The organism is Heliobacterium mobile (assembly GCF_009720735.1).
GTDB lineage: Bacteria > Bacillota > Desulfitobacteriia > Heliobacteriales > Heliobacteriaceae > Heliobacterium > Heliobacterium mobile.
In genome coordinates this window covers 57,672-114,717 of record NZ_WNKU01000010.1, presented here as the reverse complement: position 1 = coordinate 114,717, position 57,046 = coordinate 57,672, and the positions used below count along the sequence as shown (strand labels likewise).

65 protein-coding genes and 1 pseudogene (2 of these 66 only partly in view) are annotated in these 57,046 nt (G+C 49.8%); 62 read left to right on the top strand and 4 right to left on the bottom strand.

What is annotated here, in order from left to right; translation table 11 throughout:
- The 14 genes from GJ688_RS10410 to GJ688_RS10345 all read left to right on the top strand — a co-directional run.
- Nucleotides 1-811, top strand: the 3' portion of a protein-coding gene (locus tag GJ688_RS10410; protein ID WP_155476488.1) for a hypothetical protein. It extends 425 nt beyond the left edge of the window; only the last 811 of its 1,236 coding nucleotides appear in the window; its start codon lies off the left edge, out of view; the stop codon is at nt 809-811.
- A gap of 14 nt (nt 812-825) precedes the next feature.
- Nucleotides 826-1,584: a prepilin peptidase gene (locus GJ688_RS10405; protein ID WP_155476487.1), complete on the top strand. Its 759-nt coding sequence runs from the start codon at nt 826-828 to the stop codon at nt 1,582-1,584.
- A gap of 63 nt (nt 1,585-1,647) precedes the next feature.
- Entirely contained in the window at nt 1,648-3,330 is a 1,683-nt protein-coding gene (locus GJ688_RS10400) for a GspE/PulE family protein (protein ID WP_155476486.1), read from the top strand.
- Complete coding sequence (locus GJ688_RS10395) at nt 3,327-4,412, top strand: type IV pilus twitching motility protein PilT (RefSeq protein ID WP_155476485.1); 1,086 nt, start codon at nt 3,327-3,329, stop codon at nt 4,410-4,412. Before GJ688_RS10400 ends, GJ688_RS10395 begins: the two co-directional genes overlap by 4 nt.
- A gap of 145 nt (nt 4,413-4,557) precedes the next feature.
- On the top strand, nt 4,558-5,652 hold the full coding sequence (locus GJ688_RS10390; RefSeq protein ID WP_328597352.1) for a type II secretion system F family protein: 1,095 nt from the start codon (nt 4,558-4,560) through the stop codon (nt 5,650-5,652).
- Nucleotides 5,653-5,668: 16 nt separating this feature from the next.
- A complete protein-coding gene (locus tag GJ688_RS10385; RefSeq protein ID WP_235910906.1) occupies nt 5,669-6,391 on the top strand; it encodes a sigma-70 family RNA polymerase sigma factor in 723 nt (240 codons plus the stop codon).
- An 11-nt stretch (nt 6,392-6,402) separates the two neighbouring features.
- Nucleotides 6,403-7,440, top strand: a complete 1,038-nt coding sequence (pilM, locus tag GJ688_RS10380; RefSeq protein WP_170291860.1) for a type IV pilus assembly protein PilM — start codon at nt 6,403-6,405, stop codon at nt 7,438-7,440.
- Nucleotides 7,441-7,446: 6 nt separating this feature from the next.
- Entirely contained in the window at nt 7,447-8,172 is a 726-nt protein-coding gene (locus GJ688_RS10375) for a PilN domain-containing protein (protein ID WP_155476482.1), read from the top strand.
- Nucleotides 8,165-8,704 carry a type 4a pilus biogenesis protein PilO gene (gene pilO / locus GJ688_RS10370; RefSeq protein ID WP_155476481.1) on the top strand — a complete coding sequence of 180 codons (540 nt, stop codon included), beginning with the start codon at nt 8,165-8,167 and terminating at the stop codon, nt 8,702-8,704. Before GJ688_RS10375 ends, pilO begins: the two co-directional genes overlap by 8 nt.
- Nucleotides 8,705-8,736: 32 nt before the next feature.
- Entirely contained in the window at nt 8,737-9,357 is a 621-nt protein-coding gene (locus tag GJ688_RS10365; protein WP_155476480.1) for a hypothetical protein, read from the top strand.
- The gene (locus GJ688_RS10360) at nt 9,357-10,655 is read left to right on the top strand and encodes an STN domain-containing protein (protein WP_155476479.1); all 1,299 of its coding nucleotides are present in this window, start codon (nt 9,357-9,359) and stop codon (nt 10,653-10,655) included. Before GJ688_RS10365 ends, GJ688_RS10360 begins: the two co-directional genes overlap by 1 nt.
- Before the next feature lie 94 nt (nt 10,656-10,749).
- A complete protein-coding gene (locus GJ688_RS21335) occupies nt 10,750-11,115 on the top strand; it encodes a type II secretion system protein (RefSeq protein ID WP_155476478.1) in 366 nt (121 codons plus the stop codon).
- Nucleotides 11,116-11,349: 234 nt separating this feature from the next.
- Nucleotides 11,350-11,454 carry a Mu transposase C-terminal domain-containing protein gene (locus GJ688_RS10350; protein ID WP_155476477.1) on the top strand — a complete coding sequence of 35 codons (105 nt, stop codon included), beginning with the start codon at nt 11,350-11,352 and terminating at the stop codon, nt 11,452-11,454.
- A gap of 87 nt (nt 11,455-11,541) precedes the next feature.
- Nucleotides 11,542-11,736: a hypothetical protein gene (locus tag GJ688_RS10345; RefSeq protein WP_155476476.1), complete on the top strand. Its 195-nt coding sequence runs from the start codon at nt 11,542-11,544 to the stop codon at nt 11,734-11,736.
- A 453-nt stretch (nt 11,737-12,189) separates the two neighbouring features.
- Here the strand turns inward: GJ688_RS10345 and GJ688_RS10340 are convergent, their stop codons facing one another.
- From GJ688_RS10340 to GJ688_RS10330, 3 genes are read right to left on the bottom strand one after another with little or no spacing between them, the layout of a single operon-like run.
- Nucleotides 12,190-12,714: a PilW family protein gene (locus GJ688_RS10340; RefSeq protein ID WP_155476475.1), complete on the bottom strand. Its 525-nt coding sequence runs from the start codon at nt 12,712-12,714 to the stop codon at nt 12,190-12,192.
- Nucleotides 12,715-12,730: 16 nt separating this feature from the next.
- A complete protein-coding gene (locus GJ688_RS10335) occupies nt 12,731-13,174 on the bottom strand; it encodes a type IV pilus modification PilV family protein (RefSeq protein ID WP_155476474.1) in 444 nt (147 codons plus the stop codon).
- Nucleotides 13,150-15,033, bottom strand: a complete 1,884-nt coding sequence (locus GJ688_RS10330; RefSeq protein WP_155476473.1) for a DUF7305 domain-containing protein — start codon at nt 15,031-15,033, stop codon at nt 13,150-13,152. Before GJ688_RS10330 ends, GJ688_RS10335 begins: the two co-directional genes overlap by 25 nt.
- Before the next feature lie 282 nt (nt 15,034-15,315).
- Between GJ688_RS10330 and GJ688_RS10325 the strand changes: the two genes are divergently transcribed.
- The 9 genes from GJ688_RS10325 (at nt 15,316) to GJ688_RS10285 (ending at nt 24,059) form a co-directional block, all read left to right on the top strand.
- Entirely contained in the window at nt 15,316-16,179 is an 864-nt protein-coding gene (locus tag GJ688_RS10325; RefSeq protein ID WP_155476472.1) for a stalk domain-containing protein, read from the top strand.
- An 83-nt stretch (nt 16,180-16,262) separates the two neighbouring features.
- Nucleotides 16,263-17,189, top strand: a complete 927-nt coding sequence (locus GJ688_RS10320) for an ABC transporter ATP-binding protein (RefSeq protein WP_155476471.1) — start codon at nt 16,263-16,265, stop codon at nt 17,187-17,189.
- On the top strand, nt 17,186-17,941 hold the full coding sequence (locus GJ688_RS10315; RefSeq protein ID WP_155476470.1) for an ABC transporter permease: 756 nt from the start codon (nt 17,186-17,188) through the stop codon (nt 17,939-17,941). Before GJ688_RS10320 ends, GJ688_RS10315 begins: the two co-directional genes overlap by 4 nt.
- A 273-nt stretch (nt 17,942-18,214) precedes the next feature.
- The gene (locus GJ688_RS10310; protein ID WP_155476469.1) at nt 18,215-20,320 is read left to right on the top strand and encodes a methyl-accepting chemotaxis protein; all 2,106 of its coding nucleotides are present in this window, start codon (nt 18,215-18,217) and stop codon (nt 20,318-20,320) included.
- A 262-nt stretch (nt 20,321-20,582) separates the two neighbouring features.
- Entirely contained in the window at nt 20,583-21,005 is a 423-nt protein-coding gene (locus GJ688_RS10305) for a cell wall hydrolase (protein WP_155476468.1), read from the top strand.
- A 24-nt stretch (nt 21,006-21,029) separates the two neighbouring features.
- Nucleotides 21,030-21,944 carry a spore coat protein GerQ gene (gerQ, locus tag GJ688_RS20665; protein ID WP_235910905.1) on the top strand — a complete coding sequence of 305 codons (915 nt, stop codon included), beginning with the start codon at nt 21,030-21,032 and terminating at the stop codon, nt 21,942-21,944.
- 157 nt (nt 21,945-22,101) lie between these two features.
- On the top strand, nt 22,102-22,833 hold the full coding sequence (pyrF, locus tag GJ688_RS10295; protein WP_155476467.1) for an orotidine-5'-phosphate decarboxylase: 732 nt from the start codon (nt 22,102-22,104) through the stop codon (nt 22,831-22,833).
- A 44-nt stretch (nt 22,834-22,877) separates the two neighbouring features.
- Entirely contained in the window at nt 22,878-23,453 is a 576-nt protein-coding gene (gene pyrE, locus GJ688_RS10290; RefSeq protein ID WP_155476503.1) for an orotate phosphoribosyltransferase, read from the top strand.
- A gap of 63 nt (nt 23,454-23,516) precedes the next feature.
- On the top strand, nt 23,517-24,059 hold the full coding sequence (locus tag GJ688_RS10285) for a YqeG family HAD IIIA-type phosphatase (RefSeq protein WP_170291859.1): 543 nt from the start codon (nt 23,517-23,519) through the stop codon (nt 24,057-24,059).
- Nucleotides 24,060-24,080: 21 nt separating this feature from the next.
- Here the strand turns inward: GJ688_RS10285 and GJ688_RS10280 are convergent, their stop codons facing one another.
- Nucleotides 24,081-24,221, bottom strand: a complete 141-nt coding sequence (locus GJ688_RS10280) for a hypothetical protein (protein WP_155476465.1) — start codon at nt 24,219-24,221, stop codon at nt 24,081-24,083.
- A gap of 99 nt (nt 24,222-24,320) precedes the next feature.
- Between GJ688_RS10280 and GJ688_RS10275 the strand changes: the two genes are divergently transcribed.
- From GJ688_RS10275 to gltA, 39 genes and pseudogenes are all read left to right on the top strand, one after another.
- Entirely contained in the window at nt 24,321-25,250 is a 930-nt protein-coding gene (locus GJ688_RS10275) for a shikimate dehydrogenase (RefSeq protein ID WP_155476464.1), read from the top strand.
- 151 nt (nt 25,251-25,401) lie between these two features.
- Nucleotides 25,402-26,589: a chorismate synthase gene (gene aroC / locus GJ688_RS10270; RefSeq protein ID WP_328597351.1), complete on the top strand. Its 1,188-nt coding sequence runs from the start codon at nt 25,402-25,404 to the stop codon at nt 26,587-26,589.
- Nucleotides 26,590-26,602: 13 nt separating this feature from the next.
- The gene (locus GJ688_RS10265) at nt 26,603-27,247 is read left to right on the top strand and encodes a shikimate kinase (protein WP_155476463.1); all 645 of its coding nucleotides are present in this window, start codon (nt 26,603-26,605) and stop codon (nt 27,245-27,247) included.
- The gene (gene aroB, locus GJ688_RS10260) at nt 27,180-28,304 is read left to right on the top strand and encodes a 3-dehydroquinate synthase (RefSeq protein ID WP_235910904.1); all 1,125 of its coding nucleotides are present in this window, start codon (nt 27,180-27,182) and stop codon (nt 28,302-28,304) included. Before GJ688_RS10265 ends, aroB begins: the two co-directional genes overlap by 68 nt.
- Nucleotides 28,305-28,517: 213 nt before the next feature.
- Complete coding sequence (locus tag GJ688_RS10255; protein ID WP_155476462.1) at nt 28,518-28,985, top strand: type II secretion system protein; 468 nt, start codon at nt 28,518-28,520, stop codon at nt 28,983-28,985.
- 17 nt (nt 28,986-29,002) lie between these two features.
- On the top strand, nt 29,003-29,941 hold the full coding sequence (gene pilM, locus GJ688_RS10250; RefSeq protein WP_155476461.1) for a type IV pilus biogenesis protein PilM: 939 nt from the start codon (nt 29,003-29,005) through the stop codon (nt 29,939-29,941).
- Between the two features lie 176 nt (nt 29,942-30,117).
- Nucleotides 30,118-31,224, top strand: a pseudogene (locus GJ688_RS10245) (GspE/PulE family protein); the annotation flags it as partial.
- A 34-nt stretch (nt 31,225-31,258) separates the two neighbouring features.
- Entirely contained in the window at nt 31,259-31,438 is a 180-nt protein-coding gene (locus GJ688_RS21650; protein WP_456237463.1) for a hypothetical protein, read from the top strand.
- A 20-nt stretch (nt 31,439-31,458) separates the two neighbouring features.
- On the top strand, nt 31,459-32,679 hold the full coding sequence (locus tag GJ688_RS10240) for a type II secretion system F family protein (RefSeq protein ID WP_155476459.1): 1,221 nt from the start codon (nt 31,459-31,461) through the stop codon (nt 32,677-32,679).
- 34 nt (nt 32,680-32,713) lie between these two features.
- Nucleotides 32,714-33,166, top strand: coding sequence for a prepilin-type N-terminal cleavage/methylation domain-containing protein (locus GJ688_RS10235; RefSeq protein ID WP_155476458.1), 453 nt, complete (start codon nt 32,714-32,716; stop codon nt 33,164-33,166).
- Nucleotides 33,167-33,195: 29 nt separating this feature from the next.
- Complete coding sequence (locus GJ688_RS10230; RefSeq protein ID WP_155476457.1) at nt 33,196-33,747, top strand: PilN domain-containing protein; 552 nt, start codon at nt 33,196-33,198, stop codon at nt 33,745-33,747.
- A gap of 37 nt (nt 33,748-33,784) precedes the next feature.
- On the top strand, nt 33,785-34,672 hold the full coding sequence (gene gspM / locus GJ688_RS10225) for a type II secretion system protein GspM (RefSeq protein ID WP_155476456.1): 888 nt from the start codon (nt 33,785-33,787) through the stop codon (nt 34,670-34,672).
- A 22-nt stretch (nt 34,673-34,694) separates the two neighbouring features.
- Complete coding sequence (locus GJ688_RS10220; RefSeq protein WP_170291858.1) at nt 34,695-35,093, top strand: type IV pilus modification PilV family protein; 399 nt, start codon at nt 34,695-34,697, stop codon at nt 35,091-35,093.
- The gene (locus tag GJ688_RS10215; RefSeq protein WP_170291857.1) at nt 35,027-35,575 is read left to right on the top strand and encodes a hypothetical protein; all 549 of its coding nucleotides are present in this window, start codon (nt 35,027-35,029) and stop codon (nt 35,573-35,575) included. Before GJ688_RS10220 ends, GJ688_RS10215 begins: the two co-directional genes overlap by 67 nt.
- A gap of 22 nt (nt 35,576-35,597) precedes the next feature.
- Nucleotides 35,598-36,110: a GspH/FimT family pseudopilin gene (locus tag GJ688_RS10210; RefSeq protein WP_170291856.1), complete on the top strand. Its 513-nt coding sequence runs from the start codon at nt 35,598-35,600 to the stop codon at nt 36,108-36,110.
- Nucleotides 36,107-36,628, top strand: coding sequence for a PulJ/GspJ family protein (locus GJ688_RS10205; RefSeq protein ID WP_155476452.1), 522 nt, complete (start codon nt 36,107-36,109; stop codon nt 36,626-36,628). The genes GJ688_RS10210 and GJ688_RS10205 overlap by 4 nt, the downstream gene beginning before the upstream one ends.
- Before the next feature lie 37 nt (nt 36,629-36,665).
- Nucleotides 36,666-36,968: a late competence development ComFB family protein gene (locus tag GJ688_RS10200; protein ID WP_155476451.1), complete on the top strand. Its 303-nt coding sequence runs from the start codon at nt 36,666-36,668 to the stop codon at nt 36,966-36,968.
- A 139-nt stretch (nt 36,969-37,107) separates the two neighbouring features.
- The gene (locus GJ688_RS10195) at nt 37,108-38,607 is read left to right on the top strand and encodes a TldD/PmbA family protein (protein WP_235910903.1); all 1,500 of its coding nucleotides are present in this window, start codon (nt 37,108-37,110) and stop codon (nt 38,605-38,607) included.
- Nucleotides 38,608-38,826: 219 nt separating this feature from the next.
- Entirely contained in the window at nt 38,827-40,158 is a 1,332-nt protein-coding gene (locus tag GJ688_RS10190) for a TldD/PmbA family protein (RefSeq protein ID WP_235910916.1), read from the top strand.
- Between the two features lie 57 nt (nt 40,159-40,215).
- Nucleotides 40,216-40,668 (top strand): type II 3-dehydroquinate dehydratase, encoded by a 453-nt coding sequence (gene aroQ / locus GJ688_RS10185; RefSeq protein ID WP_155476448.1) that lies wholly within the window; start codon nt 40,216-40,218, stop codon nt 40,666-40,668.
- The gene (locus GJ688_RS10180; RefSeq protein WP_155476447.1) at nt 40,665-41,726 is read left to right on the top strand and encodes a M24 family metallopeptidase; all 1,062 of its coding nucleotides are present in this window, start codon (nt 40,665-40,667) and stop codon (nt 41,724-41,726) included. The genes aroQ and GJ688_RS10180 overlap by 4 nt, the downstream gene beginning before the upstream one ends.
- 93 nt (nt 41,727-41,819) lie before the next feature.
- A complete protein-coding gene (gene efp, locus GJ688_RS10175; protein ID WP_155476446.1) occupies nt 41,820-42,377 on the top strand; it encodes an elongation factor P in 558 nt (185 codons plus the stop codon).
- 74 nt (nt 42,378-42,451) lie between these two features.
- Nucleotides 42,452-42,925: a CD1247 N-terminal domain-containing protein gene (locus GJ688_RS10170; protein WP_207708795.1), complete on the top strand. Its 474-nt coding sequence runs from the start codon at nt 42,452-42,454 to the stop codon at nt 42,923-42,925.
- Nucleotides 42,926-43,113: 188 nt separating this feature from the next.
- Complete coding sequence (spoIIIAA, locus tag GJ688_RS10165; protein ID WP_155476445.1) at nt 43,114-44,136, top strand: stage III sporulation protein AA; 1,023 nt, start codon at nt 43,114-43,116, stop codon at nt 44,134-44,136.
- Nucleotides 44,130-44,648, top strand: a complete 519-nt coding sequence (locus tag GJ688_RS10160) for a stage III sporulation protein AB (RefSeq protein ID WP_155476444.1) — start codon at nt 44,130-44,132, stop codon at nt 44,646-44,648. The genes spoIIIAA and GJ688_RS10160 overlap by 7 nt, the downstream gene beginning before the upstream one ends.
- An 18-nt stretch (nt 44,649-44,666) precedes the next feature.
- Nucleotides 44,667-44,864 carry a stage III sporulation protein AC gene (gene spoIIIAC, locus GJ688_RS10155; protein WP_155476443.1) on the top strand — a complete coding sequence of 66 codons (198 nt, stop codon included), beginning with the start codon at nt 44,667-44,669 and terminating at the stop codon, nt 44,862-44,864.
- A gap of 22 nt (nt 44,865-44,886) precedes the next feature.
- Nucleotides 44,887-45,288, top strand: coding sequence for a stage III sporulation protein AD (gene spoIIIAD / locus GJ688_RS10150; RefSeq protein ID WP_155476442.1), 402 nt, complete (start codon nt 44,887-44,889; stop codon nt 45,286-45,288).
- Nucleotides 45,285-46,547, top strand: coding sequence for a stage III sporulation protein AE (gene spoIIIAE / locus GJ688_RS10145; protein WP_235910901.1), 1,263 nt, complete (start codon nt 45,285-45,287; stop codon nt 46,545-46,547). The genes spoIIIAD and spoIIIAE overlap by 4 nt, the downstream gene beginning before the upstream one ends.
- A 13-nt stretch (nt 46,548-46,560) precedes the next feature.
- On the top strand, nt 46,561-47,208 hold the full coding sequence (locus GJ688_RS10140) for a stage III sporulation protein AF (protein ID WP_155476440.1): 648 nt from the start codon (nt 46,561-46,563) through the stop codon (nt 47,206-47,208).
- A gap of 30 nt (nt 47,209-47,238) precedes the next feature.
- Nucleotides 47,239-47,832 carry a hypothetical protein gene (locus GJ688_RS10135; protein ID WP_155476439.1) on the top strand — a complete coding sequence of 198 codons (594 nt, stop codon included), beginning with the start codon at nt 47,239-47,241 and terminating at the stop codon, nt 47,830-47,832.
- Nucleotides 47,829-48,500: a SpoIIIAH-like family protein gene (locus GJ688_RS10130; RefSeq protein ID WP_155476438.1), complete on the top strand. Its 672-nt coding sequence runs from the start codon at nt 47,829-47,831 to the stop codon at nt 48,498-48,500. The genes GJ688_RS10135 and GJ688_RS10130 overlap by 4 nt, the downstream gene beginning before the upstream one ends.
- Nucleotides 48,501-48,741: 241 nt before the next feature.
- Nucleotides 48,742-50,691: an acetyl-CoA carboxylase biotin carboxyl carrier protein gene (accB, locus tag GJ688_RS10125; RefSeq protein ID WP_155476437.1), complete on the top strand. Its 1,950-nt coding sequence runs from the start codon at nt 48,742-48,744 to the stop codon at nt 50,689-50,691.
- 10 nt (nt 50,692-50,701) lie between these two features.
- Nucleotides 50,702-52,063 carry an acetyl-CoA carboxylase biotin carboxylase subunit gene (gene accC, locus GJ688_RS10120; protein WP_155476436.1) on the top strand — a complete coding sequence of 454 codons (1,362 nt, stop codon included), beginning with the start codon at nt 50,702-50,704 and terminating at the stop codon, nt 52,061-52,063.
- 203 nt (nt 52,064-52,266) lie between these two features.
- Nucleotides 52,267-52,653 carry an Asp23/Gls24 family envelope stress response protein gene (locus GJ688_RS10115; RefSeq protein WP_155476435.1) on the top strand — a complete coding sequence of 129 codons (387 nt, stop codon included), beginning with the start codon at nt 52,267-52,269 and terminating at the stop codon, nt 52,651-52,653.
- 86 nt (nt 52,654-52,739) lie between these two features.
- On the top strand, nt 52,740-53,279 hold the full coding sequence (amaP, locus tag GJ688_RS10110) for an alkaline shock response membrane anchor protein AmaP (RefSeq protein WP_170291855.1): 540 nt from the start codon (nt 52,740-52,742) through the stop codon (nt 53,277-53,279).
- A 22-nt stretch (nt 53,280-53,301) separates the two neighbouring features.
- Nucleotides 53,302-53,727, top strand: a complete 426-nt coding sequence (gene nusB / locus GJ688_RS10105) for a transcription antitermination factor NusB (RefSeq protein WP_155476433.1) — start codon at nt 53,302-53,304, stop codon at nt 53,725-53,727.
- Between the two features lie 15 nt (nt 53,728-53,742).
- Complete coding sequence (locus tag GJ688_RS10100; RefSeq protein WP_155476432.1) at nt 53,743-54,855, top strand: tRNA (adenosine(37)-N6)-threonylcarbamoyltransferase complex transferase subunit TsaD; 1,113 nt, start codon at nt 53,743-53,745, stop codon at nt 54,853-54,855.
- 360 nt (nt 54,856-55,215) lie between these two features.
- Entirely contained in the window at nt 55,216-56,070 is an 855-nt protein-coding gene (locus tag GJ688_RS10095) for a sulfide/dihydroorotate dehydrogenase-like FAD/NAD-binding protein (RefSeq protein ID WP_155476431.1), read from the top strand.
- Nucleotides 56,061-57,046, top strand: partial view of an NADPH-dependent glutamate synthase gene (gene gltA, locus GJ688_RS10090; RefSeq protein ID WP_155476430.1) — the 5' portion only. Its footprint extends 424 nt past the window's final position; the window shows 986 of its 1,410 coding nt (coding positions 1-986); it begins with the start codon at nt 56,061-56,063; its stop codon lies beyond the right edge, outside the window. Before GJ688_RS10095 ends, gltA begins: the two co-directional genes overlap by 10 nt.

The window sequence follows — 57,046 nt, the reverse complement described above, 5'->3', positions numbered from 1 at the left end:
ATTGCAGTGGAAAAAAGAATACCCGGCCGAACCAAATCTAACATCAGAGGGATTGAACGATGATGAAATTATCTACATCCGTGAAGAGGCAGATGGATATACCATTTTGGGAAATAAAAAATCTACTGATACAATAGGTGGAGATATCTTTTTAATTAAAGTGAATGGACAGGGAGGCGTGGAATGGCGTAAGACCATAGGTGGTAGAGAGGATGAAAAAGCCGTTTCCCTTCAAGATACCCCGGATGGCGGTTATTTAATCGTCGGTTATGGAGCATTATCCAGTGAAACTGGATATGATATTTATCTTAGTAAAACCGATTCCCATGGCAAGGTAGAATGGTCGAAAAGCCTTGGCGGAAAAGGATGGGATATATCTACAGTAACCGCACCAACGAGTGATGGCGGTTATCTCATTGGAGGACAATCTTCATCCGGTAATGATGGACTCTTCAGTGGATATCTAGCAAAAGTGAATAGTGAAGGGAATTTATTGTGGCAACAAGTGATGCCGGCGTATGTGTGTACGTTGATCGAAACGATTGTTCCTACTGATAAAGGGATCGAATTGACTGGGTGGCTCGAATCAGGTACGGGTTATGATTTTGTCCGTATTCTTACCGATGAAACAGGTGTTATCTCATCCACAGATTTAATCAATAATGAACAATGGTCGAAACCGTTTGCGGTAACTGCTGTTGACAAGGGGGCCTACATCGTCACAGGGTATGTGGTGGATAAGCCAGGATATAGGTATTGGCTAAATAAACAAGAACAAGCTTATGTGGCAAAAATTAAGTTTGCTAAATAAAGCGAGGAAGTGCCATGGAAGATTGGTTTGTCCAGTTCATTTGCTTTAGTGTGGGAACGCTCATTGGAAGTTTTCTCAATGTGGTTATTAGACGGATGCCACGGGGTGAATCTATCGTCAGTCCCCCGTCACATTGTCCCTCTTGTGGATTCAGACTCCAGTGGCGTGACTTAATCCCTCTGTTTAGCTATCTTCTACTATTAGGAAGATGCCGGAATTGTGGCTCATCCATCGGGATTCGTTATCCACTTATAGAATTGGTTAATGGATTAGGGTATCTAGGTATTTTCTTACATAGGGGGTTTTCCCTATCTAGTCTTTCCCTAATGGTACTATTCTCCATCTTGCTAGCGGTTGTCTTTATAGACCTGGATAGTATGATCATCCCCGATAACCTTATGTTGTTCGGCCTTTTGACAGGGATATTGCTCACAGCTTCTCAGACTTGGTCTGTTTTTGTCGAAGGGATCATTGGGATGGTGATTGGAGGCGGAATTTTACTGACCATCGCCGTCTTGTCCAAGGGCGGTATGGGTGGTGGCGATATTAAACTAGCCGGTGTACTCGGACTTTTCCTTGGAAGTCATCAGATTCTTCTAATTCTCTTTCTTTCCTTTTTGATGGGTTCAGTTGTAGGAATCACCTTGATGATTATGAAAAGAAAAACCATGAAAGATATGATTCCTTTTGGCCCTTTTCTAGCGATGGCCGCCTATATTTCTATGTTTTGGGGAAACAGTATCCTATATTGGTACGGTCTGATGTATTACTAATTGTTGATGCTCTAATAGGTAAAAAAGAGATAGACGAGAATGGAATGAATGGTGGAAGGGAAAATGAAACCGGAACGGTCGAGAAACCTATTGGGCTACTGGTTGGTTAAAGAGGGGATCATCTCGCCGGAACAACTAGATGATGCTCTGAATAGCCAAACAATCTCAAAAGGAGAAAAGGAACCTCTAGGGAAGTCACTTGTATCACTGGGGTATTGCAAGGAAGAAGATATTGCCAAAGTGATCGCTCATCGGGCTGGAGTTTCCTATCTTTCTCTCGAAACGAACCCAGTCAATGTGGCTGCTTTGGCTACCATTCCACCAGATGTGATCAAAAGATATCGGGCTTTACCAGTTGATTTTAAAGACGAAAAACTAATTGTGGCCATGCAGCGACCTGGCGATATCATGGCTATCGATGACCTAAGGGCAATTTCCGGCTTCGATATCACGCCTGTGGTTATTCCTGATACGGAACTAGAGGTTGCACTTGAAAAATATGGACGCAATGATGAATTTCGCACGGTGGAGGAAGAAGAAGAGAATTCAACCGAAATCGACATGGGTGATGTTCAAGATGACGATCGACCGGCAGTACAATTAGCCAATGCCATCATCGCCCAAGGTATCAACGTCAGAGCTAGTGATATTCATATTGAACCCTATGAGAAACGATTACGAATCCGCTTTCGCATCGACGGGGTGTTGCATGAGATGATGCAACCACCCCTTCGCCTACATGGAGCACTCGTATCGCGTATAAAAGTCATGGCTAACATGAACATCGCCGATCGGCGATTGCCCCAAGATGGCCGCATGTCCCTAAAAATCAACGGCAAATCGATTGATATTCGCGTGGCCTCCCTTCCGGGGGCCTATGGAGAACGATTAACGCTCCGGATTCTTGATCGCTCCAGTAAGATGATCACCCTTGAGGATCTTGGCATTAAAGAAAACACCTTAGCTAAATTCAAAGAAATAATCAAGGCCCCCTATGGTTGTATACTGGTCACCGGACCGACAGGTAGTGGAAAAAGCACGACACTTTATGCAACATTAGCAGATGTTGACCGTCATGAGAAAAATGTGATTACAGTGGAAGACCCTGTCGAATATGTATTCGATGGGATCAATCAAATTCAGATCAATCCTAAAGCAGGGCTGACCTTTGCTTCCGGACTACGGTCGATCCTCCGAAGCGATCCTGACATCATTATGGTTGGGGAAGTTCGGGATAAAGAGACAGCCCAAATGGTTATTGAATCGGCCCTTACAGGTCATCTCGTCTTTTCCACACTACATACAAATGATGCTGCCGGAGCGATTAGTCGGCTCGCCGATATGGGAATAGAACCATTCTTAACGACATCTTCGCTCATCTGTGTTCTCGCTCAGCGGCTAGCCCGGGTTCTTTGCTCGCACTGTAAAGAACCGAACCAATTGAGCCGAATGGAACTTCAAAACCTACCCGATTTCCCTTGGGAACCGGGAGAAGTGTCGGTCACATTGTACAGGCCGAAAGGATGCATCCGCTGCAACAACACGGGATATCGCGGACGTACAGGGATTTATGAAATGCTCATTATGAGCGAGGAAATCCAGCATATGGTATTAACGCACTGTTCAACACAGGATATTCGTCTGAAGGCAATACAAGAGGGAATGCAATCCTTGAAGATTAATGGTATGTATAAAGTGAAAGCAGGTATCACATCGATCGAAGAAATAATGAGGGTGATAGGATGAACCCAGGATTAGATATTGATGAGATCTTACGAAGAACCGTAGAAATGAATGCCTCTGATCTACACTTGGCAGCTGGCTTAGTGCCTGTGGTTCGGGTTTTCGGCAACCTCATCGATATGGAGGGCATGCCTCGCCTTATGCCGCAAGATATTGAAGACTTGATCATTCCTATTCTTTCACCAAGCCAAAGGGAAAAACTAGAACATAACCTAGAATTGGATTTTTCCTACTCCTTGCCAAAGGTGAGCCGCTTCCGGGGCAATATCATGTGGCAGCGTAGTTCTATGGCCGTCAATTTCAGAACCGTGGCGATGAACATTCCGCGCCTCACTGATCTGAACCTACCGCCGGCGGTAGCAGAGTTGGGACGACTACCCCGCGGCTTAGTACTTGTCACTGGACCGACGGGAAGCGGAAAGTCAACAACATTGGCTGCTCTCATCTCTCAAATTAATGAAGAGAACCGCTTAAACATCATCACTATTGAAGACCCCATTGAATATCTGCATTCCCACAAAAAGTCGATGATCAAGCAGCGGGAAGTTGGCGGGGATACGCTCTCCTTCGCTAGTGCCCTTCGGCACGCCCTTCGTCATGATCCCGATGTGATTTTAGTCGGGGAGATGCGAGATTTAGAAAGCATTCAAATCGCCATCACCGCCGCCGAGACAGGCCACTTGGTCTTTTCAACGCTCCATACGCAGACCGCGGCCTTAGCCGTAAACCGCATTATCGATGTCTTTCCCAGTCATATGCGAAATCAGATTTGCCAGCAGTTAGCCGGCTCCTTGCAGGGGATTGTTGCGCAGCAACTGATTTCGCGTAAAGATGGGAAAGGGCGTGTAGCTGCGGTTGAGATCCTTCTTAGCACACCGGCTGTTCGCAACTTGATTCGGGAAGGAAAAGAGCACCAGCTTTACTCGGTGATGCAAACAGGCCGTGCTGCAGGAATGCAGACGATGGACCAGGCTTTGGCCGATCTGTTTGCCAAAGGACTCATATCCCGGGAGGCAGCTATGGAATATTGTGTCGATCAAGCCGAGCTAGAGCGTGCACTGCGTAAGTCTGCTTTCGACTTTTAGGCCCCCAAGGCGCTAAGGTGGAGGTGCTACTATGCCTTTATTTCAATATGAGGTACTTGACAAATCAGGTACGCTCTTAAGCGGGAAGATGGAAGCAGAAGACGAGCTGGCGGCCTTAGCACGGTTGCGAAAAATGGGTCACTCTGTGTTGGAAATCGAAGAAATTCAAAAATCATTATGGGAAGGAATATTTCAAAGCGGGAAAAAGATCAAAATCGGTGATTTACTCCTATTTAACCGGCAGTTAGGGGCTATGCTTGACGCTGGAATTCCTTTAACCCGCTCATTATACACATTAAGTGCTCAAGCGGAGAATCCACTACTATCCCAGGTACTTAACGAGGTGGCTCGAAATGTGGAAGGGGGGATGAGTTTTTCCGAATCTCTTCGCGCATATCCGGAAACGTTCTCGTCGATGTATGTCGATATGGTTCGGGCCGGCGAGATGGGTGGAGTGATTGAAGAAATGTTGAACCGGTTAGCGATTCAATTAGAGAAAGATAAGAGCTTGCGAGACAGTTTGAAGTCGGCCATGCTGTATCCGTCAGTCATATTGGTGTTTTCTTTTATCATCGTACTTGCATTATTGCTATTTGTTGTCCCTATTTTCCAAGGATTTCTCCCAAAAAATACCGATTTCCCCCTGCCTACACAAATCGTTTTCTCAGCTAGCCATTCTCTACGGAGCTTTTGGTATGTCTATATTGTGGTGTTAATCCTAATTCCTTTTGCGTTCCGAAGTTTTGCTTCCAGCGAAAGCGGTAAAAAAGTATGGGAACGGCTGAAATTTCGGCTTCCTGTTTTTGGGGGACTTTTATTAAAGGCGACAATCGCTCGTTTTGCTAGAACATTATCGACACTGCTCGCCGGGGGCATACCAGTATTGCAAGCGCTCGATGCTGCTGGACCAGCAACGGGCAGTATGCAGGTAGCTGCAGCAGTTAAAGAGGCGTCTGGAAGCATTCAAGAAGGAAAAAGCATCGCGAGGCCCCTGCGGGAGAGTGGATTTTTTCCACCCATGGTTATCGATATGATCGCCGTTGGAGAAGAGACGGGACAACTGTCGAGTCTATTGAACCGAGTAGCTGAGTTTTACGAAGATGAGGTGGCCATTCTTTCTAAAGGTTTAACGGCTATGTTAGAACCTATTTTGGTTATCTCCATCGGTTTGATTGTGGGTGCAATTATCCTCGCTGTTTACTTGCCGATTTTTACAAGTATTACACAAGGGGTGAAATAACAAGGAGGGGCTGTGTTTGGGAATCGAAAATAAACATAGCACTCAAACCAACATACTTGAGGAAGCGATGCTACAATATATACAACACCGAGACGAACAGCATTTACATCAAGTTATTGAGTCTGGGCAACGTTTGGTTCGTCATTTTGCTAAACTCTATGGACCGGGAGGAATAACAGAAGATCTGATCCAATGCGGTTTGGAAGGGCTTTTAAAGGCGGCATACCGCTACGATCCTCAACGAGGAACAGCCTTTTGTACCTATGCCAGCCATTGTATCATCGGAGAAATACGGCATTACCTCCGAAAAGAAGCAGCCTACTGCCGACCCATATGGGCTGTGAAGATGCAAGAAAAGATAAATGAGACCATTGAGAGGACAATTCGGGAAACAGGAGAAACCCTTTCCATCGAGCGGATTGCTGAAAAGCTAAACATTCAAGTGGAAGGGATTATGGAAGCCCAACGGGCAGGTTGGGTACCGCTCGACGAATTGGACATCCGGAAAGTCCGCCATAGGGAATATCGGAGTTTTGAATTGCCTATCGAGGACAAAATCGCTCTCCAACAGGTGTTAGCGACACTCAGCGACCTCCAGCGAAAGGTCATCGACATGCTTTTTTACCGAAGCTTGACCCAAACCGAGACAGCTGAGTTGTTGGGAATTAGTCAGAGAAAGGTCTCACGGATTTTGCAAAGAAGCCTAGACCTATTAGCCAAACGAATGACCAGTGAATAGGGATGAGTGGAATGCCGTTTTGGAAAAAAGCTGGTACAATCGGTTTAGATATTGATTCAAATCTTATTCGAGTGGTTGCCCTCCAAGGAAGTTCATCGAGCCCGGTTATATCTCATATTGGGCGCATCCCGCTACCGACCGACGCCGTTCGAGAAGGGGTCATCCATAATGTGCCTATGGTGGCAGAGGTGTTACACGATTACTGGGAAGATAAAAATTTGTCTACAGAGAACATCGTCATTGGCCTGGCCAATAACGGAGTACGAATCCGAACCGCTTCTTTTCCAAAGCTCCCCATGGATAAACTGGCGAAAGTGATACGCTATCAATCAGAAGACTTTTTTCCTATCCCACTGGCTCAATTAGTACTCGACTTTACTGTCATTGGCGAGACGACAGGAGAACGGGGAGCCATGCATCATGTTCTTCTGGTCGCAGCCCGCCGAGAGGAATTGAATAAATCGATTCAGGCTGTTACCGACGCGGGATTATACCCAGCTGTGGTTGATTTATCCGTATTGTCTCTGACGCGCCTAGTTCCTCAGGAGACAGCATCCTATATCGTGGTAGATATCGCTTACGGAGTGGCCTGTTTTTTGCTCGTCGATGGGGAAATCCCCAAGATATGCCGTGTAATTCCCCATGGTGTTTTAACCTATATCGGGGACTCTGGACAAACCCTGGACCGAGTTCTCTCGTCAAACTCTACGTTAGACACTTCTGATGCTCAAAGCATTTCACCGTCTACAGGCAATGAAACTGCTGTGGATGAATGGGCGCTGATTTTGGCCAATGAGTTGCGGACTACGCTAAGCTATTACTCTGTGCAACCTGGTGCAAGGGCAATTCAAAAAGTCTATCTCAGTGGCTTGGGCTCACGGATTCAAGGGATTCCGGAAATTATTTCAGAGGATTTGGAGCTTCCTGTAGAGATTTTGACACCATTTCGACGGCTGAAACTAGACTCTTCTATCGGTTCCATCAGCGTTCACGAAGAAAGTGAGTTCGCCGTTGCTGTCGGATTAGCTCTTCGGGGAATGGAGGGCTAAGGAAGAATGAATATACGAATTAATCTGTTGCCGCCGGAAATCGTGGCATTACAGAAGAATAAACAAGAAAAAAGAAAAATCCTAATGATCTTAGGGATTTTAGCAGTGATATTTATTTGTTCTTACGGTACATTATTCATTTTGACGCAACGCACCCAGACAGAATTAGAACAAATACACAATGAGCGTATCCAGTTAGACCAACGTGTTCAATTGTATGAACCATATACAAAAGCATTGCAAGAAATACAAGCGATTCAGGGGATAGCCGACAGAGCTTTGGGAACGCCCCCCAATTGGTCCAAGTTGCTCATAGATATTGGTATCAATATTCCTGATGACGTTTGGATTACAGACATGCATGCGATATACAATGGAAATTCCGGTCAACAAATAAAGGACAATATGAAAGCCGATGGAAATCAACAAGGAAACATGTTAGAGAAAGCGATCAATAACGTAACAAGTCAAGAGAATACCGGAAGAGGAAGCAATGTCTCTCAAGAGCATCAAATTTCCATTCAAGGTGTAGCTCTTAGCAATTACGCCGTAGCTGATTGGTTATCGGAAATACGGCAAGTGAGCAGTTTATCTGATGTTCGTTGTCAGTTCTCTACTGATGAGACCACAGAATCGCAACGGCAAGTTCGCTTTGAAATTCAAGGGAACATTCTCCCTGGACCGAAAGTGAGACCACCGGTACCGATGGCGGGGAGCGTGACTAATGGTTAAAATAGACCAAAAGATGAACCGAAGGTTGATAATTCTTCTAAGCTCCGTTGTGCTCATTGCGATGACCTTTATAATTTTCTACCAGTACGGTGAACTGCGGAAGGCGCGGGAAGATGTAACAAGAGAGAAGGAGGCCTTGACACAGGTAAAACAACAAATCACTGATTTAGTTCAAGTCAAAGAACAGACCGAACAAAAGCAAGCCGAAAAGCGTTGGTATGAACGATTAATACCCAATCTACCCAAGGAAGACCAATTAATCAGAGAAGTACAATTCAGAGTAGATACTTCGGGCTTAACATGTAAAGAGATCCGTTTCGGCAACCGCATCGATAAAGAGGGGTACATAGAGATGCCTATTTCGATCGTTTGCGAAGGAAGATACTCGGAACTCATTGCGTGTCTCAAAGGGATGACTCTGTTAGGTCGTGCCCTTCGGATCGATAGTTTGAAAGTTAGTAAATTGACTCCGGAATCGCCCGTACTTAGGGTGGAGATGATGGCGGCAGCCTTTTATGCCTCAAAAAAATAATATAGATGGAGATTTGAAAAGAGGGCAACAATATGGCGCTGAAAGATATGAATTGGAAGAAATACCTTCCGAAGAACATCCCAAAGAACCTAGCGGAATTGCGCCAGTATATTAACGATCCCAAGAATCGCCCGCTTGTCCTAAGTGTCTGCGGGCTTTCGATAGCGCTAATATTCGCTACCGTATACGGGACTGCTTACTTAAAAACGAAGTCGGCTCCGGCAGGTCTAAGCGAGCAAGAGCGTAACAATGCAAAAACGTTAGATTTTTTACCAAAGACGGAACGGTCTAGCAATGCGTCTTCGGAAGAGGATAATGACGAGCCAAATCCGCGTGATCCTTTTATCGGTTCGATGATCCTTAAAGGGGTTATCGTCGGCGGAGGCGGAAGCAACCAAGCGATCATTGAATTGAGTAAAACTATCTTTATTGTATCACCAGGAATGAAAATCGGTGATAGCTGGACCATAGAAGATATCTGGGCTGATGGAGTACGCTTGAAAAGTGTGAATAAAGAGCTAACATTAAACTTCAGCGGCCGCCAAGTGACCGAGAAGAAGGGCACAGACGAAACGAGTGACAGTAAGTCAAAAATCAGCGGTACTACAGGTGCTTCGGTAAATTCTACCCAGAAGGGAGTGGGTAGTCAGTAATGCAAATGAAACGGATTCTTTGTACTGCGTTGGTGTCAATGTGCTGCTTCATTACCACGGCGACTCCTCCTTTCGTATCTGGACATAATGAAATACCTTTCAGCGCCGTAAAAGCGAGTGCTTCCGATCTGGTTGTCGATGGTAATCAATCCGGTTCTGCCTCTTTAGATCAAATGGAACTAGGTGTACATAGCTCTACTCTTATTACTTTAGATATCCGCGGGGCTGATTTGCGAGATGTTCTCTCTGCCTTGGCACTAAAGATGGGAATGAACATGGTGCTCGTCGATACAGCACCGACCGAAGTGAATATCAATTTAAAAAATGTACCTGTCGTCAAGGCGTTAGAACAGATCATGCAAAGCTACGGTTTAAATTATGTTCAGTACGATGGAATGATCGTCATTGGAAAGCCGGAGACTCTCCAGAGCGGGTTTTATAATGAAATGATCCTTACACGCATTGACACCAATTATGTAACTAGCGACAAGCTGGTTGCTCTTATCGGTCAACTAGGTATCCCAGTCAAAGTCTTTTCAGTGGAAGGACAACCGAATAAGGTCTGGCTGCAAGGAACGGTTCAAGGACTGAAAAAGGCAAAAGAGCTGATTGAAAGTGTCGATGTTGAAGGGCGTACCTCCTTGGAACTTGACTATCGAACACTGGAAGTAGCTCAAATTCCCCCGCAACGGGCAGTGGAATTGTTGGACAAGATCGGTATTACACTCAAACACTATGTCATCTTGGATCGCCGCATCTTGGTGTTTGATAGCAATCTCTTTAGCCAATGGGAGCAAATCAGCACAGTTTTGCAACAGTTCGATAATCAAGATGGTAAAGAGCAAAAGACATTCGTATATCAGTTGCGAAATATCGTGGCCAAAGATGCAAAAGGTCGCCTGGATCAGGTTGGAATTAAAGATGTAAAAGTTGTTATTCCGAACAGTGAGCAATTTGCCCGTGACGTGATTATCGTCTGCCCACCCTATGCGGAAACACAAGTTCGAAATATCCTATCTGGGCTCGATGTTTCCCTAACTAAGGTGAAAGCACCAGTAGCTTATTCGAACTCTTCTCAGACGCTGAATGAAGCCCGTGATTTGGCCAGCGAGATGTCTGGAGTTTCCCTAGGTAGTTTTCACATTTCCAATAATCTTAAGCCACGATCAGATGAACAGAACAGTAAGTATATCTTGTGGGTAGAAGAGACTCCAGACCGGATTCAGTTGATTAAAGATTTGCTTAAAGATGTGGTTGATAAGGATTCTAGTCAAGATAGCAATAAAGAAAATAAATAATGGTTGGATTGTCTAACTTTATGGTTTGATGGTATAACTTTATTAAAGAGATATCTTAAAAGAAGGTCATTACTAACAGGGGGAGGTGGAATTAATGTTTAACGCAGTTAATAAAGCCTTAAAGAACAAAAAAGGCTTTACTTTGGTGGAATTAATGGTGGTTGTGGCTATAATCGGTATCCTGGCCGCTGTTGCTGTTCCGATGTTTGGGAATGTCACTGATGATGCAAGAGACAAAGCTGCACTTGCAGATCATAATGTAGTAGTCGGGGCTGTTCAAATGTATCAAGCCGGTCATTCCGGTGCCCTGCCTACAGACGCAGCCGATATAACTCCATTCATTAAAGGGAATGTTTTACCAACGACTACTACTTTTGCATATGCTTCGGCTTCAGGTGTAACGATAAAAACTACATCTACTTCAACAGCTGCAACTGTCACAACAAGTGTTATTAAATAACCGTAATAATTAAGTACGGATAGAGCAAATAAATAACCCCGTTGTTATTACCATCAAGGTAAGGCTACGGGGCTTTTTCTATTTATAAAAGGAGATAGCCATGAGAATGAATATTAGCGTTTAATCTTCCGGTCCATTGGCGAGTACGCCGAAAGCATGTGTGAATAACTCCATCATAAGAAGTGAATGGAGTTATGATCTTGATCCGGAAAGAACAACAGGAGATTTGTCTGAATGTTGGGAAATAAAGTAGAACTCCGCTACAATCCCTATGACTTACGCCGAATTCTCGTCTATGACAAGGCGCCTTTTGCGGTGAAGCGAAACCTTACCAAATGAAACGGTTTGCGGAAAAACGGGTGGAAAAGCGACAACATCGTGCCGCTGACTCTCTCGATGGAGCCATGAAGGCCATCGTTGAGGCCCATGGCTAATGCAATCCTTCACTTTACCCGCAAACCTTTTACTGCGAATCTGCCGCCGGACAAGCTCTTTGCGTCTCGGTACCGCTTTATTTACCTGGCTCATTCGGGATTAACCTCCAAAGAGTTTTACAAGCTCGTCTTGCAACTCGTCAATGTCGCCCCGAAGCGGGGGATGCCGAGAAGAAACGCCTCCTGACCCAAGCCCTGATGGAATGGGGCCAAAAAGGGGTCAAAACGGTGATTGTGATTCATGAAGCCATGAGTTAGATGTTTCCCATGATCTCCGAATTGCGCTTCGCCCTCAACTACCAGGTCGATTCTTACTCTCCGCTGGCCATTATCCTTCTTGATCAACCCAATTTTGGGAGACGCTTCAACCGCAGGTGCTCGAGTGCATTCGTCAGCGAATTTTCATATTTTACCAACTATCGACCTGGCCGAAGAGGAAGTGGGACCCTATGTGTTGCACCATCTCCAAATGGCTGGTCTAGACCGCCAGCCGATTTGATTCTCTCCTAAATGCCAACTGTCAGTGACGGAACCCCGACCTAACCGCTCTCCGTCACTGACAGTAAATTAAATATGAAAGCTCACCGTCAATCGCGGTAATTACATTACCGAAAATGAGAGTGAGCCGCTACAAAGGGTTTTAGGGTAAAAAATATAACATATCACCACTATTGTTCCCGGAGATAGCTCCTCCGTAAAGTAATACTTCGGAAGTAATAAAATATACATTGTTCCCGTCAATATCGCCGGTAACAGTGACTTTTATAAATGAATCTTTTGTACTTTTTTCGAATAACAGAGTCATATCTGTAGTACTAGAAGTCATCCCCAAAAGCTTTTTATCTCCATTTATGGCATCGTATTTCATAATTTCTCCGGCATTATTTACATATATCTTTGTGTAATTATTGGGCACAACTGATGTCGAATTGCCGATCGTTACATTACTTGCATATCTAATGTTACTCTCGATTATATCTTTAGTTAAACGAACATTTTGTTGGACAGTAGATTGCTTCAATGCTATATCATTAGAACGAATAAAATAAAAATAGAAATTATATGCCAATCCAATAACGATAGAAAGTAGACTGAGAGTAATCATTAATTCAATGAGCGTAAATCCACTTCTTCTAGAAAATAGTTTTATTAAGTCATATTTCATTAATCAAAACCCACATTCAGTTAACATCTTCAATAAATGATTTCAACTCTACGTGGTATTTTCCTTCCTCATAAGGAACGACAACAGAAACTTCATAACCCTGAATCGGTGTTCCATCTACTGTTTTTGTCTTTGTTTCAAAATAATAAGCAGTTGTAGGACTTTCAAATAGACTATCATAATCTCTTTTCCAACCAATGCTTGGATTTGTTAAAGCCGCACTTGCAGTAGCTGGATTGTTTGCACTCCATACGATGGAATATAACTCATCTGTTTTTTCTTTAGCTTTCGCAATTGCTTTACTTTGTTCACCGAAGATAAATATATTACTAAAGTTTATACTTAACATTGAGGAAAAGGATACTATTAAAATAGTTAGAATGGTTATGGCAACAAGAACTTCGATTAAAGTCATTCCCTTATTAGAGTGCTGAGTTATTGTGCGAGCTGATTTATCCATTTTCCTTTCACTCTCCAGTTCCGGTTAGAAGAATCGTCGCTAACGTCTCTTTTATAAGCAAGAAGGGAAGGAGGTCCACTTGAACCCCAATTCAATGAGTTAAATGTAGTGGTATCAAGGAGATTGTCACCAACAATTAAGTCGATGTTTCCGCCACTAAGACTGCAGATATTGGAAATAACAGAGCCAGTTACAACTGCACTCGCACTAATTTGAACGTATGCTTTAGGGGCATAAATCAATCCCTTAACCGCGTTGGCACTGCCACCTTCTACAATAATGTTGTTACCACTGGAGACTAGGGTTCCTTTAAAGGAACAACTTCCTCCAAGAGTAATATCAGAGGGAGTTTTTGTCGTATCATTATTACCAATGAAAATTGAACCTACAAATGCTTGACTTCCGCCAATGTTAATATTATTACTTCCTCTGTAGAACATAATCAACTTGTTAGGATCTCCACCAATGTTTACTTGACTACTTCCACCAAGAGTAAAAGAATTATCAATGTATAGGATTAAGCGTCCGTTTTGACCTGTATTTGTAAGAAAAATTTCTCCTTGGCTCACATTCAAATTTTTGATTCGAAGAATTCTATCACCACCGCCCAAGTCGATACAGAGCTTACGACCACTGGTTACAGAAATTGTGTCATAATAGCCATCTTGACCGATTTTCCAACTCCAGGTTTGGGAATTGTTTATTGGCATTGAAGTATTGACTGCAATAGTGGGAGTTCCTATGAAATTAATGTTTGTTGCTGGTCCAGTTACTTCAACAGATTGTGGAGTAAAAGTAAATCCGTCTTTTCTCGGTGTTACTATAACTGTTCCTTGTTGGAGTTCTTGAGAGCCTTGAGGAGTTCCAGTTGTATAGGCAGTCCAAGTTCCATGTCCTGAGGTCCATCCAGGGTTATTTACGGTAGTCACGCTTGTTTTAGCGGTGCTATTAGGTTTTGCGGGACTTAAATAGATAGTTACGTCACCGATTCCATTGTTATTACTATCCCGGACAGAACCAGAGATAACGCCAGGATCGGTGGTAATGTTTCCTTTAGAATCTAAATTGTTTGGGAAGTTTGGGAAAAGAGGTAGAGGATAGTCATAATAGGACGAGAGTTTTAGTACCGGCAATTGCATAATATGACTTGCAAGAGTTGTGTAGGATGGATGTGAAACGACCGATTCAGGATCAGTTGCATTATATCCTACATACAACTTGCCCTTAATTTGGGTTCCGTTAGGGTTAAAGTATACGCCGCCTTGTCTCGTTGAGTTTGTTCCTACATATCCAGAGATAGAGGGCGTTCTGGATAATGAAATATCATTTTGATTGGAAGCAGTACTAACTCCCATAGCAAATAGTGCCCATGGCGGGCCATCTCCGTTTCCAGGTCCTCCGGGTTGCATACTATTTCTAAGTTGTTCTAAACTGATAGTAAAACTCACGGCATCTGACGAAGCTTCAGCTCCCGATGAGTTTCCTTTCCGAACGATACCCTTCGAGTCAATGGTGAAATCATTTCCGCTTCTAGTAATCTTATACTCTATTGAATGAGTCGGAGGGTTTGTCGGAGCGGTTGTAAAGGATGTATTACCGAGGCTTCCGTAGTAAGTGTTGGGGCTAGGTTGGTAATCGGGATTAGAAATAATGTTCTTTTTAATTTGACCAATAGCTAATTCTACACCTGATTTCGCATAATAATAGGCCTGGGCATTATCGGCGCTACGTTCAACTTGAAGGGCGTCACTATTGCTCACATGCCAAAGTGTAAACCCGGCGGCGGTGATAATAAGCGTAATTAACAGAGCAAAAACCATGGCAATCCCATTCTCCGATTTTAGTAACTTTAGACACATGAAGAACCCTCCTTTTCACGAGACAGTAAAACTCTTTTCGAGTTTATTGGTTTTCTTGCTGAGTAAAGTGTCCCTATCACCATTTTACCAGTCTTAAACATGCTGGAGAAGGTATATTTATTTTTAAATCACTACATAGTGGAAGCGGTGCGTTCTTCGTTGGCATTGTTTCTACCCAATTTGTAGGAAGCCAAGTGGAGACTGAAAATCTTTTAGGTGAAAGATAAAGTTATTTTGCATGAATGATTGTATAAAGGCTTGTGGCGAAAGGGTTTTAAGAAAATGAATAAAACAAAGTTAGTGCTTACAGTATCTGTTTTTATTATGATCGTCACTCTTGTAAATATCCCTCCGGCACTTGCGTTATCAACCTCAGAAACGACGATATTAAAAATAGGTGTCGATAATCAACCTGTTCAAGACGTTGTTTTTTTTGAGGGAACTCCTGCTGCTTTTAGGGAAGGCCAAGAGTTGCGGATTTATCTTACTCCAGGCGTAGAGTATTCCTGTACTCCTAGCGTAACGGTCACTGAAGGAGACTTAGACATAGAAAAAGGTTCTGTTTCTGACCACGGCTCTTATATAAGCATTATTGTGAAATCAGAAAGTACGGAACCGTCTGCATTACGGATAAGTAACTTACGACTTAAGGTGAACCGTGCCGTGCCTGATGGGAACGTCGTGATGAGCTTCAATAATTCGAGAAATTTATCCGAAGTGGTTGGTAAAGTTGATTTGTATTCTATGCTTAACAGGAATGTATCGAAATTCCAAGTGGGAAAATATTATTACTCGTTAAACTCGAATGATCGGACGATGGATGTTGCTCCATATGTCAAGAATGGAAGGGTTTTTCTCCCTTTAGTTTATATCTGTGAAGCCATAGGTCTTGATAAATCTGACATACATTGGAACAGTATTGAACAAAGACTTACTTTATATAAGGGAAATAAATCCATTGAATTGAAAGTTGGCGAACCGATTTTACTTGTAAATGGTTCAGAAGTATTCATGGATACTTCCCCTGAAATTGTAGAACCAGGTAGAGTTATGTTACCGGCGCGATGGGTTGTTGAAAAATTCGGTGGAACCGTTGAATGGATGCAATCCACACAAACGGTAAATATCTATATGGAACCCAATTAGCCTAGTGGTTTCAATAGGTATATGTAGAACTTAGATTTAGAAGGAAAAACGGTTGTTAATGGGAAGATAAAGGGGTAGTTCTTATGCAGGCAATCATTGAAGCAAAGAATCTAATAAAACGGTACAACGACTTTACGGCCGTCAACGGTGTCGACTTTTGCATTGACGAAGGCGAATGCTTCGGCTTTCTCGGTCCTAACGGTGCAGGAAAGAGTACGACCATGCGCATGATCTACGGCCTATCCCGGGTCGACGCAGGAGAACTGACGATCTTAGGAGAAAAAATCAGCCTCACTCCCCCGGCGGTTAAGGCCCAACTCGGCATCGTCCCCCAAGAGGATAACCTAGACCCGGATCTGACCGTCATGGAAAATCTTTTGGCCCATGCTCGTTTCTACGGTATTCCCTCTGGCGAGGCTGAGGCGAGAGCCAAAGAACTACTTGAATTCATGGGTCTCGATGTCAAATCAGATGATGACGTAGAAAGTTTGTCGGGCGGTCTCAAACGACGCTTGGTGATCGCCCGGGCACTCATCAACGAGCCCAAAATCGTCATTCTCGACGAACCGACGACAGGCCTCGACCCGGCAGCCCGTCACCTGGTCTGGCAGAAGCTTCGTCAACTCAAAGAGCGGGGGATCAGCCTTCTTCTCACGACCCACTACATGGAGGAAGCCAGTCAACTCTGCGACCGCCTTGTCATCATCAGCCAGGGAAAGATCCTGGCCGAAGGCTCCCCAGCCTGGCTAGTCCAGACATTGATTCCGCCGGAAGTCATCCAGGTGAACCTGCCCTCAACGAGCCTGCCGACCGGATTGGCCGAGCAAGTGAAAAAATGGAAGGCTCACCCTGTCATCCTCCCGGAAATGACCTTTCTATTCACTCCTGCCGGAGATCGGCTGTGGGAACAACTTCCTTCGTTGGGACTTAACCCGCGTTCATGTATTCACCGGCCCAGCAATCTGGAAGATGTTTATCTCACGTTGACGGGAGGGAACCTGGGCCAATGACTGTAAACGCCTGGCGCGTCTTTCGGCGCCACCTGAACGTGCTCAAAAAAACCTGGTTGAACAACCTCATGTTTAATTTTATTGAACCTTTCCTGTACCTACTCGCCATGGGTTTTGGTCTCGGGAACTTGGTTCAGGAAGTGGACGGCGTCAGCTATCTTCAGTTCATCGGCCTCGGCATGATCGCTTCGTCTGCCATGTGGGCAGCCACCTTTGAAGCTACCTACGGCAGCTTTGTCCGACTTCACTATCAAAAGACCTATCATGCCATGCTGGCCACACCGGCCACTGTGGCAGACATCGTCTTGGGCGACTTGCTCTTTGCCGCTTTGAAAAGCTTGATTTTCGGGATGGTTATTCTTTTCGTCGTAACAGGCCTAGGGCTTGTTCACTCCTTCTGGGCGCTGCTTATCCTTCCCTTTATGCTGATCCACGGTTTCTTTTTTGCCACCGTGGCCCTCACCTTTACCAGTTGGTGCAAACACATCGACTATTTCAACTATTACATCACCCTTTTTTCCACGCCGATGTTTCTTTTCTCAGGGATCTTCTTTCCGCTGAATACCCTCCCGGCGTGGGCCCAATGGTTTGCTTGGCTCAATCCGCTCTTTCATAGCGTCGAAGTGGTCCGCAAGCTAGGCTTAGGGCGACTCGAGCCTGTCCTTTTGATTCATGTGATCATACTGATAGCATTGTCATCCCTCTTAGCGTGGTTACCGATCCGGATGATGGAAAAACGGCTTATTCAATAAACAATCTCAAATATGTTCTCTAAAGGTAAAACTTCCTAGTGCTCGTTGAATTACTGGATAACCAAAAAATTCATAGAGAATCTTGACCGGTAAGCGATCTTTCGGTATCATTTATTTTGACAAAGGTTTACAACACACCACAGGTAAAGAAATCTCAAGGGTGAGATCAAGGCAACCTTTTGGTTGGCCCCTCGCCTTTGAGATTTTTTGTTTTTGCCAATCCTTGTGTCGATAGTGTCAGTGTAACAGAGCTAGAGAGGGAGTGAGTCCGATATGAACATTCAAACCCGCATGCAACTATCGATCATGTTAGTGGTGTTGCTCGTTTTTACAACGGTCATCGGTCTTAGCGTGTTCAAAACGCGGGAGCTCGTCATGGCCGACGCCCAGGAAAATGCGGTTCTCCTAGCCAAAGAACAAGGAAGTATGGTTAAGGCCCAATTAGAGAGACCACTCGTGGTCACCCGCACATTGGCAGACTCGCTGGCAGGAATGAAAAAAACAGGTTTTACTGACCGGGAACGGGCGAACGCCATGCTTCGAGAGGTCCTCATAAACACCCCGGGAATCCTGGCTGTATGGACCTGTTGGGAACCGAACGCCTTTGATGGTCAGGACGCGAAGTTTATCAACCAAGCTGGTCATGACCCGTCGGGACGTTACGTACCCTATTTTTCTCGGCTTAATGGAAAGATTAACTTGGAGCCGCTGGTAGAATATGAAACCCCTGGGCCAGGCGATTACTATCTCTTGGCCAAAAAAAGCGGTAAAGAGCAAATTATTGAGCCTTACGACTATCCTGTCGATGGAAAGATAGTCCACATCACCTCTCTGGTCAGTCCCATCATCATCGACGGAAAATTTGTCGGCGTTACGGGAATTGACATGGCCTTAGGGAACATCCAGGAGGATATCTCTCAAGTCAAGCTCTATCAGTCTGGTGGACTACAACTCCTTTCCAACAGCGGAATTTTTGTCACCCATAAAGACCCCGCGAACATAGGAAAACGAATTCAAGAGAGCAGTGAAGCCGACGGAGCAGGCATCTACCAGTCCATCAAGAGTGGTCAAATATATTCAAAAAACGCCTTTTCGCCGCTTATGAACGAAGAGGTTTACCGGGTCAGCGTGCCCATTCGGGTAGGGAATACGGAAACACCCTGGTCGCTAAGCACCCTTGTTCCGGTCGATGAGATCTATGCCCAATCAAAACAGTTGATGATGTTGCAGGTCATGGCCGGTACTGGAGGCATGGTACTGCTGGCTGCCGTCATCTGGATCATCGCTCGGCAGATCAGTAAACCCATCAGAATCGCCGCAGCCCGCCTCGTTCGCGCCGCTGATAATGACTTTTCTACGGACGTACGGCCTGAATTCCTCAACCGCAAAGATGAAATTGGCCAGATGGCAAGGGCGATGGACCAGATGAACCAGAACATGCGCCAGACGATCGGGCAAATTACGGAAGAGGCCCATAGGATCCTCGCATCGGGGCACGAATTGTCAGGGGCTTCCCAGTCCGTTTCAGCGAACATGCAAGAAGTGACTGCTTCGACGGAGGAGATTACCGCCGGCATCGAAAACGTTTCGGCTACTTCGGAAGAGGTGACCGCAGCGGCCGAAGAGATGGCCAGTTCCCTGGCTCAATTAAACCGAGAAGCGGAAAAATCTTTTCGAAAGGCCAGGGAGGTTGGGGACAGAGCCCTTCATCTGCTCGAAAACGCCGACCGAGCCCAAAAATCGGCCCGGGAACTGTCCAGCAGCATCAACAGCCACATGAAAGAGGCGATCGCAGAAGCTAAAGTGGTAGAGAATATCGCTACACTAGCCGATTCCATTGCCGGAATCGCTTCCCAAACCAATCTGCTGGCCCTAAACGCTGCGATCGAAGCGGCACGCGCCGGCGAACAGGGAAGAGGCTTCGCTGTCGTCGCCGAAGAGGTGCGTAAGTTAGCTGCTGACTCAGCCGAGACGGTAGGCAATATTCAAGCGGTCATTGCTCAAGTGCGTCATGCCATTGATTCACTGGTCACTAACGCGAATGCGATGCTCCGGTTTATCAACGAAAAAGTCGGTCAAGACTATGACCTCTTCGCCCAAGTTGGTCATCACTATAAAGAAGATGCTGATCTGTTCCTGGCCGTCGCCCAGGAGACGGGTGAACTGAGCCAACACGTCCTCCAGATGGTTGATGAAGTCACCAAGGCTTTCGATACGGTCTCTACGATGGTCTCCCAATCGACCATCGGTGCCACCGGTATCGCCAAAGAGATCGACTTAGCTGGTCGATCCCTCAACGAGATTGCTGAATCGGCGTCTGCTCAGTTGGCTTTGGCTGAACGGATGAACAGTATGGTCAGTAAGTTTAAACTGGAGTAATTGTGAAAAAACCTGCAAAATAAACGGTAAACCAGATTCAACCAGATTTTATGATGCAGCTATTCAAGAAGTAGTTATTCAATTCGAAGAAAGAACTATGTCGATAGAGGAATAAAGAGAGTGGACATCCAATGCGAATTTGGGCGTCCACTCTCTTTCATTGTAAAAATTACTGCTCCCAGATAACAAACACAGTGACAAGCACACTTGAAATCAACGACGAATATAATGCAACGCATCCGGTGAGAAAAGGGGTGAGAAAATGGCCGTCATCAGAGCGCCGGAGAATGAGGTTCGATTATTGGCTCAACTGATGCGTGCCGAAGCTGAAGGCGAAGGTGACTTAGGCATGCTCATGGTCGGCAATGTGGGCGTAAACCGGGTATTGTCGAATTGCTTGGACTTTCGAGATATTCGGAACCTCACCCAGATGATATACCAGTCGCCGGGCGGCTTCGAAGCCGTAGAAAAGCCCTACTTCTACCAACGTGCCCGGGAACAGGACATACGCTTGGCCCGACGTGTGATCGGCGGAGAGAGGACATGGCCAGCCAGTAATGCTTTGTGGTTTTTTCGACCTGAAGGTGGTTGTCCTGGTGAGTGGTTTAACCAAAGAAATACGGGGCGCTATAAAGCCCATTGTTTCTTTGCACCGACGGGGGAAGATTGCCCCCGAGTCTTTTGAGTCGATGAGAAAGGGAGTGGCCTAATGGCAGATAAAGAACGCCTTAGCGAAGAACTCGTTCAAGAGGCAAGTGCAGCCTACGACACACAGGTGGTCGTCAGCAACGCCTCTTGCGGTTGTGAACCGGACCGCAGACAGCCGATGGAAGCTCACCGCCCCTATACACCACCGATGAGCTATGAATCGCCGGCCCAATACGAATCACCGACCGAGTGCAGTCCGCGAAGACCTTTCGTATCCCCCATAGCTCGTATGCCTGAGATGCCTTTTGAATGCCCCATGGCAGGTATGCCTCATATGCCTTATGAATCCCCCATGTCCTACGGTCCCTGCGGGCATCCGGAGAGCTATATGCCAGAAATGCATTCCTACGACCTCTCGTACCCTTACACAGCCCATCAAGTATGCCCACAGCAGCCAATGGAACAGGCGCCGATGATGCCTATGCCGTCGATTCCTGCGCCGATGCCATCGATGCCAGGACCGATGGATATGACGCCGATAGTCCCCGGTCAACCGATGACACCAGCACCTGCTCCTGTACCGTCCCCTGTTACAGGACCGGAAACACAAGTACCCACCGTCCCGGCCCCGCCCAGCGGTGGTAGAATTCCCGGTATGACCCAACCAGGGATGGGAGAAATGCCTGGTATGCTCCCTGTTGAACAATCCTATATCGAAAACATCCTGCGCTTGAACAGAGGTCGTGTGGCTACCGTCTATATGACCTTTGAGAATAACGAACAATGGAACGCAAAAATCTTCCGTGGAGTGATCGAAGCGGCCGGGCGGGATCACCTCATCCTCAGCGATCCCCGAACAGGCCGGCGGTACCTTCTAAAGATGATCAATGTCGATTATGTCACCTTTGACGAGCCTATCGCTTACTCTTACCCCTTTAACGGTCGTGTACCCTTGGACACGACGTCTCCTCGGTAGATCTGAAATAAAGTGAGTCTGCTGGACTGTGGAATCCGGTGGGCTCTTTTTCTTTTTCAAGGAAGAAAAAAGGAAAAAGGCTCGTCGAGGGCGAAGAAAAACGGGTAGAATATGACAGCACATATCATCCACAGATCACCCGGAAGGGGGTACAATCTTGCAAGCAAAAGACAGACTCATCGTTGCTTTGGACGTGGACACCCGGGAAGAAGCGATAGAAATCGTCCGGGCCGTAGGGGACTACTGCGGTCTGTTTAAAGTAGGGATGCAACTGCACAACAACGCCGGATTTTCCGTAACTGAGGAAATCATGGCGATGGGCTATCCGGTCTTTCTCGACCTAAAATTTCATGACATTCCCAATACCGTCGGTAAGGCGGCTTCTGTCGTCAGTCGCCGAGGTGTCAAAATGTTTACGGTTCACGCCTCCGGCGGGGCGGACATGCTGTGCAAAGCTGTTCAGGGGGCGAATAGTTCGGGGAATTCGCCCGTTGTCCTGGCTGTAACGGTACTCACTTCCGTCTCCCAACAAGTGCTCAACGATGAAATCGGACTCGCTGGTCCCGTAGAAGACCATGTAGTTCGATTTGCCCGGTTGGCTCAACAAGCCGGTGTCACCGGTGTCGTGGCCTCCCCTCGGGAGATCGAACCGATTCGGCAAGCCTGTGGGAACGACTTTGTCATCGTCACCCCAGGAGTTCGTCCCGTCTGGGCCGGTGGGGACGACCAAGCTCGTGTCATGACACCGGCAGAAGCGATAGCAGCCGGCGCCTCCTATTTGGTGGTAGGCAGGCCGATCACAGCCGCACCGGATCAGGCGGCGGCAGCGCAGCGGATCGTGGAAGAGATGGCCGAGGGCCTGGCACGTCGTTCTCATAATCGACGTTAGAACAGCAGCGATAAATAGAAAGGAAGTTTCTATCCATGGCATCGATGACGAAAGAACAAGTCTTGGACATATTTCTTAGAAGTGACGCGCTTTTAGAAGGGCATTTTCGTCTTACCTCAGGCCGGCACAGCAACCGCTATGTACAATGCGCTCAAGTTCTCCAATACCCTGCCTACACGGGACAACTGGCCGCGTTCCTGGCGGAACGAGTTCGTGAAGCCGTTGGCACACCTGATTTGGTCGTGGGACCGGCGATGGGCGGCATTCTTGTTGCCTACGAAGTGGGACGAGAGCTCGGCGTCCGCTCGATTTTCACGGAACGGGAGAACGGCGCCATGACCTTGCGGCGGAGCTTCGCCGTCAAGCCCGGTGAAAAAGTCGTCGTCTGTGAAGACGTCGTCACAACTGGCGGTTCTGTAAAAGAAGTGATGGAAGTGGTCCGCAAGGCCGGCGGTGAAGTTCTCGCTGTCGCTTCCCTCATCGACCGCTCCAATGGCGTAGTAGATTTTGGCGTCCCCTTCCAAAGTGCTCTGTCCATGGAGGTCATCTCCTGGGAGCCGGAAGAATGCCCCTTGTGCAAGGAAGGAATTCCTGCCATTAAACCGGGAAGCCGCACCTAGCTTTGCCTCTGAGGCAGTTCTAGCTTATAATACAAGTGTCGGTGATCCGGAAGGGGGATCATGGTGAGGTTATTAAAGCCGGCTCAGCGGGTGGAAGCCGTTCATGAACTGAACGTCAGCGAATTGACCGCTCGGGGCATCCAGGGGATCATCATCGACTTGGACAACACCTTGACCGAGTGGAATGAATATCACCTTTGTCCAAAAGTGCACCAGTGGCTTTCCGACTTGGAAGTTCAAGGCATAAAAGTTTGCATCCTGTCTAATAACAAGGAAAAACGTGTGCAACCCTTCGCCGCCGGATGCCGCATACCCTACTACATCTCCGGCGCTCGCAAGCCGCGGCGCAAAGGTTTTATTCGGGCTATGCAGATCATGGGGACAACACCGGAAAACACGATCGTGATCGGCGATCAAATCTTCACCGATGTCCTCGGCGGTAACCGTTCAGGCATCCATACGGTTCTCGTCAATCCGATCAGCCGACGGGAGTTTTTCGGTACCCGCATGGTCCGCCGTATTGAGCGGATAGTCTTGCGAGAAAAGAAACCTCGCTCAGAACGAAAAAAGTTTTTTGTGTTTAAAAGGAGGGAGGGTCAGCCATAACCGGTTGACCCTCTTTTCTTCCTATTTGTGCTCGTTTTTGTAAGCCAAAACGATGATCTCCCCGTTTCCGCCCAACTGGCCGTTGAGCTGCTTTTCCGCTTGGGAAAGAATATTCATCTGCTCGGAACTCAGATTGGCGAAAGGCAGTTTTTTATCTTCCATCGAAGAAAACCTCCTTTAGAGCTATTCTTACAGATAAAAGTAGTATACCCTGTTTAACTGCATACCAACCTTAGGGTAAGAAAAATTGAGGTGAATCGGATGAATGCCTTACCGACCGCGACAAATGTCTTTATCGATGGGGCCACACAATGGGTGGCCCTGCTTGGCCAACCTGTGAAACATTCCTTTTCCCCGGCCATGCACAATGCGGCCTTTTCCTACCTGGAAATGAACTGGCGTTACGGAGCTTTTGCCGTTGCCACAGAAAAACTGGGAGAAGCCATTCGAGGCTTGGCGGCTCTCGGCTTTCGCGGCGCCAACGTCACTGTTCCCCATAAAGAAGCTGTCATGGAACATCTTGACGCCGTTGATCCGGCGGCACTGCGCCTGGGCGCTGTCAATACGATTGTCTTTTCGGAGGGAAAAAGAACTGGTTACAACACGGACGGCAGCGGATTTATGCGGGGGCTTGCTGAAGAGGGCGTCACTGTCGCTGGTAAATCGGCCGTCATACTAGGTGCCGGCGGAGCGGCACGGGCCGTCATCTTTGCCCTAGCTGATGCGGGTGTTCGTCGTCTCACCGTTGTGAATCGCTCTGCCGACAAGGCGGAAGCGCTTCTAAAAGCAGTGGTCACTGCCACCGGGAGCGATTCCGATGGTGAATTCCCTTCGAAGAGGATAGAGTATGCTGTCTGTCCATGGGAAGTCGAAGAGCTTCGGCATCACCTTGAAGAAGCGGACCTGCTGATCAACGCCACCTCATTAGGGATGGTCAAGGGGGGCCGGATTGAACCTTATCCCATCGCGATAGAGAAGTGGCTGACGGGAAGGCCTTTTATCGCCGATCTTGTCTATAACCCTGTGGACACAATATTGCTCAAAACCGGTCGGGACCGAGGGATGCGGGGCCAAAACGGGTTACCGATGCTCCTGTATCAGGGGGTGCGAGCTTTCGAACTTTGGACGGGCCGTGAAGCGCCGGTGGAAGTAATGCAGCAGGTGCTAAAAGCGAAAATGGCTCAGCCGTAGGACTTCAAGGGTAGACAAAACAGCATGAACAGAGGAAAAGGTCATGGAGGCAGGAATTTTTCGTCTAGACGTGGAATTAGGCGAAGATTGACAGTTTATGCGTATCGATGCTGACCATAAATTTCCCCACCGGAGAAAGGATATAGAGAAGATGACAGTATTGCGGTACCTTACAGCCGGTGAATCACACGGCCCGGCCTTGACAGTGATCATGGAAGGCATGGTGGCCGGTCTTCCCATCGAGGCCGACGATATCGATAAAGAACTGGCCAGACGGCAAAAAGGGCACGGCCGGGGCGGTCGAATGACTATCGAGAAAGATCATGTGGCCATCCAGTCCGGCCTGCGCGGTGGCCTCACCTTGGGCAGCCCCATTTGCCTGCAGGTCGAAAACCGGGATTGGAAGAACTGGACAAAGATCATGGCCCCCCATATTCATGCCGCCCTGAACGAACGGCGCGTCAGCTACCCTCGTCCGGGCCACGCTGACCTACCTGGGGCCATCAAATACAACCACCGGGACATGCGAAATATCTTAGAGAGATCCAGCGCTCGTGAAACAGCGGCAAAAGTAGCTGCTGGGGCCGTGGCCCGCCGCTTTCTGGCTGAACTGGGTATTCAAGTTTGTTCCCACGTCTTATCCATCGGCGGCGTCTACAGCGCCGGGCTGAAGATGTGCAGTGAACGATCAGACAGCGAATGGTTACACATCGCTGAACGGGCCGAAAATTCGCCGGTCCGCTGCGCCGACAGCGAGGCTGAAGCGCTGATGATGGTGGCTATTGACCGGGCCAAGGAAAAAGGCGACAGCCTCGGCGGTGTTATCGAACTGGCCGTCACCGGGCTTCCCTATGGCATCGGCAGTCACGTTCACGGTGACCGGCGGCTCGACGGACGGATCGCTGGTGACATGATGTCCATTCAAGCCATCAAAGGCGTCGAAATCGGTATCGGTTTCCGGTCCGCCGATTTGCCCGGTTCGAAAGTTCACGACGAAATCGTCTACCGGGACGGTGAAGGATATCGGCATAGCACGAACCGGGCCGGCGGTATCGAAGGGGGCATCACCAACAGCGAACCCCTCGTCGTGCGCATTGCTATGAAGCCGATTCCGACGCTGTACAGCCCTTTAAAAACCGTCGATATCGACACCCATCAGGTTGTGGAAGCGACGGTGGAACGTTCCGACGTCTGTGCTGTACCGGCAGCGGCCGTCGTCGCTGAAGCGGTACTAGCCCTGACGATTGCCGACAGCCTACTAGAGACGACAGGCGGAGACACTCTCGAACAGGTCAAAATCCGTGTGGCCGCCATGCGAGAACAAGCCGAACGCTTTTAAGGCGGGGAAAGATATGAACGACAAAAGGGAAAATAAACATAATATCGTCCTCATCGGCTTCATGGGAACGGGCAAGTCCACCGTAGGCAAGAAACTGGCCGCTCGGCTCCGTTGCGCTTACTTGGATACGGACGCTGAGGTCGAACGGGTGACCGGGCTGACGATCCCCCAGATCTTCGATCGCTTTGGTGAGGTGCGCTTTCGTTCCGAAGAGTCCCTCGTAGCCCAGAAAGTGGCGGCCATGGAGCGAACTATCGTCTCCACCGGCGGCGGGATCGTCTTGAATCGGGCTAACTTGGAAGCCTTGGGGTCGACAGGGATCCTCATCCGGCTTAACGCCCGCCCGGAAGTGATCTGGTCCCGGGTAGCCCGGCGGACCCATCGGCCTTTGATTAAAAAGGACATCACCCCGGAAGATATCGAACACATGATGGCTGTCCGCGAGCCCTACTACGGCTGTGCCGATCTGGATGTGGACACATCGGAACGGACCGTGCCGGAGATCGTGGAATACATCCTGGACTTCCTGAACCGGCGGGAAGGCGAGGACTGGCGTCCCCTGCCGGAAGAGACCGAGGAGGGAAAGGTGAATGACGAAAACGCTGATGACAGAAAACCCGCCGATAGCACGGACGACAGTGATAGTCGAACTGGGTGACCGCACATACCCCATCGAAATCGGTCCCGCCATGATCGACCAGGCCGGCGAACTGCTGGCCGGGCGTCTTTCCGGGAAGAAGATATTGATCGTCACGAACAAAGAGGTCAATCGACTCTGGGGAGACAAACTGCGCCGCTCGTTGATCGCTGCCGGATATACGGTGGCGACGGCAGAAATGGCTGACGGCGAAGAATATAAGAACCTGGAAACCTTATCGAAACTGTATGATGCTTGTGTAGAGGCCAAACTGAACCGTTCCTCGGCCATCGTGGCCTTAGGCGGCGGTATCACGGGTGATGTGGCCGGCTATCTGGCTGCCACCTACATGCGCGGGATCGATTTTGTCCAGGTTCCGACGACGCTGCTTGCCCAAGTGGACTCCAGCGTCGGCGGAAAAGTGGCTGTAAACCACCGACACGGGAAAAACATGATCGGCGCCTTCTATCAACCGAAGATCGTCATCATCGACACGAACAGTTTGTCCACGCTCCCGAAACGAGAAGTGGCTGCCGGTTACGGCGAAGTGTTGAAGACGGCCATCCTGGGAGACAGGGACCTCTTTGCATACCTCGAAAAAAATGCCCAGGCCGTCGTCGAACAGGAAGCTGATGCACTACGCTACGTCATCGCTGCCTGTTGCTGGGTGAAAGCGAAAGTGGTGGCCGCTGACGAGCGGGAGTCAGGCCTTCGGGCGATCTTAAACCTGGGACATACTTTCGGTCATGCCATCGAAACGTTGACGGAGTATAAAGTCTACAAGCATGGTGAAGCTGTGGCCGTTGGACTTATCGCTGCCTGCAACCTGGCTGAGAAAGTCACCGGCCTTTCGCCCGATACTACGGAGAGAGTGAGAAAGCTCGTCGAGGCAGCAGGGCTGCCGACAAGGTTCCCTGATTTCCCGGTGGAAAAGTGGAAAGAAGCATTGATGATGGATAAGAAAAACACCGATTCCGGTGTGGTCTTTGTGGTACCCACTTCGATCGGAGAGTATTGCATCACCCCGGAAGTTTCGCTGTCAGTTGCTTTGGAGTCGATTGAGACGCTGACGATTTGACGATTTAAACATTGAATTGAAACAGCCTGCCAGATAGCAGGCTGTTTTTATTGTAAAACCCATTTCATGGTAGACGGTCCCAACGGATCATGCCCTTTTTATTTTCGGAAAAGTTATTGTTGAATATTTACAAATATATACTTTGAAGTTAATATTTGATCGAAGAATAAGATACTGGCTAATGTTATTTCGAAACGTTGGGAGGGAGTGTCGATGATTCGGTCTTTTGTTCGTAGAGATCCGCGAATCAACTCGAAGGGATTTACTCTCGTCGAACTGCTGCTGGTCTTAGCGATCATCAGTATTTTATTTGCTGTCATCGTCCCACGCCTAGGTCAAGCTACAGAAAAAGCAAAGCTATCGGGAGTCAAGAATGACTTTCGCGCCTTTGATACTGCCCTAAGGCAGTACTACATGGAAAAAAGTAAATTTCCCTCTACGGACGAAGAAAAAGATACATCTTCCCTTTTGGTTACGGGGAAGTACATCGATAAGTCTCCCGTCAGTACGATCGACCCTTGGGAACATAAATATACCTATGAAGGAGAGGCAGGCAAGGTGAAGATCACTTCCTACGGTCCGAATGGAACGACCAGTACTTCAGATACGGACGATATTGCGATGACGATTACAAAAAACGCAAACGGTTTGCTCGAAACAACCTATTCCAATTTGCCGTAACCGTGTTGTACAGAGTTATGAAACGTCAAAAGCAAATAGTTGGTCTAGACATGGGGCGAACAGGGATTCGACTTGTCGAGTTAACTCAGCGAGAGAATCACTACGAAATCACAGGAGTGATTCAAAAATCTCTTCCACCGGAGGTGCGAGGAGAGGAAAAGCGAAGGCTAGAGATGAATAGGGCACTCTTACAGGAGTGTGTTCTAGAGATTGAAGGCAAGGGTAAGCCCGTCGTCGTCAGCTTTCCCTCTGATCACCTTCTACTCCGTCACATACGTATGCCGAACATCGCTGAACAGGAGTTGCGTTCGGCCCTACAGTGGGAAGTCGAAAAGTACTTACCGCATCCAGTGACAGATTATGTCTATGATTATATGGTCGCAAGCAGCAGGAACCGATCGGAAAAAACGGTACCCCTATTGCTCATTGCTTTACCGAAAAAGGAAGTACTGACTGTTTATGATGCTCTCGTCGAGTTGGGATTTCAGGTGCAAGCCGTTGAAACATCTTGTACAGCATTAGGTAGACTTCTAAACCATCTGATAGAGATGGATGTACAGAGCTATGGTTTTTTAGACATCGGCTACAAAGGTACCTTGGTGGGAATCATCAAGGAATCTAAAATTCGGTTCCTCCGTTATTTGTCTATAGGGAGCACCAATTTGGCAGATAGCCCGGATCAGACCGTTGATGCCTTCTTACAAAGTGTAAACTCCATCATCCAATCGTACATAAGTCAATCCCAGGACTATTCTTTTAGCCGACTATATTTAAACGGGACGCCGGCAATCACCGAATACATCCAAAGCTGTTTATCGAGTGCTGTTCCGTTTCGCACCATCCCATTGAGATTATCCAAGCTGACTTTGCCAGTTCAAGTAAATGGGATAGACCGGTTAACTTCTGATATGTCGATCGCCCTAGGCTTAGCCATGCGTGAAATAAAACGTCCATGACCCGTTGGGTAAAAGAAATCAGAAGGATGAACGCTTCCTTTCGCAAAACATGCCGAAAGGAGGCGTATTTTTTTAGGAATTATAAAAAATTACCAGAAATTAGAGGAATCCCAGAAAACACGTAGAAGAAAGAAATGTAATAAAATTCCAGATATTATAGGAGAGGTGGGTGAATTATGTCGTTTGCCACTCCGATCACTCGCATGCGGACACCGATGGACATTATCAAGGGTGAGATAAAAGAGCCCCAATTCCCAACGGATAGCTTTTGGAATCGAACCACCAGGCAGCTTTCAGAGAGTACCGACGAAATCGTAGCTGAAACTGTAGAAGAACCTGTCGTACATACGGTAAATAGCATCTTCGATCAGGCGATGACGGAAGGAGCTACGGACATTCATATCGATGTGCAAGAAGAGATGATGCGGATTCGGTTCCGTACCGATGGACTTTTACGAGACGTTCTGGAACTCCCCGTTACGATGCATGCCTCCTTAATTTCCCGAATTAAAGTCATGGCAGGTTTGGATATCGCGAAGCGGAAGGTTCCCCAAGACGGGCGGATTCAATATGCCAGCAAAGACAAAACCGTCGATTTGCGTGTATCCACCATCCCTACCTTATACGGTGAGAAATGCACCATTCGTTTGTTAGATAAACATCAAATGCTGCTCGGTTTAGAAGATTTGGGCTTTTGCAGAGACGCTATGGCCCAATACCGTACCTTAACCCAAAACACAGGTGGCATGATCCTGTTAACCGGTCCTACCGGAGCAGGGAAGACAACAACCCTTTATGCGACGGTAAAATCTCTCAATCGGGGAGAAAGGAATATTGTCACCATCGAAGATCCGATAGAATACGTCCTCCCCGGGGTTAATCAGGTGCAGGTATGTCCTAAAGCAGGATTGGACTTTGCCAATGGATTGCGATCCATCTTACGTCAAGATCCCGACATCATCTTAATTGGCGAAATTCGCGATGGAGAGACTGCCCATATCGCTGTCCAGGCAGCCATAACAGGACATCTCGTCTTATCGACGTTGCATACAGGGGATGCTGCTGAGGCGATTGGCCGGTTGCTGGATATGGGGGTAGAGCCGTTTCAGGTGGCATCGGCCGTCAAGGGTGTCGTGGCCCAGCGTCTGGTAAGGAAAATATGTTCTCGCTGTAAGACCGAGTACATACCTGCAAAGGGTTCAGAGGAACAAGAGTTTCTCAGCAAGGAATTCGGCATCAAAGCGGCCCTTTCTAAGGGAAAAGGCTGTAAATACTGCAATTTTACAGGCTATAGGCCGCACAATTATTCAAGAGGTTATGCCTGTCAATTCCCGATTGCGAGAATTGATCATGGTGAAGGCAAATGCGGAAGAGATCCGCAAGACCGCCATCGACAACGGGATGGAAAACCTACAAATAGCCGCGATTCGTAAGATCCTCGCCGGGGAGACGACAATAGAGGAATACATGCGCGTAGCCTACATGTCAAATGGCTAGATGCCGCAGGGGGAGATGGCATGGCTGCATACGCTTATCGGGTTTGGGATGCGAAGGGTCTCTTTTTTGAGGGTCTCGTCGAAGCGGAGACTGCACGGGATGCCGCCATCATACTGCAGAAACAGGGCTTTTATATCGTCAAGATTAAAAAATCGCAAAGGATCGCCCAGCTTTGGCTGCGGATGTCTAAGAATTTTAGTGGAAAACAAAAAATCACTTCGAAACAGATGGCTTTCTTTTGTCGACAGTTATCTACACTCGTCGATGCGGGCGTCCCTCTTTATAGCGGTTTGATCCTGTTGGCAAACCAGGGTAACCATCCGCTGCTTCAACAGACATTGTTTCAAGTGGCCCAAAAAATACATGAGGGAATGAGTTTGTCGGCGGCGATGAAAGGCCATCCGAAGTTTTTTCCAAAGCTCTTTGTACATATGGTGGAAGCGGGAGAACTGGGAGGCGTACTGGACGACGTTCTATCGAGACTGGCGACCTATTACGACAAGGAATATGAGACACAACGGAAAGTCCGGATGGCTATGTTATACCCCTTGTTGGTTTTCGTGCTCGCCTTGGGTTCGATTCTTTTTTTCCTTTTCTTCGCACTCCCTTCCTTCGCGAAAGTCCTAACGAGTCTCGGGATCCCCTTGCCGGAAATGACCAGGTTGACATTAACCACTGTGGAGGTTGTAAAGAAATACGGCTTTCTATGGGTGATGCTCCCTGTGGCCGCTTTCATTGTCGTGAGAAAGGCCTCTAAAAATCCTCGATGGGAGATAGAGGCGGAAAAGTTTATCTTTGGTCTTCCCCTGATCGGTGAATTACGCCGGCAAGCGGTGGTGGCTCGTATGAGCAGGATGTTGAGCATGCTTTTATCAAATGGGATGCATCTCATGCAATCGCTGCACATCGTCCGGCAGGTTTCAGGAAATCCGGTGATGGCGCAAGCGGTGCAGTTCATCGAAGAAGGGGTACGAAAAGGACAGACATTGACCGAAATGATGCAGATTTCCGGATTATTTCCGCCTCTGTTGCTCCAGATGATCTTTGTGGGGGAAGAGAGCGGAAATATGGACGGATTGTTGGCGAAAGCGGCTGATTACTACGAGACGGAAGTCGATTACAATACTCGCCGAACGATGGCACTCTTAGAACCCTTGTTGTTAATTTTCCTGGCGATGGTCGTCGGTTTTTTGGCCGTCTCCATGTTATTGCCTATGTTCGAAGCCATTAGCAAGATCTGATGGGGGGACCTTTGATGGTCGCGTTGATCTTCCCATGAAAAGAAAATGGATGAATGAACAAGGATTCACCTTGCTGGAACTGCTTCTCGTTTTGACCATCCTATCTGTGCTCTTTCTCGTCCTTACGCCGAAGATCAGTGCAGCGCCAAACCGGGCCAAGATGGCTGCCGTTTTAAGTGATTTTCAGACGGTAGAGTTGGCGGTCCGCTCCTATTTTGTCGATAAAGGGGTCTTGCCTTCGGCGGCAGATTTGAAAAACAGCAAACTGCTGGACAAGGATTTGGAAGGCACCTATCCAGTTCCGACGACGCCCTGGATCGATCCCTGGGGGAAGCCTTACTCCTATGAACCTGCTTCCCCGAGATCTTCCATCACTACCGTGAAAATCACTTCTCAAGGCATGGACGGAAACATTGGTAAGGACGATCTTCAGTTGACGATCACGATTCTCGACGGAAGATTAGTAACTACGACTCAGGGTTTCTAACCGGATGAACCGAATCTGAGGTGGAATTGATGAGTGAAATCAACTTGTTGCCAGCGGAACTTCGCGTAGAACGCAAAGCTTTTTTACGACAGTTACTTCTAACAACCCTAGCGGCACTGTTGTTGCCCTGTTTGGTCTATGGTCTCTCTGAATATGGGTTATTCTTGTTGCAACGACAAGTGAGTGAGATGGAGCAAAAGGTAGCTGATTTACATGGACAGCTTAACAATGCACCGGTAGTGGACGAAGAGTCGCAGCGAGAAGCGGCAGCGTTGGCAACAGTACTGGGGAAGGAGAGGCGGGGGATCACCGATCTGCTTCAACGGATCGGGGCGATGACGCCAGAGAAAATCACCTTTAAAAACGTCGAAGCAAGCGACCTGGAAAAAAGCGGCTCTTTGTCCATTAGCGGGAAAAGCGAAGATATGAAGGCGGTAGGCGAATTTATGGACAGCCTCAACCAACTCGGACAGATCGCCGAAGTATCCCTAGAAGACAGTTATCTGGTGAAAGCTGATTCAGAGGTAGAAGAACCGCAGGGGGTACATTTCAAAATCAGTTGTCGGTTATCGGACAACTGAATGGAGAGACGAACGAAATACGAAGACGGTGGCCTACATGGTAGAAGTTATTTCTTGGTGGCAAAATCGTACAGCTAGGGAAAAGAGTCTTTGTAAGTGGACAATGACAGTCCTGCTCGGTGCTTTTCTCTATGTTCACCTTTTGGAACCTCGCTGGGAGCGGTACCAAAAGCTATCTCACCAATTGGAAGCGGCCCAAAGGCAGTTTCGAGAACTTCAGCAGCAAGAGGAGATTCTTGCGGAACAACGGCGCGATCAAGAAGAACAATCGATCGAGCGGAACAAACGGATCAGTCAGTTGCCTGTCGATAGTCGTCATGGAGGACTGATCAGCAAGCTTGGGGAAGCGGCGCAAAATAACGAAGTACTCATCTTTCGCATGCTCCCGGACAGGACAGATGAACCGGAAAAGGGACAACGAAAAAAGATGCAAAGTGAAGAGGTGCCGAGTAAAAACCTGTTACCTGTAAACGAAGAAAAGGCTGGCGAAACCAGAGAGAATGATGGAAGTATCAGAGAAAGGCACTATCTCATCGTCCTGGAAGGAAGCTATGACGGAATTATGGGCTTTTTGCAAGAGCTTGAACAAAAAAATAACAGCCTTTCTCTGCGTTCCTGCCTGATAAAAAGTGAAGAACGAGAACATAAGGCTGCTGAAGTCGGAAGCAAGAACGAAAGGGTTCAACGTGATGACAGACTGGAAAATATAATCCAAGGAGCCATTCCGAATAAAGAGGAAGAGGAACTAGAACCGGGGCAAGAACCGGAACATAAGAGGGAACAACAAAAAGGGAAACGACTGGTGGCAGCGATTGAAATATCCTATTACACTCACCGAAGCGTTGACGTCATTCCTATGGGTAAAGCTCCTTTAGCAGGAGAGGAACTTGAAAAAATCCGCAGAAACCCCTTTACCTCCTTCTAGAAATCGTAGCGAGGTACCTTTCGTGAAACGTAAGCTAAGGAATCAACAAAATGGATTCACCTTGATTGAAGTCCTGATTGCGGTAACTCTTCTCACGATCGTTCTCGTGCCCCTTTTCGGCACTGTCGTTGCTGCAGAACGGTTAGAACGGCGAAGTGAACGGGCGACGCAAGCGTTGCTGCTCGCCCAGGACATCTTAGAACGTAAAATCGCACAGCTAAAGGTAGACTGGACAAATACAGATAACGACGTTCCGGCCGGTGTTGGCCTGCCGACCGGGTTTAGTGCCCGAATCGCGATAGAAGAGGCTGTGCAGTTGGCGCCTTTGGATGTAAAGGAGGTGGCAGTACGAATATGGATCCCCGACGTACCGGATCCATGCGAACTGACCACGATGGTTGCCCGCAGAACAAGTCCTTGATCGCCCGTCCGCCGGCAACATTTTACCAACGAGGCGGAAGCCTTATGTATGTGATTTTTCTCATCACGGCTCTGGGACTGATAGCGGCGACGATGGCACAGATGACCATGCACGCTATGACAGCCACAGGGGATCAAATCAAGATGGAACAGACTGTTTATGGCGCTGAGGCCGGTGTCGAAGCATCGATCGCCGCTATTGAAGATTTTTTGCAAACATCAGAAGCGGTAGATAATCATGTCCTCGTTGCCTTTCTGCAAGAGAAAATACCGTCTTTAACAGTCGCAAAAATTCAGGTCGCCTTGACCTATGATACAAGTTCTCTGAAATCAAATCGTGTCTATATCCGTGCCAGGGCGCGGCAGGAGGAATGCGAGTACGTTCACTTCGCCATAGTCACTTGGGAACAAACCGGCGATGGAGCCTTTTACATAGCATCGATTGATCATGCCACAGTATTCGGCGACGATGAGGCTTCCTGAGGTGAAAAGGATGAATCCGAAGGTGAGTAACTCCCCTATGGTTCAAAACGTCCCCAACCAGCTTGGTTTTACATTAATTGAGATGACCACTGTCCTATGTATCTTAGGGATCGTGATGGCGATAAGTGGCCCCATCCTGTCCAAATGGTATAACCTTCTCTTGTTAAACTCTGCTGCCCGGCAAGTTCAGATGGATATCCTTGAGGCGCGGGACCAAACCGTGAAAGAGCGGCGTCATTACGGGTTAACCTTTTACAGCAACGATAGGTCTTACGAAATCTTTTCACTGGATGACGGCAAGAAACGGGCCAGGGTTCTTCCGGAGGGAATCCAAATCAAGTTGACCACACTCCCGATTTATTCGGAACGGCCGAATACACTGGTGTTTGCACTGGATGGAAGGTCCGGAAGACCGCCTATGGGTGGCACCGTCATGCTGACAAGCGATACGAATCAGCAGCGTTTCATCATCGTTTCCCGTAACGGTCGTGTCCGTATCGATACGGTGTTACCGTCAGGCGGTATTGACTCATGAGAAGAGAACTGAAGAGGGTTCAAAATTCCGCAGGTATGACGCTAGTGGAAGTGATGCTGGTGATGGCGATTTTCGGAATCGTGAGTACCATGGGAATCGGATTTTTAAACTCGGCCATGGTTCACTTGAACGAACAGACGCAAGGGATGGAAGGAAACAGCAGCATTCAGTGGGCCCTCCATTGGCTCAGTCGAGATTTGCGCTTCGGGAAAAATATACGCATCATCAATGAAAACCGAGTGGAATGTGAGATCATGGTTTGCGAGGAAGCTGGCATCAATAGCTGGAAAACCATTGCCTACTATCTTACCCCTGACGGAACGCTGCAAAGAAAAGAGAACCTCGATATAAAGCCTCTCGCTTCCGGTATCGAACAGTTTAAGATCACATTTGGCTCTAAAGCCGACTCTGCCGTCAAGCCGATTCAAATCCGGATAAAACAGGCAGGACACAGAAGGAACTCCCAGCCCTTCGTCGAATTTCAAACAGAAATAATTCCTCGTGGTAACATTCCCTGAGAAAAACTGCATGCTATAGGATGGGGGAGGGACACCTATGTTGCACAACTTGATGGAAGACGTAGTCCTAAGCGTACTGGATGAACTGCTGCCGCAACATCCCGAAGTCTGTTCCTGTGACCAATGCCGGATCGATATCATGGCGGCAGCGCTCAATCGCCTGCCTGCCCGTTATGTAGTGACCTCAAAAGGGGAAGTCTATTCTAAAGTCAATGTATTGCTCAGCCAGTTCCGCGTAGACGTGATCAGCGCGATTGCCAACGGGATGATGGTCGTCGCGAAGAATCCGCGCCATAGGAGTCCGAAGCCCCTTGTGGAGGAACCAGTTTACGTAGAATAGCTTTGGGAACCCCTCTAATCTGTCCTCATAGACCTGTTCTGAGAAAAAATTCCCCAGGCGCATATGTTCAGAGCACTTTATTTGGGGGATACCCCTTACCGGTCAAAAAGGAAAGAGTCAAATTAGGATGGTGGAAAGCTTGAATCTTCGGCCCTCAAAGGAGGACCTTCGCGATGTGCTGCAGGCGGCCTTGCAACAGGGCGGTGACTTTGCGGACATCTTTATCGAAAAGAAAATGATGAGCGGCATCGGCTGCGAAGACAACAAGATCGAACGGCTCACCACCGGCATTGATATCGGAGCGGGTATCCGCGTGATCGCCGGTGAGGCTACCGCCTATGCTTATACGAATGACGTAAGCAGAGAAGGACTGATGCATGCCGCAGAGGTGGCGAGCCATGCGGCCAAAGGCGGCGGGGCGGTGCAGTCCATTGACCTGCGGGAAGTCCTCTCGCCGGTGGAAATCAACGTGGAATTACGGCCTGATCAGGTATCTATCGAAGACAAGGTAGAAAAAGTACTCGCTGCCAATAAGCATGCGCGTTCCCTCGACGAACGCATCAAGCAGGTAACCGTCGGTTATGGCGACATCGTGCAGGAGGTTCAGATCGCCAACTCCGACGGCGACTATGTGGAAGACGAACGGATCCGTTCCCGCTTTGTCGTTCACGCCGTAGCTGCCGACGGTCCAGTCATCCAGACAGGATATGAGGCTTTAGGCGGTGTCCGGGGCTTCGAGATCTTCCGGGAGAAGACACCGGAGGAACTTGCCCAAAATGCTGTCGACCGGGCGCTCCTCATGTTGACGGCCAAACCGGCCCCGTTGGGGCGCATGGCCGTCGTCATGTCTGGGGAAGCCGGCGGTACCATGGTGCACGAAGCTTGCGGGCACGGCCTCGAGGCAGATCTGGTGCAAAAAGGCCTTTCCGTGTACGCCGGAAAGCTAGGCGAAGAGGTAGCCTCTCCTTTGGTGACGGTCATCGACGATGGGACGATCTCTGGAAAATACGGTACGATCCGCTTTGATGATGAAGGTGTTCCCGGCCAGCGGAATGTGCTCATCGACAAAGGCCGGTTGACTAGTTTCATGTATGATCGCTTCACCGCCCGCAAGGAAGGCCGCGCCTCTACCGGCAACGGCCGCCGCGAGTCTTACCAGCACAAGCCGGTTCCGCGCATGACAAATACCCTGATCGCTGCCGGAGATGAAGACCCTGAGAAGATCATCAAAGACACCCAGCAAGGCCTTTTCGTCAAGAAGATGGGCGGAGGACAAGTGAACACGACGAACGGCGATTTTGTCTTTGATGTGGCCGAAGGGTACATCATCGAAAATGGAGAGATCAAGCATGCTGTCCGGGGTGCCACGCTCACTGGAAACGGACCGGAAGTGCTCCAGCAGATCGACCGTGTCGGCAACGACTTAGGCTATGCGATCGGCACTTGCGGCAAAGAGGGGCAAGGTGTACCGGTCTCCGATGCACAGCCGACCTTGCGCATCGCCTCCCTCGTCGTTGGCGGCACTGCCGGTGGCAGCGGCACTGATGATGCGGAAGCGACCGGGCAGGCCGGCGAACTGCGTCGAATTTCGGTGCGGGAATTGCTGCAGAGCGGAGAAGGACGGATCCGCCGGTTATAAAAAAAATACGATGACTCGTTGAGGTTTGGCACACTCGCGGAGCAGACGGAAGAGCCGCCGGGGCTCTCGTTCGGAGTCATTACACCTTGGCTTATTAGGATTTACAGTTTTATAGTTATGTTGGGGAATTTCGTAGATCATAGGGCCATGCTCAAAAAGAGGGTATGGCCTTTTTCGGGAAACGGCCGATTGACGACAGGAGGTGTCGGGGTGTTCGCAATGGGTGAACTCGCCCGTCAAATGGTGGAACGGGCCCAGTCGAAAGGGGCTCAATTGTCTGAGGCTTATGGCCTTGATTCCAAAGATCTGACGATTGAAGTATCTAAAGGTGTTGTCGAAACGATGAAGCTGGCCGAAGACCGGGGCATCGGCATCCGCGTCTTCAAAGCCGGTAAGATGGGTTATGCCTATACATCGGATCTTTCCGAGGCGGCCGTCGAGTCCACCGTCGACCGGGCTCTAGCCAACGCCGCCTTTACCGGGGAAGATCCTTTCTGGCGCTTGCCGGACAAAGTGAACCAGTATCCCCAAGTGGATACCTATGATCCGGCTATCGCTCAAGTGAGTGTCGAGCGTAAGATCGAACTGGCCAAAGAGATCGAAGCGACGGCCCGGGCGACAGACCCTCGCGTCAAGATCACCGAGCGATCGTCCTACCAAGATGCCGAGTACAACGTCACCGTTGTAAACTCTCAAGGGATCGATGCGACTTACCGGGGGGCCTACTGCGGCGCCTATGCCTACCTGGTGGCTGAGGAAAAGGGCGATAATCAGACCGGCTTTTCTCTCTCCTACGGGCTCCATTTTGAGGATATTGACCCTAAGAAAATCGGACGCGAAGCCGCAGCTAAAGCGGTTCGCATGCTCGGAGCAAAATCAGTGCCTTCTCGCCGGGTGCCTGTCGTCTTCGATCCTTATGTGACGACACAGATCCTGGGTATTGTAGCGCCGGCCCTCACTGCGGAAGCTGTTCAGAAGGGCAAGTCACTCTTTGCCGGCAAAGTGGGCCAGAGTATCGCCTCAGGGAAAGTAAGCATTATTGATGACGGCCTTCTGCCTGGTCGGATTCAGTCGGCTCCCTTTGATGGTGAAGGGGTACCGACTTCCCGGACGATCCTCATCGAAGAGGGCCAACTCAAAGGATTTCTCTATAACACCTATACGGCTGCCAAAGATGGCGCAGCCTCCACCGGCAACGGAAGCCGCGGTTCCTTCCGGGGCACGCCCGATGTAGGTACGACTAATTTTTACCTGGAGGCAGGCGACGTAGCTCCCGATGATTTGATCGGCCAAATCTCCTCCGGGCTCTATGTGACAGAAGTGATGGGCATGCACACGGCCAACCCGATCTCAGGCGATTTTTCTGTCGGGGCGGCTGGAATACTCATCGAAAAAGGACGTCTCACGACGCCCGTTCGAGGTGTCGCCATCGCCGGCAACCTGCTAGAATGGCTCGACAGGATCGACGGTATCGGCAACGACCTGACATTCTTCATCGGCAAGGGGGCACCGACGGTTCGGATTAAAGAAATGGCTATCAGCGGGAATTAGAACCTGTTCCCATGGGGGCTTTTGTGGTAAAATGCTGAAGGAAATGGGGGATATCACCTGAACGCGCGTATTCTTCTGCTCAACGGGCCTAATTTGAATTTGCTCGGTCGCAGGGAACCCCATCTCTACGGCGCAACCACCTTAGTGCAAATTGAAGAGATGGTGCAAACTCTCGGCCAAGGTTGGGGTTGGGAAGTGGAATGCTTCCAATCGAATCATGAAGGGGCTCTCATCGACCGCATCCATGATGCTTTTGGGCAAGTGGACCTGATCGTTTTTAATCCCGGTGCCTATACCCATACCTCGATCGCCCTGAGGGATGCCTTGACAGGCGTGGCGATCCCGGTGATAGAAATACATCTCAGCAATATTCATGCACGGGAAGAGTTCCGGCATCGGTCCTTGATCGCGCCGATCGCTGTCGGGCAGATCTGCGGTTTTGGCGCCGACGGGTACCGTTTGGCTATGGAAGCTGCCCGCCATTATCTCCAGAGGAGGTCCGCTGTTTGAGTCGAGTCGACCGCCTGCGCGCCGCTTGGGATGACGGCGTTGACGTTTATCTGATCCAGCAGCCGGAAAACCGCCGCTACCTCTCTGGGTTTACCGGTTCCGCCGGATTTCTCATCGTTTCCCCGGAAAAAAAGTGGATCGTCACCGATTTCCGGTATTGGGAACAGGCACGACTGCAGAGTACCGATTGGACCCTCCATCAACAGCAGGGTGCCTGGACAGAGGCTCTGAAGGAATTGGCTGCGGAGCAACGGTGGAGAACTATCGCCATCGAAGCGGCCTATGTCACCGTCGAACAAAAAGAAAAGCTGGAGAAAGCCTTTCCTACTGTCGACTGGGTTTATCAATCAGGCAAGATCGATCAGCTGCGGGTCCGTAAAGACTCGGCAGAACAGGACGCGATCGCCCGATCGGCTTCGCTCGCTGATCGAGGATTTGAACACATTCTCGGGGTCATGCGTCCCGGCATGACCGAGCGGGACGTGGCCCTAGAGCTAGAATTTTTTCTGCGTCGCCAAGGTGCTCAAGGGACATCCTTTGAGTTTATTGTCGCCTCGGGGGAACGGTCGGCCTTACCGCATGGGGTGGCCTCGGAAAAGGTCATCGAAAAAGGTGAGTTGCTCACCCTCGATTTCGGGTGTATTCTGGACGGGTATTGTTCTGACATGACTCGCACGGTCCTTTTCGGTCAACCTACAACAGAACAGCGCCGAGTCTACGATATAGTGCTCGAAGCTCAGGAAAAAGCGCTGTCCGCCATTGCCGCCGGGAAAAACGGCCGCGATATCGACCGCCTGGCACGACAAGTGATCGAGCAGGCCGGCTACGGCGATCACTTCGGTCACGGCTTGGGTCATGGCGTTGGTCTCGTCGTCCATGAAAATCCTCGACTGTCACCTTCTTCCTCAGATATTTTAGAAACGGGACAGGCTGTGACTGTCGAGCCGGGCATCTATGTCCCCGGCTGGGGAGGCGTCCGCATTGAAGACTTGGTCATCGTGACGGACGGCGGTTGCCGGAATTTAACGTCGTCACCGAAGGAATTATGTGTCCTTTAGTCGTGAATGTCTGCTTCTCCAATGCGTCGCCGCGTTGAAAGCAGCTTTTCATATCAAAAAAGATTTCATTAACGGGAAGGGGTTCTTTCGTCCATGATTTCCTCCAACGATTTCCGGACCGGTACGACGATTGAACTGGACGGCGATGCATTTCAAGTCATCGAGTTCCAGCACGTCAAACCGGGCAAAGGCGCTGCCTTTGTGCGCACAAAACTGAAAAACATCAAAACCGGTGGAGTCGTCGAGCGCACCTTCCGTGCGGGCGAAAAAGTGCCCAAAGCCCGCTTGGAGCGCCGCCAAATGCAGTACCTCTACAATGACGGCGAAGCCTACACCTTCATGGATGTGGAGAACTTCGAACAGATCGCCTTGCAACAGGAACAGATCGAAGAACAACTCCGCTTCCTGAAAGAGAACATGAACGTTCATGTTCTCACCTGGAATGGTAACCTGATGGGTGTAGAGCTGCCCAATACGGTAGAACTGAAAGTGGCTGCTACCGAACCTGGTGTACGTGGCGACACCGCTACCGGCGGCAGCAAACCGGCTACCTTGGAAACGGGTGCCATCGTCCAGGTTCCCTTCTTCATCAACGAAGGTGAAACACTGATCATCGATACCCGCAACGGTGCATACGTATCTCGTGCCTAAATTAAATCCCTCCTGGGGATACTAAAGTAAGCCCTATGGGCATACCGAAAGATCCCAAAAGGAGGGATTTTGCTTTGCAAGAGCTCCGAGAACGCCTTTCGTACATTCAAGGATTGGCCGAAGGGTTAAATGTGGGAGCCAATTCCCGGGAAGGGCGGCTGCTGACGGAAATGCTCAGCCTGATGGGAGACATGACCGACAGCATCAGCCAACTGAAGGAAGACCAGGATCGACTCGAAGAGATCATCGACAGCATGGATGATGACCTGTTGCAACTGGAGCAGGATGTCTATGAGGACGACTGTGACTGCGACATCGATGAAGATGAGGATTTGGTCGAAATCGAGTGCCCCTCTTGTCAAGAGCGGGTCTACTTCGATGCGGACTTGCTTGACGATGAAGATTATCTGGAAGTCAGTTGTCCCAACTGTGATCAGGTGGTCTTTATCCAAGAAGGGGACGAAGCCGACTTCGAGCATGAGACTGCTGCTGGAGGCCGCTGTGAATGCGAGTCGCAGGGCGTGCAGTGGCAAGAGTCGCCCCATTAATCATCGCGAAGGGCAACATTGATCCCAATCATTGATGTAAGCGATAGTTGCTTCTGTATCAAAGGTTCAACGCATATACTCTCATATAACCACTGAGGGACGGTCCCGCTGGATAAGCAGGGGCCGTCCCTTTTTGCATAATCCTGGAACGAAGACATATGTTTGTTATAGATAGAGGGGGGACAAGGATGCGATGGGTTCAGGAAAAAGGGTTGCTGAGCGGCGATAGGGTACCCAAAAAAACTGACTCCAACCGGTCCGAACAAAAGTGGCTCGACCAGTTGCAGCCCTACTTTCCGCCGTCGCTCCGTCCTCTGTTCGATGAAACCTACAGCGATTTCCCTGACTTGCTCAGTGAAACGACGGAGATCCGCCTTCGTGCCGGCCGCCCGTTGGCACTCTGTGGTTATCGAGGAGACCGGCTCCTGCGGACTGTCACCGATGAAGAACTCCTGCAGACGATACACCTGATCGCCCAGTGCTCCCTATACGCTTTCGAGGAGGAATTCCGGCAGGGTTTTCTTACCCTCCCCGGGGGCCATCGAGTAGGCTTAGCCGGTCGTACCGTTCTAGACGGTGGGAAGGTGAAGACGATCCACCCTGTCTCTTCATTAAACATCCGTATCGCACGCCAATTTCCAGGAGCGGCTGATTGGCTTTTGCCCCAAATAGTGCCGATGGGAAGGGGAGTTTTTTTTTCCACATTGATCGTTTCGCCCCCAGGTGGAGGGAAGACAACGCTCCTGCGCGATCTCGTCCGCCAGATAAGCAGCGGCCGGCCTGATCTGGGACTGGCCGGTGTCACTGTGGGTCTCGTTGACGAGCGATCGGAAATCGCCGCTTGTTATCGGGGAAGCCCTCAAAACGACGTAGGTCCCCGGACAGATGTCCTCGACGGCTGTCCCAAGTCAGAGGGACTCCAGCGGATGCTCCGTTCCATGGGTCCCCAAGTGCTCGCCACCGATGAGATCGGGAGAATGGAAGATGTTCGTGCCGTCGATGAAGCGATCCACAGCGGAGTCGCCCTATTAGCTACCGCACACGGTCAAGACCTCGAAGACATCGCCCGGCGTCCAGGTTTAGCGGAAATGCTGCGGATGAATGCCTTTCAACGTTTCGTTGTTCTCAGCCGAAGGCGGGGACCGGGTACTGTGGAAGGCATATTTGATGAGAATAGAAATGCTGTTGAAGAAGGAGGTCGGCTATGTTAAAACTCCTCGGCTCCACCCTGATTCTCGGCGCTTGTGCCGGAACCGGGTGGATGCGATCCAGGGACTTGCGGAACCGGCCTCGCCTATTAGCCGGGCTCCAAGCATCGCTTGGCGTGCTAGCCACGGAGATCGCCTTTGGGGCTACTCCCTTGCCCGAAGCGATGATACAGGTCAGTCGTTGTTCTTCGGGACCGGCTAGCCGGCTTTTTACCGTCGCTGGACAACGTCTCCGGGAAGCCCAGGGCCGTTCGGCCGCCGAAGTCTGGAGAAGCTGTCTCGACGAGTGGTTGCCAGGCACCTCTTTGGAAAAGAGCGATGGGGAAGAGTTGGGAAGACTCGCCTTGGGATTGGGAACGGCACCGCGGGATGATCAACTGGCTCGCATCCATGAAGTAAAAAACCGGCTTGCCCTCCAGGAGAGAGATGCCCGAGAGCTGGTCGAGCGGATGGGTAAAGTCTGGTCTTACGGCGGGGCTCTCATCGGTTCGGTCATAGTATTGGTGATTTGGTGATATGGAGGACGATAACAGATGAATATGTTACAGATTTTTCAGATCGCCGGGATCGGTATCGTCGTGGCTATCTTTTATTCCATCCTGAAAGAAGCGAAACGGGAGGAATTGGCCCAACTCCTGGCTATCAGCGGTGTGGCTCTCGTCACGCTCATGGTCCTCCGGCTCATCGGTGATCTGTTCAATGAAGTTCGGTCAGTTTTTTCCTTGTACTGAGCGATGGTGAGGAGTTGAGTCCATGGAGATTCTCCAAGTCGTAGGCGTCGGCATCATCGCCACGGTTCTCCTGGTCATCGTACGTAAACAGAGGCCGGAGTTAGCTGTTCAACTGAGCATTGCCGCTGGTATCATCCTCTTTTTGTTCGTACTGACGAAGATCTCTGCCGTCATTCAGGTATTGGAAGACCTGGCCAACAAAGCCCAGATCAACCGTTACTATCTGACGACGCTGCTCAAGATCGTCGGTGTCGCCTATATCGCCGAATTTGGCGCGCAGATTTGCCGTGACGCTGGTGAATCAACCATCGCTACAAAAGTGGAATTGGCGGCCAAAATCCTCGTTATGGTGCTCGCCTTGCCCATCATCATGGCACTCATGGATTCGCTCTTGACCTTGTTGCCTGGTGGTGGACCTTCATGACGAAAAGAAAACAGCACTGCTCGAGGCTACTTCTGGTGTTCCTCTTCTCATTCATGCTTCTTTTTCCAATCGTCGATAGGGCCTGCGCAGAAGGGGAGCCAAGGAGGGCTGGTGAAAGCGCCCTGTCCCAAAGCCAGGTACAAGATACATCGACAACTGCTTCTCCAGCGGCTTCCCCACCGGCTATAGAACCTCCGACGGTCGATCTGTCGGAACTGCGCAGGGTTTTAGAGGAACTGGAAAGAGATAAGGGCCGATTTTTACCTTCTCTAAATCCAGAGACCCTCTTTGACGACATTCGCAGTGGAAAACTGAGCTTATCGGTTAGTGAAGTATTTCAAGGCCTGTTAGCGTACCTGTTTCAAGAAGTACTCGTCAATGGTGTGTTGCTCGGGGAACTGATCGTCTTGGCCGTCGTCGTCGCCATCTTGACCCACTTGCAAGCATCTTTTGAATCAGGTTCCGTATCCAAGGTCGCCTTTGCCGTCGGTTACATGGTCCTCATCACGATCGCTATCCACAGCTTCTACACAGCCGTACAGACAGGACGAGGCGCCATTGATGATATGGTGCGGTTTATGCAGGTGATCTTGCCGATCTTACTGACGCTGTTGACGGCAATGGGTGGACTCGCATCGGGGGCACTCTTTCATCCGGTCATCTTCGGTACCATCACCTTGATCAGCACCTTGATTAAAAACTGGATCTTTCCGCTCATTTTTTTTGCAGCTGCTTTAGGCATCCTCAACCATGTCTCCCCGCAGTTTAAGGTCAAAAATCTGCATGGGCTCGTCAAAGACGGCTATAAGCTGGTTATGGGGCTTTTTATCACGGTCTTCCTCGGTGTCATCAGTATCTATGGCGCCGTCGGCGCCGTCGCGGACGGACTGACCTTACGGACGGCCAAGTATGCCACCGATGCGCTGCTGCCGGTCGTGGGCGGTTTAGTTGCCGACAGCTTTGAAGTGGTGATCAGTTCATCCATGTTGTTGAAAAACGGTATCGGATTGATCGGTGTCGTCGTCATCGCCGTCTTGTGTGTCCTGCCCTCTCTAAAGATATTAGCCCTCGTGCTGATTTACCGGCTCGCAGGTGCCTTGCTCCAACCGGCTGGAAACAGCCCGGTTGCCGACAGCCTCGAGACGATCGGCAGCAGCTTGACCCTCGTCTTCGGCGCTGTCGCTTCCGTCGGATTGATGTTTTTTTTAGCGCTCACCATCGTCGTCGGTGCCGGCAACTTGACGGTCATGCTCAGGTAAGGGAGGAAAAAGGGTGGACATCCTCCGCGATATCATCCAACAGGTGATCCTCATCATCATCGTCGGTGTCATCTTGGACATGCTTCTGCCGAATGGACGGATGCAATCGCTCATCCGGCTAGTCGTCGGCATCTTTATCATGGTAGCCGTCCTCAATCCCGTCATGAGCTGGGTGACCCGGAGTGATTGGGCTCAGACTTTAGGTCGAGGGCTGCCCGAAGAGGAACTGGCTGTAAATGGAACTAGTTACGACGACATCCGCCGTCAAGGGGAACGACTGCGGGAACAGAGCATGTCTCAAGCGAAGGAAGAAGCTAAAGTCCGGCTCGAACGGCAGGTGGAAGCCCTGGCCGGACTCAAAGCAGGCGTACATAAGGCAACAGCGCAGGTGGAATGGGAGGCGAAAGCGGGTGAAAAGGCCGGCATTGGGCAGATCACGGTCACTCTGCAGACAGACGGCGGCGGGGGCAATGCTGACGAAGCAGTGGCGCCCGTCATGGTTGATCCCGTCAAGATTGACAAGGCGGAACAGAACGGAACGGCAACGGGTGAGCCAGTGTCCCATGACAGTAAGCGCCAGGAGACGGCTCAGGAAATCGCCCGTACCCTATCTGGACTATACGGAGTTCCCGCAGAACGGGTTCGAGTTCAGTGGGAGTAAAAACTTTTTGGCAGGAAAGGGGATGAATCGGTGATGGAATTGTTAAAACAACCGAAAGATAAAGTGATGGCCGCACTAGCGGTAGCATTGTTTTTTGGCATCGCATTGATGTCGATGGATGACGGGAAAAGCTTATGGTCCGATAAGAAAGCGGCGCCAACGACGGCGTCTACATCAACAGAGGGGCTGCAAGTTAACCGCGGCTCTGAATTGGCGGCCCAAGAAAAAATCCTCGGTGACCGGGTGGCATCAGCTCTTTCTAAAATCTCTGGAGTAGGCACGACCGAGGTGGTCGTCAGCTTATCTCAGGGGACGCAGTCTGAATACGCCATCAACACGAATGCCAATGACAAGAAGGTCGAAGAGAAAGACAAACAAGGGGGCACACGGGTAACGACGGATAAGACGGACACTCGTTCCGTCGTTGTGATGAAGGAGGGCGGTGCCGTCAAGGAGCTGCCTGTGGTGGTCCGGGAGATGCGCTATCAAGTGGCTGGCGTGTTGGTCGTAGCGGAAGGCGCGAAAGATCCGAACATCAAGCAGAATGTCGCCCGTGCTGTTTGCACCCTGCTCGATATTCCTCCCCATAAGGTGAGCGTCTTTCCCAAGGAGGATATCAAATGAAGATAAAGATCATTAAAAAACCCTCTTGGATGACAGGTGCCCCTCTGGAAAAAACGGGTACAAAGGTGGCCGTGATGACCGGTGTTTTCGCACTGGTTATCACCGCTTTCGCTTTCTATCGATTTGGCGATATGGTCTTCACCAAGGCTTTGGATCAGACCGAGCTTTCTGCTTTGCCCTTGAGCGGCCCAGAACTGCCGTCAGCCATCATCGAGAACACCACTGATAGCCAGTCAAAGAGCCTTGGAAACAATTCCAGTCCACCTACGTTCCCTCAAGGGGGGCTCATTCAAGGGGGAGGTGGACAAGCCAAGTGGGGGAACAATTTTTTTGCGGACTACCGAATGGAGCGGGAGCGTACCCGGGGACAGCAGATAGAGCTGTTGCGTGAGATCGTCAACAACGCACAGTCATCGGGTGAAACGAGAAAAGAAGCTCAAAAAAAGTTGATCGATATGACGACGCTCATGAACAAGGAGATGGAGGCCGAGAAGCTGATCGTTGCCAAGGGATATAAGGACGCCGTAGTCATCGTTCAACCGGATTCGGTCTCTGTCGTCGTGGCTGCGAAAGAGCTGACGACGGAAGATAGGACAGGCCTTACGGAAGCGGTTGCCAAAACGATCGGGATCAAGTCAAACAATATCGTCGTCATGACGAAAGAATAAGTCCTTCGAAAAATTGTCAGATATTCTGTATACAATGTATGGATGACTTGCGTCTTATTCTTGGGCACAATATAATGTAATCTAGGTGTCTAGCATACAGCTTGCTAGAACGAAAATAACTCAGGAGTTGTCGCTCCAACAACGGCCTGAGTTTATCTTTTGCCTATACGCGGCGAAACAGCGCGGTTGCTGGCTGTTCCCACAGAAATAAGCCGCTTGAGAGAGACGGAGGGATAGCGACATGCAGGAACCACGTAGGGTTAAGATTACGGAGACCACACTGCGGGACGGACATCAAAGTCTCTGGGCGACCCGTATGCGCTTAGAAGATATGCTACCTATCGTCGAAAAGATGGACAAAGTCGGATACCATTCTGTCGAAGTATGGGGTGGCGCTACTTTTGACGTGTGCATGCGCTACTTGAACGAAGACCCCTGGGAACGGCTGCGCATTTTAAAGCGCTATTTCCGGCGGACCCCCTTGCAGATGCTGCTGCGTGGGCAATCTCTCGTTGGCTACACCCATTACCCCGATGACGTAGTCGATGCTTTCGTCCATAAAGCTGTTGAAAACGGTATCGATATCATCCGCGTTTTCGATGCCTTAAATGATATACGTAACATGGAAGCACCGATGCGTAGCGCGAAACAAGCTGGTGCCCATGTACAGGCGGCGATCGTATACACCATCAGCCCTGTACATACCATGGAGCACTATGTAGAGACGGCACAGAAACTTGCCGAAATGGGCGCTGACTCCCTCTGTATTAAAGATATGGCCGGTTTGCTCCTTCCTTTTAAATCGCGGGAACTGGTCACCATGATCAAAGAGAAGGTCGACCTGCCTCTGCAATTGCATACCCACTACATCGGCGGTATGGCCGTCGGTGCCCTCTTAAAAGGTGTAGAGGCTGGAGCCGATGTGATCGACGCTGCCGCACTGCCACTGGCCTTCGGTGCATCGCAACCTCCGATTGAAACACTGGTACGAGCGTTCTCCGATACGCCTTACGACCCAGGTTTGGATATTCACAGAATATTTGAGATAACACAATATTTCGAGGACCTCCGCAAACGCCTCGGCTATTCCCGCGGGGTCACCGGTTTAAATGATATGCTGGTCTTTGATCATCAAGTGCCGGGCGGCATGATCAGCAACCTGATCTCCCAGTTGGAAGAGCAAAAAGCTCGCCACCGACTCGACGAAGTACTTAACGAAATGCCGAAAGTCCGGGCCGACTTGGGCTATCCTCCGCTTGTCACACCGACGAGCCAGATTGTGGGCACACAAGCCGTGTTGAACGTCCTCACCGGGGAACGCTATAAACTTGTGCCCGGTGAAGTTAAAGCATATGTAAAAGGCTTGTACGGTCAGCCGCCGGCTCCCATTCGGCAGGACGTGATGACCAAAATTCTCAAAGGCGACGAACCGATTCAAGGGCGTCCTGCTGACATTCTGCCGCCGAGCATGGATCGGTGCCGCCGGGAACTGGGGCCCCTAGCCCACAGCGAAGAAGATGTGCTGTCGTATGCGCTCTTCCCGCAAGTGGCCTTGAAGTTTTTCGATTACCGCAAAAATCCCCAGGCCCATGTGGTCGCACCTACGGTAAAAACCCAAGAAGAGAGAAGGGAAGCACCGTCGGAAGGGGTTCGTAAAACTATTGTCCCCAATGGGAATGCGAAGAAGGAGGAGCTAACGGTGAAAGTTCAAGAAGTAAAAGAACTGATTCAAGTCATGAATGGAACCGATATCTCGGAAGTGCAGTTGGAGACTGAAGGAGTCAAAGTATTGATCCGGAAAGGTTCCGCACAGAGCGTCGTCGTGGCTCCTGCCCCTGCACCAGCTGCAGCACCGGTTGTCGTATCTGCCCCTGCTGCTGCACCTACAGCGCCGGCTGCTGAACAGCCTGCCCCTAAAGCGGCTGCGAACGATCCGGCCAGCAACCCCAATCTGGTCGCCATCACCTCCCCCATGGTCGGTACCTTCTATCGTGCACCAGCTCCTGACGCTCGTCCCTATGCGGAAAAAGGCAGCAAAGTGGACACCGGTACCACTGTTTGCATCATCGAAGCGATGAAGCTGATGAATGAGATCGAAGCCGAAGTCAAAGGCACTATCGTCGAAATCTGTGTAGAAAATGCCCAACCCGTGGAATACGGTCAGACCCTGTTCCTCGTGGAAAAAGCCTAGGGGGGCGCTTATGGGACACCACACCCTATTTAAAAAGATTCTTATCGCCAACCGCGGCGAAATCGCCGTTCGGATTATCCGTGCCTGTAAAGAACTAGGCATCGGTACGGTTGCCGTATACTCGGAAGCGGACAAAGACGCCCTCCACGTCAAGCTGGCTGATGAAGCCTATTGTGTCGGACCGGCGCCGTCGAACCGCAGCTATTTGAACATCCCCAACATCATCAGCGCCGCTGCTGTATCCGGTGCCGATGCGATCCACCCTGGTTTTGGTTTCCTTTCGGAAAACGCCTATTTCGCGGAGATCTGCGAAACTTGCAAGATCAAATTCATCGGTCCCAACTCCAAGGCCATTGAATCGATGGGTGCTAAGGCTGTGGCTCGGGAGACCATGATCAAGGCCGGTGTTCGCGTCGTTCCCGGTTCCGACTCCATCGTCACTTCCGACGAAGAAGCGGAACAGATCGCTGAAGAGATCGGTTACCCTGTCATGATCAAGGCTTCTGCCGGCGGCGGCGGACGGGGCATGCGGATCGCCCATACGGAAAAAGATCTGCTCAATGCCCTGCATACCGCTCAAACGGAAGCGGAAGCGGCCTTTGCCAACAAAGCCGTCTACATTGAAAAATATGTGGAAGAGCCCCGCCACATCGAGTTTCAGATCTTGGCCGACCAATTCGGCAACACGGTCTATTTGGGAGAACGGGACTGCTCTGTGCAGCGCCGAAATCAAAAACTGCTTGAAGAAGCACCTTCTCCTGCCCTTTCACCGGAACTGCGCAAAGAAATGGGCGAACAAGCCGTCCTTGCGGCCAAGTCCGTCAACTATTGCAATGCCGGCACCGTCGAGTTCCTCCTCGACAAGCATGGTCAGTACTATTTCATTGAAATGAACACCCGTATCCAGGTCGAACACCCTGTCACAGAACTGATCACCGGTATCGACCTGATCAAAGAACAGATCCGCATCGCTGCCGGTGAACCTCTCGGTTATACCCAAGAGGACATCAAAATCGATGGACATGCTATCGAATGCCGCATCAACGCGGAAGATCCGAACAAAAACTTCATGCCCAGCCCCGGTTTGATCAAAACATATCGTCCTCCCGGTGGACTCGGCGTTCGTCTGGACAGCGCCGCTTATGCTGGTTATTCCATCCCGCCCTATTACGATTCCATGATCGGCAAGTTGATCGTTTGGGGACGGGATCGTCAAGAAGCGATCGCCCGGATGCAACGAGCCCTTGACGAGTTCGTCATCGAAGGTGTGAAGACGACGATTCCCTTCCAGCTGAAGGTTCTTGAAAACGCTTTCTTCCAGAAGGGTGAAGTCTATACCAACTTCATCCAACGCCGGATGACGGGAGAATAGGGAAGACCGTTCTGATTGTCCTCTTACGTACATCCCCCCGGCTCTCATTCGAAGAGTCGGGGGTTTATTCATCCTTGCCCCGTTTTATGTCAAGCTTTGAAGAAACAATATCCCCCATCTGGTATAGAATGGCGCACTTTGGTACAATAATACTGATGGACACTCTCCATCGGAAACCATATGCCTAGGGGGTGCCCGTGTACATGGATCATGTCCATACGAAACAAGAAATCGGTCACGTCCGTATCTCTAACGAAGTCGTGGCCACCATCGCCGGATTGGCCGCTACGGAAGTCGCAGGGGTCACCGCCATGAGCGGCGGCATTGGCGGCGGAATCGCTGAAATTTTAGGCCGCAAAAACTTGACGAAAGGCGTCAAAGTTGAAGTGGGCGAAAAAGAAGCCGCTGTAGATCTGAACATTGTCGTCGATTTCGGCAGCCGTATTCCCGAAGTGGCCAAACGGGTGCAGGAAAACGTAAAGCGCTCCATTGAGAGCATGACCGGGTTGGCTGTCGTGGAAGTCAACGTGCATATCCAAGGAGTACATTTCCCCACCCAGGAGCCGAAAGAGGACGATCGAGTAAAATAGTCCAGGCCCCCCTGAGAACAGATCTTAGGGGGGTTTTTGCCCGTTTTATCCCTTCACCGGGGCAACCTATGGGGGAGGTATGTGGCTTGGAGACATCTAACCGTCTGTTATTGCTCACTGTCCTTTTGCTGCCGCTTTTGGCTGCCTTCTATCTGATCTGGGCTGTCTTTCTCGGCGGTGCAGGCGTAGAACCATTGACACCGCTACTGGCCGCTTGGGAGCGAGGCTCTTTGCGTTGGACCTTGGGGTTCGGGGCAATCCTTTATCTCCTAGCCCTCGGAAAGTACCTTTATTCCTGGCCTCGCCGATACCAGAACCGGATGATTCTCCTTTCTTCTCCACTGGGGAAGGTCGAAATCACCCGTTCAGCTGTCGAATCGTTGATTCGTGGCGCTGCGAAAGGGATCGTTGGGATTCGAGGCTTGCGAGTCCAGCTTCAAACGGTCAAAGGAAGTCTCGCTGTAACCCTTTTGGTAGCCTCCGACCTGGATGTGGGCTTGGTCGGACTGGGTGACAAATTGCAACAAGCAGTACAAGATTCATTAAAACTGGCAGACATCGACTGTAATGATGTTCAAGTGACGATTGAACGAGTCGAAGCGGAAAAAAGGGCCAGAGTCCGTTGAATATATTCGAGGAGGCGAGAATTTGAGCAGGCGCCTGGGGCGGGAAACTGCCTTACAAACGTTGTTTCAAGTTGATGTAGGACGGGTGGAGTCCGATTTTGCCCTAAAATACACCTGCAAAGAGTTTGGCGTAGACGAACAAACGGCCGAATTTGCCCGGCGACTCGTCGAAGGTGCCATGGCAAACCGGGAAGCCATCGATGAGATTGTCCGTCGATTGGCAAAGGAATGGAACTTAGAACGTATGGCGAACGTAGACCGCAACCTACTGCGCATGGCCATCTTTGAGATGCTCTATCAAGAAGATGTTCCCTTAAACGTAGCCATCAACGAAGCGATTGAATTGGCCAAACACTTTTCCGGGGAAGAATCGGCGAAGTTTATCAACGGGATCTTAGGCCAGCTCGCCCGAGAACTCCGGGAGAGCGGTCATAAGAAAGAGGTGTAACCGCTGTCTAGTCTGTTGCGCGGTATCCTTGGGTTTGACACCAGCTGCTACACCACATCGTTAGCTTTTGTCGATGACACAGGGCAGCTTCGAGCCCAGCGTCGGCGGTTACTGCCGGTGAAACCGGGAGAAAGGGGTCTCCGACAGGGGGACGCCTTTTTTTTACATGGCCAGCAGCTTCCCGAACTGATGGAAGATCTTTTTGCCGAGTTGTATAGAGGTGGTCAAGAGGTTCGCACGGAAGCAGTCTCCGTGTCGACTCGGCCTCGCCCGGAAGAAGGCTCTTATCTGCCTGTATTCCGGGCTGGAGAGGCGGTAGGGCGTTCTCTAGCCGCTTCGATGAATATCCCCTTCTTTGCGACGTCCCATCAGGAAGGCCACCTAATGGCCGGTCTCTTTTCGTTGGAAAACAGAAACATAAAAACGGCTTTACTGGAGCGGGATTTCCTGGCGGTACACCTGTCCGGCGGCACGACAGAACTGCTTCAAGTGCGACCCTGTGCAGAGAAAACGGCCTTTGAAATTCACAAAATGGGAGGGACGATGGACCTTCATGCGGGCCAACTGGTAGACCGGGTCGGCGTCGCATTAGGACTCCCCTTCCCAGCAGGTCCCCATCTGGAGAGGCTGGCCGCTCAATGTGACGGTCCCGGAGAGACCTTTCCTGCTTCCGTCAAAAAGTACGCCGTCAGCTTTTCCGGTACTGAAGCGCAGGCGCTGCGCCTGATCGATAGATACACCTATCAGGCTGGCAACAATCGGAATGAAGAGAATCCAAGGCCCAATCAAAAAGGCGTTGAAGACAAGGTTGTTCTCGAAACGAATGGACAAGGTGAAAGGACAGTGCCGATAGGACCGGCGATCGCACGGGGGATTGAGCGGTGCCTGGCATCGACCTTAGAGAAGGTGCTTCGACAAGCTATCGAAGAAACAGGGATTCAGGACGTGCTCATCGTTGGTGGGGTGGCGGCAAACCAGTTTTTGCGCCAGCGATTAAAAGAACGGCTGGAACATCGTGCCGTCGGGGGCAAGTTGTACTTTGCCACACCGGAACTGTCTGGTGATAACGCCGTCGGTGTAGCCGCACTGGGGTACCATTTTCTGAAAAATCCCAACCGTTCCCGTTGACCATAGAAATAGCAAATGGTAGACTGAAAAATGCGTTGGTCAAGGCCTGTAAATTGTCACAGTGGTACCGCCGACGGGCGGTATTTTTCTTTCTGACGCGATTTTACTGTCTGCCAATATGTATACGGGATTCACGATGCGAATCGATTCGAGCCCTTAGAGCCATATAGGCTCTTTGATAAAAGGGAGCCGATTTTTCATTACACAGAAAAAATGTCCTGCCATAAGTACTTCGCAAAAAAAGGATCTTGTTTTCTAACCCCGAATTGGTTCATCTTGTATCTTTTTTGCAACATGAAACAAACCGCTCATGGGTATGTGGCAGCAGACAAAATAAAAACATAAGGGAGGCAGAGGCGAATGTACCCCATCGTGCGGAAAGAGATTTTTTCTCCGACAGTTAAGCTTTTTGATATAAAAGCACCCCTCGTCGCCGCAAAGGCCCAGGCTGGACAGTTTTTTATACTCCGAGCCGACGAAAAAGGGGAACGGATTCCCCTCACCATCGCCGATTTTGATCGGGAAGAGGGAACGATTACAGCCATATTTCAGGAGATGGGAGCCGGTACCAAGCGGCTCGGTCAACTGGAAGTGGGCGACAATATATTGGATGTAGTGGGACCGTTGGGCGTGCCCTCAGAAATCGAACGATTTGACGGACCGGTAGCGATTGTCGGCGGCGGTGTAGGCATTGCGCCTATCTATCCGATCGCCAGGGCTTTAAAAGCAGCCGGAAACGAAGTATTCGCTATCATCGGCGCTCGGAACAAGGAACTGCTTTTCTGGGAAGAGAAGATGGCCTCTGTCAGCAGTCAACTCATCGTCTGTACTGATGACGGATCGTATGGACGCAAAGGTTTTGTCACAGACGCACTGAAAGATGTCTATGAAGCGAATTCGAATTTGAATCATGTTTGGGCCATCGGACCGATGCCAATGATGCGAGCCATCACCAATGTGACCCGTCCATGGAGCGTAAAGACGATTGTCAGCATGAACCCGCTAATGATGGATGGCACGGGCATGTGCGGCGCCTGCCGGGTTCAAGTGGGCAATGAGACCAAGTTTGCCTGTGTCGACGGCCCTGAGTTCGACGGACACCTGGTTGACTTCGACTTAGCTATGAAACGCCTGTCTATCTATAAAGACGAGGAAAAACGCGCTTTAGCTGCGCTGGAACATCAACATCAAGGAGGTGGATGCGGATGTCATTAAAGCAACGTGCTGACCGTCAAGGGATGCCCTGCCAGGATCCGCGAGTCCGCCGCCATAATTTCCAAGAGGTGGCTCTGGGATATACTAAGGAACAGGCGATGGAGGAGGCGGGCCGCTGCCTTCAATGTAAAAAACCGAAATGCCGCGAAGGTTGCCCGGTAGAAGTTTTAATTCCTGATTTTATCCAGGCTGTTGCCGAAGGAGATCTTGCCAAAGCGGCAGTTCTATTGAAAGAGAAAAACGCTCTTCCGGCCATCTGCGGGCGCGTATGTCCTCAGGAGAGCCAGTGCGAAGCCAAGTGCATCGTCGGCATCAAGTCAGAACCGGTGGCCATCGGTCGCCTCGAACGTTTTGTGGCCGATTGGGAGATGCGTCAAGGCGCACCTTGCCCGGAACAGGCTCCGAGAAAAGGGAAAAAGGTGGCTGTTGTTGGCGCCGGACCGGCCGGATTGACTTGTGCCGCTGATTTGGCCAAGTTGGGCTATGAAGTGACTATTTTTGAAGCGCTGCACACCGCCGGCGGTGTGTTGATGTATGGCATTCCAGAATTTCGGCTGCCCAAGGACATTGTGGAGCAGGAGATTGATAACCTGCGTAAGCTCGGTGTGGAGATGCAGTTTAACTCTGTCGTAGGAAAAGCGACTAATGTCCATGAACTGTTAGCGAACGGCTATGAAGCTGTTTTCCTGGGCACCGGCGCCGGTCTGCCTAACTTCATGGGGATCCCAGGGGAAAATTTGTGCGGTGTCTTTTCGGCCAATGAATTTTTGACCCGGACGAACCTGATGAAGGGCTACTGTTTCCCTGAATTCCAAACTCCCGTCAAGGTGGGCCGTAAGGTCGCCGTACTCGGTGCCGGCAACGTCGCCATGGATGCCGCGAGGACAGCCTTGCGGCTTGGTGCTGAGGAAGTTCACATCATCTATCGTCGCTCGGAGAAAGAGATGCCCGCCCGGGCCGAAGAGATTGAACATGC

Bases quoted from the DNA above. Each gene is read 5' to 3' on its own strand.
- GJ688_RS10335 (WP_155476474.1), bottom strand. From the start codon at position 13,174: ATGGATAAATCAGCTCGCACAATAACTCAGCACTCTAATAAGGGAATG.
- spoIIIAC (WP_155476443.1), top strand. From the start codon at position 44,667: ATGAATATGTTACAGATTTTTCAGATCGCCGGGATCGGTATCGTCGTG.
- gerQ (WP_235910905.1), top strand. From the start codon at position 21,030: ATGGCAGATAAAGAACGCCTTAGCGAAGAACTCGTTCAAGAGGCAAGT.
- pilO (WP_155476481.1), top strand. From the start codon at position 8,165: ATGGTTAAAATAGACCAAAAGATGAACCGAAGGTTGATAATTCTTCTA.
- GJ688_RS10320 (WP_155476471.1), top strand. From the start codon at position 16,263: ATGCAGGCAATCATTGAAGCAAAGAATCTAATAAAACGGTACAACGAC.
- GJ688_RS21650 (WP_456237463.1), top strand. From the start codon at position 31,259: ATGCCTGTCAATTCCCGATTGCGAGAATTGATCATGGTGAAGGCAAAT.
- GJ688_RS10405 (WP_155476487.1), top strand. From the start codon at position 826: ATGGAAGATTGGTTTGTCCAGTTCATTTGCTTTAGTGTGGGAACGCTC.
- spoIIIAA (WP_155476445.1), top strand. From the start codon at position 43,114: ATGCGATGGGTTCAGGAAAAAGGGTTGCTGAGCGGCGATAGGGTACCC.
- GJ688_RS10235 (WP_155476458.1), top strand. From the start codon at position 32,714: ATGAAAAGAAAATGGATGAATGAACAAGGATTCACCTTGCTGGAACTG.
- GJ688_RS10095 (WP_155476431.1), top strand. From the start codon at position 55,216: ATGTACCCCATCGTGCGGAAAGAGATTTTTTCTCCGACAGTTAAGCTT.
- GJ688_RS10215 (WP_170291857.1), top strand. From the start codon at position 35,027: ATGGATCCCCGACGTACCGGATCCATGCGAACTGACCACGATGGTTGC.
- spoIIIAD (WP_155476442.1), top strand. From the start codon at position 44,887: ATGGAGATTCTCCAAGTCGTAGGCGTCGGCATCATCGCCACGGTTCTC.
- GJ688_RS10400 (WP_155476486.1), top strand. From the start codon at position 1,648: ATGAAACCGGAACGGTCGAGAAACCTATTGGGCTACTGGTTGGTTAAA.
- GJ688_RS10115 (WP_155476435.1), top strand. From the start codon at position 52,267: ATGGATCATGTCCATACGAAACAAGAAATCGGTCACGTCCGTATCTCT.
- GJ688_RS10130 (WP_155476438.1), top strand. From the start codon at position 47,829: ATGAAGATAAAGATCATTAAAAAACCCTCTTGGATGACAGGTGCCCCT.
- GJ688_RS10280 (WP_155476465.1), bottom strand. From the start codon at position 24,221: ATGGAAGATAAAAAACTGCCTTTCGCCAATCTGAGTTCCGAGCAGATG.
- GJ688_RS10365 (WP_155476480.1), top strand. From the start codon at position 8,737: ATGGCGCTGAAAGATATGAATTGGAAGAAATACCTTCCGAAGAACATC.
- GJ688_RS10255 (WP_155476462.1), top strand. From the start codon at position 28,518: ATGATTCGGTCTTTTGTTCGTAGAGATCCGCGAATCAACTCGAAGGGA.
- GJ688_RS10360 (WP_155476479.1), top strand. From the start codon at position 9,357: ATGCAAATGAAACGGATTCTTTGTACTGCGTTGGTGTCAATGTGCTGC.
- GJ688_RS10375 (WP_155476482.1), top strand. From the start codon at position 7,447: ATGAATATACGAATTAATCTGTTGCCGCCGGAAATCGTGGCATTACAG.
- GJ688_RS10205 (WP_155476452.1), top strand. From the start codon at position 36,107: ATGAGAAGAGAACTGAAGAGGGTTCAAAATTCCGCAGGTATGACGCTA.
- GJ688_RS10200 (WP_155476451.1), top strand. From the start codon at position 36,666: ATGTTGCACAACTTGATGGAAGACGTAGTCCTAAGCGTACTGGATGAA.
- GJ688_RS10395 (WP_155476485.1), top strand. From the start codon at position 3,327: ATGAACCCAGGATTAGATATTGATGAGATCTTACGAAGAACCGTAGAA.
- GJ688_RS10240 (WP_155476459.1), top strand. From the start codon at position 31,459: ATGGCTGCATACGCTTATCGGGTTTGGGATGCGAAGGGTCTCTTTTTT.
- GJ688_RS10265 (WP_155476463.1), top strand. From the start codon at position 26,603: ATGAACGACAAAAGGGAAAATAAACATAATATCGTCCTCATCGGCTTC.
- pilM (WP_155476461.1), top strand. From the start codon at position 29,003: ATGAAACGTCAAAAGCAAATAGTTGGTCTAGACATGGGGCGAACAGGG.
- GJ688_RS21335 (WP_155476478.1), top strand. From the start codon at position 10,750: ATGTTTAACGCAGTTAATAAAGCCTTAAAGAACAAAAAAGGCTTTACT.
- GJ688_RS10315 (WP_155476470.1), top strand. From the start codon at position 17,186: ATGACTGTAAACGCCTGGCGCGTCTTTCGGCGCCACCTGAACGTGCTC.
- spoIIIAE (WP_235910901.1), top strand. From the start codon at position 45,285: ATGACGAAAAGAAAACAGCACTGCTCGAGGCTACTTCTGGTGTTCCTC.
- GJ688_RS10275 (WP_155476464.1), top strand. From the start codon at position 24,321: ATGAATGCCTTACCGACCGCGACAAATGTCTTTATCGATGGGGCCACA.
- GJ688_RS10340 (WP_155476475.1), bottom strand. From the start codon at position 12,714: ATGAAATATGACTTAATAAAACTATTTTCTAGAAGAAGTGGATTTACG.
- accB (WP_155476437.1), top strand. From the start codon at position 48,742: ATGCAGGAACCACGTAGGGTTAAGATTACGGAGACCACACTGCGGGAC.
- GJ688_RS10350 (WP_155476477.1), top strand. From the start codon at position 11,350: ATGTTGGGAAATAAAGTAGAACTCCGCTACAATCCCTATGACTTACGC.
- accC (WP_155476436.1), top strand. From the start codon at position 50,702: ATGGGACACCACACCCTATTTAAAAAGATTCTTATCGCCAACCGCGGC.
- GJ688_RS10325 (WP_155476472.1), top strand. From the start codon at position 15,316: ATGAATAAAACAAAGTTAGTGCTTACAGTATCTGTTTTTATTATGATC.
- GJ688_RS10345 (WP_155476476.1), top strand. From the start codon at position 11,542: ATGGCTAATGCAATCCTTCACTTTACCCGCAAACCTTTTACTGCGAAT.
- efp (WP_155476446.1), top strand. From the start codon at position 41,820: ATGATTTCCTCCAACGATTTCCGGACCGGTACGACGATTGAACTGGAC.
- GJ688_RS10330 (WP_155476473.1), bottom strand. From the start codon at position 15,033: ATGTGTCTAAAGTTACTAAAATCGGAGAATGGGATTGCCATGGTTTTT.
- gspM (WP_155476456.1), top strand. From the start codon at position 33,785: ATGGTAGAAGTTATTTCTTGGTGGCAAAATCGTACAGCTAGGGAAAAG.
- GJ688_RS10190 (WP_235910916.1), top strand. From the start codon at position 38,827: ATGGGTGAACTCGCCCGTCAAATGGTGGAACGGGCCCAGTCGAAAGGG.
- GJ688_RS10305 (WP_155476468.1), top strand. From the start codon at position 20,583: ATGGCCGTCATCAGAGCGCCGGAGAATGAGGTTCGATTATTGGCTCAA.
- pyrE (WP_155476503.1), top strand. From the start codon at position 22,878: ATGACGAAAGAACAAGTCTTGGACATATTTCTTAGAAGTGACGCGCTT.
- pilM (WP_170291860.1), top strand. From the start codon at position 6,403: ATGCCGTTTTGGAAAAAAGCTGGTACAATCGGTTTAGATATTGATTCA.
- aroC (WP_328597351.1), top strand. From the start codon at position 25,402: ATGACAGTATTGCGGTACCTTACAGCCGGTGAATCACACGGCCCGGCC.
- GJ688_RS10230 (WP_155476457.1), top strand. From the start codon at position 33,196: ATGAGTGAAATCAACTTGTTGCCAGCGGAACTTCGCGTAGAACGCAAA.
- GJ688_RS10160 (WP_155476444.1), top strand. From the start codon at position 44,130: ATGTTAAAACTCCTCGGCTCCACCCTGATTCTCGGCGCTTGTGCCGGA.
- GJ688_RS10310 (WP_155476469.1), top strand. From the start codon at position 18,215: ATGAACATTCAAACCCGCATGCAACTATCGATCATGTTAGTGGTGTTG.
- aroB (WP_235910904.1), top strand. From the start codon at position 27,180: ATGACGAAAACGCTGATGACAGAAAACCCGCCGATAGCACGGACGACA.